This is a genomic window from Candidatus Chloroploca sp. Khr17 (assembly GCF_004138165.1).
In the GTDB taxonomy this organism is placed as follows: domain Bacteria; phylum Chloroflexota; class Chloroflexia; order Chloroflexales; family Chloroflexaceae; genus Chloroploca.
Genome location: NZ_RYFF01000044.1, coordinates 1 through 43,228, shown reverse-complemented (window position 1 = coordinate 43,228; position 43,228 = coordinate 1). Strand labels below are relative to the sequence as shown.

Sequence of the window (43,228 nt, the reverse complement as noted above, 5' to 3'; positions counted from 1 at the left end):
GTGCAGACGAGACTCATTGGTTGGATGTGGGTTCCCATCGATTCCCCTGTTGTGGGCCGGACTTTTTCAGCAGTCTCTAAAGCACCTGGGCTTTACGGGCTGTCTCTGTAAGTTGTGTGCACAAAAAAGCCAGCTACGCTGGCTTTTTTGCGCACACAACAACTGGGGAGATAAGTTAGGGGTTGGTGGGGGTAGGAAAAACGGATTGTTCATCGGTGGGCGCAACCTGATCTTCGCGTACCCAGCCAACGATACGTTGGTCGCCGACACGGGTAAAGACCTGGTACCAGCCATCCTGAAGATCAAAGGGCACGATGCGAGCGTCGGGGCCAACACGGGCCAGAATACGCCCGTTATTCTGTGGGATCGCCCGGATGATCGTACCTTCGGCAAGCGCCCGCATGACGGGATAATCAGGCGGCAAGAGCGCCGCGCCATCATTGGGATCACGTGCCTTCAGATAGTCGAGAATGCCGGTGGCAATGGCTTTGGCAAGGCGATCGGGTTGCCCAAAGAGGATCTCGCGGTCGGCGGCGTTGGTCATAAAGCCCATTTCGACAATGATCGCTGGCGTTGTTGACGTGATCGCGTGGGTGTAGCGCCGCCAACTAAACGCATAGTAGCCCTTCATATTGAAGGTCACGCCGCCAACATCTTCTGGCATCCCTGTACCTGGGCCATACGCAGCCCCAACAGCAGCCATCAGGTTCTTGCTCGCCTCAGAAGCGCGCCAAGGTGTGGCGAGTTTCCAGCCACGCGGCCCGGCACTGGTCGAACCATCGGCATGAATGGCAAGGAACGCATCGGCATCATATCCGGGTGGCACCGTCGCAGGAATAATATCCACGACTACGCCTTCAGCTTCAAGCAAGGGCGTAATCCGATTGACAATATCGAGATTCAACTCGGCTTCGGTGATCCTCCCCCAGCGTGCGCCGGTCGACGTGCGCAGACGCGCCAGTTCGTCGGGCAATTCATTGGAACGCAGGTGGCCCACCTGGAGACCAACCCGCGGCGGGGTTGCGGGATCGCGTGGGGTCGGTGTAGGGATACCCATTGCGCCTGGCGCAACCTCAATTGTCGGCACCTCCGCAGCTTGCTCAGTCGGCGCTGGCTCATCAGCGGCCGTGGGGGAGACCGGTGAAGGAACTGCCGTACTCGTTGGAGCCTGCTCAAACGAACGCACCGCTTGCAGCGGCGTCGGCGCAGCAAGGATCGGCGCCGCACGCGCCACCGGTGAGGGATCGGGCACAACGGCCGTCGGTGTCGGGGCCAACGCATAGACGGGTGTACAGGCCGCAAGGAGCACGAGAGAAAGAAGCAGCAGCGGTAACAGACGGGCAGAAAGAAGCATCTTACGTAACCTTCACGGACTAGAATCAATACCTTGCCAAGAAGACGGCTTATTTGACGCAAAGGCGCAGAGGCGCTAAGGTTTGATGAAGCTTCATACGCCAACCTTCCTGGATACAACCCAAGCAGGCCTGCTATAATAGCGTACCATAACAATGGTTATAACACACAAAAGCCTTGCAAAAGATGAGGATTTCGATGATTGTTATTAAAGTTGGAGGAAGTGCTGGCAATAACTACGATGCCCTCTGTGATGATCTCGCCGCACACTACAAGCAGGGCGAAAGTCTTGTGCTCGTCCACGGCGGTTCCCACGAGACAAATCGCCTGGGCGATGCGGTAGGCCATCCGGCCCGCTTTGTCACGTCACCGAGTGGATACACCAGTCGCTATACCGACCGACGCACCCTCGAACTCTTTATGATGGCGACCGGTGGCCTCGTCAACAAGGGGTTGGTCGAACGCCTGCAAGCCCGTGGATGCAATGCCGTTGGGCTGAGTGGCCTCGATGGACGCCTGCTTGAAGGGCGACGCAAGGCGACCATTCGGATTCTTGAACAGGGACGCCAGAAACTCTTGCGTGATGACTGGACCGGGACCATCGAGCAGACAAATGTGACCCTGCTGCGGTCACTGCTCGAAGGCGGCTATCTGCCGGTGATTGCCCCCCTGGCGTGCTCTGAGGCAGGCGAGGCGCTGAATGTTGACGGTGATCGTGCCGCCGCTGCGATTGCTGCCGCCCTCGGTGCAACGACCCTCCTTTTGCTCTCGAATATCCCTGGTCTGCTCCGCAATTTCCCCGACGAAACATCGCTCATCACGCAGATTGCACCCGATGAGATTGAAACCGTGCTTCCCTATGCCGAGGGGCGCATGAAGAAGAAGCTCCTTGGGGCCCAGGAAGCCCTGGCCGCCGGTGTTGGACGGGTCATCATTGGTGATGCGCGCCGAGTCAATTCGGTCTCGCTCGCACTCGATGGACACGGCACCGTCATTGGGTAAGCTAAGAGAGAAGGCATCAGTATGCGCTACGATGTGGTAGGCTTGGGCATTGCCTCACTCGATCTGATTGGTGTAACTGAAGAGCAACCGCTCTTTGGGGCAAAGCAGTCGCTGACCGGTTGGCACGAAATGGGTGGGGGGCCGGTTGCGACGGCCCTGGCGACGCTGGCGCGCCTGGGGGCCCGGGTCGCAATGACGGGGGCCGTTGGCAATGACGGGTATGGGCAACGGATTCTCGCCGATCTGCAAACCGCCGGGATCGACACGCAGGCGATGCATGTCCGGCCGGGGACTTCGCACGTCAGCTTTGTGCTGGCCGAGCCAGGGCGTGATCGTCGTACCGTCTGGTGGCACAATGATCCTAGGGTGCTTGAACAGGTACCGCTCGAGCGCGAATTGATCCGCTCGGCACGGGCGCTGCTTATTGACACGCATATGCCCCAGGTGGCGTTGCACGCCGCACGTACGATGCAGGCCACCGGGGGCCTCGTCATGATCGACGCCGAGCGCGTCCGTGAGCATACGCTCGACCTGCTGCCGCTCTGCAATCTGATCGTTGTCTCAGCCGAGTTTGCCCGCCAGGCCACCGGCGTTGTTGAACCCTGGGAAGCCGCCCGCGTCCTCCACAGTCGCTACGAAGAACAACTGGTGCTTGTGACCTGCGGGGCCGAGGGAAGCTGGTGCGCCAACAAAGGCGAACTCTTTCACACCCCGGCTTTCGAGATCGAGCCACTTGACACCACAGGGGCTGGCGACGTCTTTCATGGCGCACTGCTCTATGCGTTGCTCCGTGATGACCCGATTCGCCTAGCGATACGGTTTGCCAGTGCCGCCGCCGCCCTGAGTTGCCAGGGGCTAGGCGGGCGCGGCAACCTGCCCACCGTCAGCGAAGTGGAAGCCTTGCTTGAGCCAGCGTAAAGAAAAGATCCGATGCTTCGCGACACAGCCTTGCCACCGTGCCAGCGTATGGGGTTCCGACCCTAGACGCACTACCTTGCACAGAAGCTCACGCGAAGCCGCGAAGCCGCGAAGGGGTCGCGCACCGACCCGAAAACCTGTGCGCCTGTGCGGCACAAGAACCGCCTTCGTTGCGCAGAATAGCGGCCAAGTGCAGCGCCTTGTTATGCGCCCGTTATCAAGACAGTTAATCCGCCTTATCAGATGCCAACTCGTCTTTTGGGCCGGCATCGCGGCCCTTTGGAAAATTGGCCTTCCTGTTCGCGGCTGCTTTGCGCGCTGCCTCGACAATTCGTTTACGTCGCGTAGTCTCCGTCTTCGCAGTCTTAATCCACTCGAGAATTCCTCTTCTAGAAGAAGGCGGGAAGCGATCGAAGAGACGCCGTGAACCCGGGTGCTTTTCGAATTCACGGCGGAGGTCATCAGGCACTTCCAATCGTTCGACATCATCGAGGAAATCCCAAGCACCATTCTTCTTGGCCTGCTCGACGACGGCCAGTCCCCCTGGTTCCATCAGCCCTTCCTGGACGAGACGACTGATCCGATCCTTGTTGACTCGGGACCAATTGCTCTTGGGGTCGCGCGGTGAAATTCTGAGCATTGTCCGCAATTCGTCAAGCTTTCCAGGGAGGCTGTCTACCCATCCATAACACAGGCATTGATCGACGATCTCATCGTAGCTAACGTATGGGTGACCCGAGTCCTTCTTCCAGGTCACGAGCCAAACGCTGTCGCTTGAGGAGTGGTTTTTGGATAACCACTCACGAAGTTCAGCAGCGGATTCAATCGCAACCTTCCCGAGTTCCTTGGCCATATGTTTACCTCAAGACGCATAACGCCGGGCTTCATCTGCGCCGCTGGCAGCGGTAACGGGCTCTATTCTGTGAAACGTACCTCAACCCCCGCGCTGCACGGCCAGATCTCGGGAACCGTTGCGCCATCAATGATCGTGGTGTCGGCCCAGCAGCGTTCGCGTTCGGCGTTGGCGATGCGTGGCACAAACCAGAGGATCGGCGCAGTGCCAAGTGGCTCAGGCGTACCAGGGCCGATGAATTGCTCTGGCCCTTGACGTTCGTCAAGCCCGCAACAAGTGCCAATGCTCGGCAGGTCGCCCTGGCCCTCTTCGGGGCGCGCCTGGGTCCAGTAGAGGTACGCCAGTTCTGCGTCGCCCCAGATCGGGGCAACGGCGAGTGCGCCCGCTTCGGTCGCGAGGGCAAAACGCTGTGTGTTCCCCGCTTCCCAGACGGCGAAGCCTTCCTGCTGCAACAGGGTGCGGCCGGCCTCCTCCACCAGCGCTAGCTCGGGCGTGACCGGGGGTTCGATCCGTACCACCGGGTGATAGATGCCTTCGGTGCCACAGCCACGCCCTTCGTTGCCGACGAGGACGCTCAAGGTGCCGTCGGGGGCAAAGGTCGCTGTGAAGCTGTATTGGTAGTTGCAGGGCAAGGGCCAGTTGGGGCTGCGAAAGGTCATGGCGAGCCGCAGGCTGCCGTCGGGTTCTTCGGTCAGTTCGGGCAAGCTGTAGGGAATGACGGCGGCGGCGCTGAAGACCGGGCAGCCCACGGCATCCGAGAAGCCAACCCGTTGCCCGTCAACGCCCTGGTACCCGATGTGCCAGTCCACCACCTTGACTGAGGTTACCACCGGTCGCCCCTGAAACGTCACATCCCGCAGTTCGAGCCCATCAGAACTGGTCAACAGATAGGCCGCCTGCCAATCTGCGTAATCGAGACGTTGCGGCGTTTCGCACAGCGGGGCCAAGGCAGCGTCTTGCAGGGTTGCCTCGCTGACCACAATGCGCCGTTGACTCGCCCCCTGCTCGGTCCAAGTGGTCGCCGCCACCAACGTAAAATCAGTGAGATCAACGATCGTCCAGAGCGCCAGGCTGCCCCAGGTAAAGACCGGCGCCACGCAGAGATGGCGGCTCCGTTCACAACTTGTTGTCTCAAGTGCAGTTTTGGTGGCCTGCATGGTTGCCATCGCCTCAGTTGGCGTCAAACCCTCAAACGCAGACGCAAGCTGGGGATCGGCAATAGCGATCTGGGTCGCGAGTTCCGCCAGATCCTGGGGGATTTCGGGCTGCGCATCGGCAAGGATCTGCACACTGACGACCTGCGAACGGTCATCAACAAGCGCCGTGAGCGTGCTGTTGGTCGGATAGACATAGAGCACGACGCGCAGGCAGCGCCCGGGTGGACAGGTTGCCGCCGCCTCGGCGGGCACATCGCCAGCCCGCGCATCGGCCACCGTCATTACCTCGCTGCGCAGCGGCTGCCCGGTGGGGCTGAGGATCGCGGTGCGTACGCGGGCATCATTGACAGCAGCGGTCTGCGCTGCACCAAGGCGCGGTTCAAGGTCGTCGCGCAGCAGCACAAAGGGCGGCATCGCCAGCGCAGCGGCAATGCGTTCGCGCTGCGCCGCCACTGCGGGCAACTCAGAAGGGCGCTGATCACCGAGGATGACCGTCGTCGCCAGCGGCGGCGGACTCGCGGCGAGCGATGGGGCCGCCGTGGGCGCGGCACCCTGCGGGTTCGCCGCGCATCCAGTCAGGCTGAGGCAAAGCAGCGTAAGCAAAAATGGAATGAGCACGTTCCTACGCATACCAGAACTCTCCCAGGCAAAGGCTTTTCTTTGAGCACGTCTTGAGGACGAAGTGCGAGCGGCGACGTTGGCAGCCATGCTCGCGACCGTGTCATGCGGAAATGGTAGCGCGGGCTTCCAGCCCGCCTAGGGTTTGCGGAGATTGTAGCGCGGGCTTCCAGCCCGCATACGGTTTGCGGGCTGGAAGCCCGCGCTACCATGGCACACGTAGCACGCTCCGTCGGGCTGAAGCCCTCGGCTAGGGGATGCAAAGCCCGCCTTCGCGGGCTAAACAGGCCACGGAGGTGGCCTTTGCTACCGTTAGCCGAAGCGTTTACGCTGACGGAAACGGATCAGACTTCGATATACAAATTTTATGTCAACAACGCCCTGGCCGCATCGAGATCGAGCAAGCTCGCCGGGCCTGCAATGCGCCCGCGCACCGTCTCGAGCCCCAGGCCGAGACCTTCCACTGCGGCCACCACCGCGTCTTCGTGGTCGCGATGGGTCAGCAAGACGACGGTCGGACCCGTGTCGGTGCTGGCATAGACCGGGATGCCCCTGGTGCGCAAGTCATCACACATGCGAAACAACGTAATATTTTCCGGTTCCCAGCCGATCAGTTTATGCTCACGCGACCCCGACATCGTGACCCCGTGCAGCCGCATGCTATCGAGTTCGGCAAACTGCCCGACCAGACGCCAGTCACCGCGGCGAACGGCGGCAAGACACTCCATAATCTCGTCGCCACGACTAAGCATCCACGCTTTGAAGAAGCTACTCTGGGGCGCATCGTGGTGGGCCTGCTCGGTCTTCAGCCCGACCCGCGAGTCGATTGGCACCGTAATCAGACGCACGTCCGCGAGCTGGTCTTCGCCATCGAGACGCACCGCAAAACTGTCTTCGTGCGCGAGGCCAGGGTAGCTGAGCCAGAGCGCCAGGCCACCAGCGGCAGCGCGGCAACCCGAGCCAGCCAGCAAGCGCGCCAGGCAACTGAGAAAGCGCGTATTGGCGACGAGTTCTGGCCCAAAGAGTGCACCGACGGCAGCAGCGGCGAGGGCCGCTGCGCCGGCGGCACTCGTGCCGAGGCCCTTGCCGGCCACCCGGCTCTTGAGCAAATTACGGGTCGTCACCCGGGCGGCGACCCGCACCCCGGCAAGCGAGCGGACGGCATCGAGGATTTGACTGATGCGTTCGAGTTCGCGCCCAACCGCCGGGGCGTCGCCAAAGAGCGCCGTATCAGCCTCAAGGGACGGATCAAACTCGACGATCGTCACCGTCTGGGCGGCATCATTGTTCACCGAAATGCTCGGCAAAAACGCAATGCGCTGCTGCCAATCGGCCAGGCCGTGATACTTCAGCACCCCCTGCATCGGATAGGCCCGCGCCGCCGCGATCCCGTGCAGGTTCGCGGGCGGCAACTGCCGAGGGTAAGGGGCCACCGCGACCCCATGATCATGCAAGGCGTGCAGAATTTGCCGATACGACACCGCCATCGCGGGCACAAGCTCGGCAAAGCCATCAGGAATCGTTGTGTGTCTCATCAGCGTCGTTCGTAATTGGGGGCTTCTTTGGTAACCACGACATCGTGCGGATGGCTCTCGATCTGACCGGCCATGGTCACGCGGATCAGGCGCGCATCGCGGCGGAGTGTCTCGATATCGGGCGCACCGACATAGCCCATGCCGGCCCGGAGACCGCCTACCAGTTGAAAGACCGTATCTTGCAGCGAACCCTTGAAGGGCACCATGCCCTCGATGCCTTCGGCGACGAGTTTGCGCGTCTCATTGACATTCGTCTGGAAATAGCGATCGCCACTGCCCCGCGACATCGCCCCAATCGAACCCATGCCACGATAGGTCTTATACGACCGCCCCTCATAGAGGATCGTCTCGCCGGGGCTCTCTTCGGTACCGGCAAAGAGCGAGCCAATCATGACGCTATTGGCGCCGGCGGCGATGGCCTTGGCGATATCGCCGGAATACTTAATACCACCATCGCCAATGACGGGGATGCCAAAATGCTCGGCGGCGCGGGCGCAATCGGTAATCGCCGTCACCTGAGGCATGCCCGAGCCGGTCACCACCCGGGTCGTACAGATCGAACCAGGACCCTGGCCGACCTTCACCGCATCAACGCCACGCTCGGCGAGGGCAACAGTCGCTGCGGCGGTGCTGACATTGCCGGCAATCAACTGCACCTGGGGAAAAGCCTCGCGCACTGTGAGCACTGCATCAAGCACGCCTTGCGAATGGCCGTGAGCGGTATCAATCGTCAGCACATCGACCCCGGCGCGCACCAGCGCCGCCGCACGCTCAAGGTAATCGCCGCCAGCCCCGATGGCCGCCCCGACACGCAACCTGCCCTGATCATCTTTGCAGGCGTAGGGATGCTCGATCTGCTTCATAATATCTTTGACCGTAATCAACCCGGTCAGCTTGCCGCGATTATTGACCACCAGCACCTTCTCGATGCGATGGCGATGCAACTGCTCCTTGGCCTGCTCAAGCGTCGTGCCTTCGGGCACCGTCACAAGGTTCTTGCTGGTCATCAATTCATGGATCGGTCGTGTCCGGTCATTCTCAAAACGCAGATCGCGGTTGGTAATAATGCCGACCAGATCGCCCTCATTGGTCACAATCGGCACGCCCGAGATCTTATACTCGGCCATAATATCGAGCGCATCACCAATCGTACGGTCGGGAGGCAGCGTAATCGGATCGGTAATCATCCCGCTTTCCGAACGCTTCACCTTGCGCACACTCTCGGCCTGCTGCTCGATGGTCATATTCTTATGCACAAAACCGATGCCACCCTGACGAGCGAGCGCAATCGCCAACCGATGCTCGGTCACCGTATCCATCGCCGCACTCACAATCGGAATATCTAACCGGATCGATCGGGTCAACCAGGTGGTCACATCTACTTCGGCAGGGATGACCTGTGAATGCGCCGGGATCAGCAACACATCATCAAACGTCAACCCTTCACGGACATATTTTTCGTCCCAGTGTGTCGTCATAAAGCCCCCTTATTGGCGTAAGACCACCAGAATAAAGGTGGTGCTCCATTATAGATCGTTGCGGCACTTGTAACTATGCCAGCGTAGCGCGCAGAGTTACAAGCGGTGCAGAAAACGACGCACCCATGTTTCAGCTTCTTCACGGCTTGCTACGATGCCATCAAGCGTTGCCTGGCGCAGGGTATGCAAGATCTGGCCCATCAAGGGACCCGGCAGAACGCCAAGGCGTTGCAGGTCGTTGCCATCAAGTGGCGCACGCATTGTTCGCAGTTCACGGAGGTAGCGCGTCGTTGCAAGACGATCGGCAGGCACGGCGTAGTGGTGAACCATGATCGTCGTGGCATGCCAGAGGCGTAGCGTTTCGTCCAGGGCGCTATTGCTCATCCCGGCGAGCGTGCCGGTTAGCTTGCGTACCTCGGGAAGTTGACGGATCAGCGTGGCCGCATCGCCGGGCAATGGATAGCGCTGCGCTAGCGCATCAAGGGTCGCCTGCGAACATCCATAGAGCAGCAGGCCCGCCCAGACCAGAGGGGTCAGGGGAAGATCGGAACTGACCGCCGCCGCTGCCTGCGTACAACGCGCAGCCAGGGTTGCGTCCCAGGTCAGCCCAGGCAGAATCTGCGGGGTCACCTCCCACTGATCGGCCAGGCGCACCACCTCTGCCGGGTCGGGCTCCGCAAGCGCCAGGCAGACTTCATGCAACACCCGTTCGGGGCTCAGCAGCATCAGATAGCGCTGGGCCACCGCATCCGCCACCAGGTACCGGGTCGCTGGTTCAGGGTGGAGACCGAGGCGACTGGCAAGGCGCAGCCCGCGCAACATACGGGTCGGATCGTCACGCAGACTCGCCGCGTGCAAGAGACGGAGACGGCCCTGGGCAAGATCCTCTTCGCCCCCAAAAAGATCGAGCCGCCGCCCAAAGTGCAGACCGCTCGCAACCAGTTGCAACTCGACGGCGAGCGCATTCACACTAAAATCGCGGCGCACCAGATCATGCTCAAGTGAGGCCGGCGAAACGTCGGGCAGCACCGCCGGGGCAGCATAGGTCTCGACGCGCGTCTGGGCAAAATCAAGGACGAGCGACGCACCATCGCTGCGACCGGGCACCAGCACCGTCGCCGTGCCAAACGCCGCGTGGAGGGCCATCACCCTTCCGCCGGTTGCCTCAGCGACCTGGGTCGCCAGTGTCGTCACCTCACCCTCGACGGCCAGATCAAGATCGCGGCTCAGCGGCTGATCAAGCAAGAGATCACGGATCACGCCACCAACCAGCCAGACCGGCACATTGCAGGCCTGTGCGCAGTGCGCAACCAGCGTCAACAGATCCGCAACCTCGGTGGGCAACGCCGTATGCGCTAACTCGCGTAAGATCCTGGGCCGCCCCTTATGCATCGCCGTCCTCGTCGCCCCGGTTCAAACTGGTCAAACAGGCAAGCCGCCTCGTTCTTGGGCACTGCTTTCTATTCTACCATCGCTTCAGCTACAGGCGGCGTTCGCATCAACACCTTGCCTAGGGCGATTGCATCTTCCGTATATGCACCCCACCAGGGCACCCGCAAGGGGTGCCCCTACCGGCCGGGGGCCGGACCCGGTGTGCGGGCACCCCTTGCGGGTGCCCCGTTGTTGCCGGGTGCGACCGTTTGCGCCTTTGCGTCCAATCATCAAGCAACGGCGTTCACAGACTACTGAATATGCTTGAGAAGAATGGCCGTCATCACCACCCCGGCGAGCGCCATCGCGGGGAAGATAACCAACTCGGCCACGCTCACGGGCACGCCGACCCGCGCCATGTTCAGCCCCATCAGGCTGACAGCGATGCCAAGCGTTAGAAATTTGGTCAGCCCGACCGAGGCTAGCAGGTAGCCCCAGGCATGGCGGCGCAGGAGCAGGATGCCCGATACGAGGCAGACCGGGACGATCAGCCCCAGATCCATCGCCTGAATGAACATGCTGGTGGTGTTTTCCAGGGCGGGGATTGCTCCCGGTGCAAACGTTGCGGCGATGCGCCCCAGCCAGGCCAATGAGAGAAAGGCAGCGGCGAAGAAGAGCAGTCCGGCAATCCAGCCGTGCGGCAGGGTAGCGGAAAAATGCGCCGGCAGGGTGGGGATATCAATGGACATCAGCACCAATACGAGCGCGAACAGGCTCATACTGAACAGGGCGACATAGACCAGAAAGAGGGCGTTGTAATGCGCGCCAAAGCACATGGTGATGTAGGTGTACAGGATGAAGCCGAGCGTGCCAGCCAGCATCAGCCGCCCGCGCAGGGAGCCGCGCCGCGCCAGCCAGAAGGAGATCGCCAGCAGGGGCAGGCCCAGCACCAGCGTCACCAGGTCGTTGGCTTGCATCTGGGCGACCATGCTGACAGTATCCCAGTAATACAGGCCGCGGGCGTTGATGGTCACCTCCTCGCCGCGGAAAGTCGTCAGCGGAAAGGATGTCCCTTCGGCGGGCCAGAGACCGGCCAGGGTTGCGACCAGAGTCAGGACGAAAAGCGGAGCAATGAGCCATTGGAGAGCGTTTTGGTATTTCATGACCGTCTATTTTTCGTTGGAAAGATTGCGGAAGAAAGCAAGGGTCAATCCGATAGCGAATGCGCCCATGAGCACCCATGAACCTATCATGCCAAGATAAACACCAATGGGGAAGCGTATCCCTTCGAAGGTCTGGCTGATGGTCTGAGCAATGACCACAACGCCAATCAACGTACACAGCATGAGCATTGGCGCAGCAAGCAAATAGCCAAGCGGCTTGCGTTGCAGAAGAAACAGAGCGGTTATCACGGCCGCCGGGGTGATGACGGCCGAGTCAAAACTGTGCGTGAACATGGTGGTGTAAGGGCCGAGCAATACGGGCGCACTGCCGTTCAAAAGCGGTCCAATGAGGTCACTCAACCAAATGAACAACGTGCCAAACCCGGCGACAACGTTGAAGATTGCCAGGTTGCGATGCGGGAATCCTGGCTTGATACGAATGGTAAGCGCTTGCAGATCGAAGGTCGCCAGGACGGTAATGACGGCAAACAGACTGGCCGAAAAGAGCGCCGCATAAAAAAGGAACATGGCATTGAAGGCTGCCCCAAACGCCATCGAAGCGCCGATATACAGAAAATAAAACAAGACCCCAAGCTGGGCAATGGGTGCATTTTGCGATCCGCGCAAAGACAAAAAGTAACACGCCAACAGCAACGGCAGCGCAATCAGCAAGGTGACGACATCTGTACCGCGAAACGCCGCACCGCTGAACAGCGAATCGTTCGCATAAAGGCCGCGTCCGAACATCTCTACCTGCTGTCCGCGCAGGGTCTCGAATACGAAAGGGCCTGGCCCGCCTTGTGAAAACAGTCCTACGCCAGCCGTGATGAGGGCCAGCACGGCAATCAGCGGGATGAGCCATTTCAGGGTAGGATTCACTTTCGTTCTCCTATAGTATTTTGATGGTTTCATTTGTCTTCACCAGAGTCAGTGGCAAGCGAGGTAAGCGTACACCCCAGGTTGTGCAGGCTGCGTATAAGGCCAATTAGCCCGGCCTGGTCGGTACGCAGGTTGGCCAGGGTGAAAGTATGTTGCTCAATGGTTAGCGTGGTTCCGACGGGGCAGTAATCGGCCAGGAAGGTTGCCTCAGGGCTGCCAGAAAAACGCAAGGTATAGAGTTGTGTCTCCGCCGTTGTGTTCATTGGCTTGTCCTTATCTCTACACCAATTGTACGTCGCACCCAAGCAAAATGGACTACATCTTCATGTAGTCCGCTTGCCCCACCCAATGTAGTCACGGGTTGCCTGCTTGCAAGCTACTAGTAGTCTGTAACAAAAGTTTTCTGCTCTCGGGCTTGGCTTCGACAAGCTCAGCCAACGGTGGACGATGGGCGTTGTGAACGGACGGAGGCTGAGCTTGTCGAAGCCTGTGCGTGTCGAAACCCCCGTTGGTATCAGCAAACGTACGGTACAGACCACGGCGCTTGCTGTAGGACAAAGGAGCCAAGCAAGCGCGGGTTTCTAGCGAGGGTGGCCCGTCAAAGGGTGTCACCACCATGGCCCGCTGGATGCCCGCCTGCGCGGGCATGACATGGGGCGCGGGCATGACGACCGGTGGGACGGCCCACCATGTCGTTCCCGCGCACGCGGGAACCCAGGTCTGGGCTATGCTGCGCCAACCACGGCGTGGCACGCACCGCTACGGTGGGGGGGGGCATCAGGCAGCCTTCCAGAGGGCAGGTGACACCCTTTGACGAGGGTGGCCCCCTCAAAGGGTGTCACCTATGCAGACACGGGCGGTCCCGTACGGTTCACCGCCGGGCAAACCTGCCAGGTGTGCGCCGGGACACCGCTCCGTTCCCCCCAGGATCGCGGCGGCGCACACCTGGCAGGTTTCCCGCACCGCCACCGGGATGCGGCACGACGCAGCCGCCCGCCACCCAGACGCCTTCCTGGGCCTCAGGGCGGTTTGATGACGCCATCTGGTGAAACCCTTTGACGGGTGGCCCCTCTCTAGGGCAATGTGCTGTTAGATCAGGCCCAGCGCCCGCGCACGCTCGACGGCCTGGACTTGTTTTGTGACCCCCAGTTTGCCGTAGACACCCTTGACGTGATAGCGCACCGTATTAATGCTAACAATCAGCCGTTCCGCGATCTGCGCATAGGTCAGACCTTCGGCGAGCAGGCGCAAGACTTCCAGTTCGCGCTCGGTTAAAGAGGGATGAAGGAGGAGGGATGAAGGATAAATACCTGTCGGCATCCTTGTCCCGGCTGCTTCAATAAAAACGCGCTGGTAGCCTTCCGGTGCGCCGAGTTGCCGGGCACGCGCCAGCCACGCGGTTCCACCGCCAGCCTTGGCACCCAGCACCAGAGCGTAGATCAAAGTGCCCATACGCCCATCGGTCTCGGCACTCTGCACGATGCGTTCGGCCAGCGCGAGCGCCTGCGGATGGGGTCGAGCGATCATCCAGCGCAGCCAGGCCAGGTGGATCGCATCGGTTCGATACGTGACTGGGGCTTCAGCAGGAATACCCGTTGCGGTCAAACTGGCTTCGGCTTCAGCCACCTGGCCCTGCGCGATCAGCAACGCCACCTGCTGCGCGACCCAATCTAGGCGCACCCAGGCTGGTGCGCCCTGGGCCAACATGTCACCTGCGTCACGCAGATAGCGTGCAGCAACTTCTGCCTCACCGGTCTCATGACACAAACGCGCCAGAGAGAGGCTCGCGTAGATCGCCGCAGTCGGCTGGCTCGACAGTTGCGCCATCCGCAGCGCGTGCTGCAACAAAGCGCGGGCTTTGGCAACCTGGTTCCATTCGTAATAGACCTGCCCAAGCACCGCATGCACCGTCCCAATCATCAACGGAGCCATCTGCACAGCGACTTCGGTACGCTCGAGCACAGCTTCGGCACTTGCCACCAGGCGATGCAAACGGCCCTGCGGTGACCAGACCAGCGCCAAATGGGCCACTGCCACCATCGCCGTCACATGGTCATCAATGGCCTGCGCAGCGTGCAGTGCTTCTTCCAAAGACGCAACGGCCTCATCGAAACGCCCGGCGACACGATACGCCACCCCCAACGCCAGGGCTGTAGACCCGACCAGCCGTGGCTGTGCTTCTGGCACCAGCGACCGGGCCTGCTGGGCCATCGCCAACGCCTCCAACATCTGGCCCTCCACCTGCGCCAGGAACGACTCCGCCGCCAGGATATCGGCCTGGAGCGCACGGGTTTCAGTCGCCTCCGGCGGCAGATTGGCGAGCGCAGTGCGGGCAGCCGCAAGGTAAGGGGTAGCCTGTTGATACGTGCCATGCAGGATATGCTCCCACACCAAGAGCGTATTGAGGCGCGGACTGCGCTGGCGCAACGCTTGAGGCAAGGCATGAATCCATTGCTGAAGCATCGGCGCGTCTTCCCGCGTGAGCAAACGCCAGCCACACTCTTCCAACAAAGTCACCACGCGCTGCGTATCGTCCGCCGCCAAAGCATGTTCGATGCTTGCAACGGGCATATCATGGAGCGCATACCACTGACTCGCACGCTGATGCAACCCAGGCAAGCTAGCGGCGTGTTCACGCTGCAATGTATGTTGGAGCAAGTCGGCAAAAAGGTGATGGTAGCGATACCAGCGTCCTTCGTCGTCGAGCGGGATAATGAACAAATTAGCGGCCAAGAGGCGCTCGAGCATATCGGCGCTATCGCTGCACCCGGTCACAGCGTCACAGAGATCACCGCTCAGCCGCGTCAGGATCGCGGTATCCCGCAAGAAGTGCTGAACCGCGGGGGGCTGACGAGCTAGCACCTCCTCGGTCAGGTAACTCAGAATGAAGCGGTGCGAGCCGCTAAGGGTCGCGACAAAGGCGGTCGGGTCGGCGTGTGCTTGCAGCGAGAGACCAGCCAACTGCAAACCGACGGCCCACCCTTCGGTGCGCTCGGTCAGGCGGGCCAGATCCATTTCGGTCAGAGTCAGCCCCATGCCAGTCTGGAGCAAGAGCGCAGTTTCGGCCTCGTTAAAGCGCAGGTCAGCCGCACGAAGCTCGGTCAGTTGAGCGCGAGCGCGCAGCCGGGCCAGCGGCAACGCGGGATCCTCGCGTGTCACCAGCACGAGATGGAAGCCGATAGGCGGGTGGGTCAACAGCGCCTGCACAATGCTCAGGATCGCCGGGCGCTGGATGACATGGAAGTCGTCGAGCACACAGACGAAAGGCATCACCGACGGCTCGGCGGTCTCGTGATCTGCGAGGGCAGCATCGAGATCGTTGAGCAGCGTTGTGACCAGCGTCGCCTGTGGTGGCAGGTGGCCTGCCCGCAGCACGGGCAACAGATCGGCACCGATGGCTGGATGCACCCGCTGGAGGGCGGCGACCAGGTAGGTGCAGAAGCGCACCGGATCATCATCGGCATCATCCAACGACAGCCAGGCGACCGCACAGTTCAGGTGCGCAATCCACTGTGCAGCCAGAGTCGTTTTGCCATAACCAGCCGGTGCGACGATCAGCGTCAGTGGGTGGTTGGCGGCCAGACCGGCGTGTAAGTGCGCCAGCAATCCAGGTCGTGCGATGGCACGGCTCGGCGGCGCGGGCCGGTGAAACTTGGGCATCAGCAGTGAGGGCGCTGCGAGCGTAAGCATAGAAGTATTATACCAGGCGACGCCAGGGTAGTGAGAAGAACGGCAGCATCGTAGGAGCGCAGCAGCCCATGGCCCACCCGTTGCCCTACGGCGCAGCTTATCGCTGCTGCGCGCACTTAGTACTACAGTTGTAGCTATCCGATAATTATCCGATTGGGACGCCGAATCATTATCGGATGGGCCTTTTACGGATGGCTTCCTGAAGCCGCAATTTGCGAACTACAACTGTAGTATTAGAGGCTGTCTGAAAAGGGTGTCAGCATCGTTCGCCACCACGTGGTGTGCCCTTGGAGTGCCGACTTTAGCCGGCTAAAGCCGGCACTCCAGAGCATCCCGTCGACTTTTCAGACAGCCACTTAGACTGGCTCAGGTGGATCAGCCTCCAGGGTGGCTCCACAGCTTGTACAGAAACGATACGTCGCCGGGTTTGCTTGACCACAGGCAACGCACACCCGCTTTGGGGGCGACGGATTGAGTGCTATACGCGGATCTGTTCCAGCCAGCGGGACGGGTTGTGTTATCTCGGGCAAGGCTGCGGGCGGCAAAGAAACCGGGATAGGTGCGCTGCCTGCACCTCCTGCCATGGCCGTATACATACCTGCGGGAGCGCTCGCTACCGTTACTGGTTGGGGCAGACCTCCCATCATGCTTTGCAAAACCCGGCGATAGACAAAGTAGTTCATCAGAGCCATGGCGGGTAAAGTCAACCACCCCAGGAAAAAGGGTTGGAGCATAATCAAAAACATTGCAGCGAAGCGCCAACCCCAGCGGGTGAAACAACCAATCGAAGTGGGAATATAAGCACGCAGGCTGGCGATCAGACTCACGCGATAGTAGATAATTCCCGGTACCAGGCCAAGCAACGGGACGAAACCGAGCACACTACAGATAACCAGGGTAAGGGGAAGCTTCTGATCGAGCGAACGTAAGAAGACATTGGCCTCACTGAGATCGTTAAATGTGACTGTATGGCAACTCGGGCAACCCTGGCGGATGGTTTTGGCAGGCAGACGGGTTGCGCAGACTGGACAGCGCTTGCGCCCAATCAACTGCACCCGGTGAGCCGTCCGATCCAGGGCAGGTGTATTGCGTGCCTGACCAAAGACACCCACTTGACGGGGATGCTCGTTAGCTTGACGACAATGTGGGCAGAAGAGGGCCGTTGGGAAGATCGGGGTCTGGCAATGTGCACAGGGAACCTTAGTGCGTTCATCGCGTCGTTCAAACCAGCGTCGAACCAGGAACAGGCCCAATAGCGTAAGCGCCGTCACAGCCAGGGCAATCAATGGGAGAAAGAGCACCACGAGCGCAACCGTGATCGTCCACCCCCCTCAGCAAAGCTGAGCAACCTCAGCAACCCGAGCGAGTCATCTTCTTGGTAAATGCAATCCCTGAATATGACTCAACCCAGGATTAAAAATCGACTCCTCGGCTCGGACAACGGCTTCCTGGCTTACCTTGATAAAATAAGCGAAGAGAGTCAAACAAAATGCAAGTGTAAAGGGACGATTCGCCATGGTCGAACTTGTGGTCACCGATGAGGGAGGCACATAGGCTGCTGCGCCTACGGGTGCGTTGCGAGCTTTATGGGACTTGGTATAATACCATCTGCAAGCCAAATTCTGCCATCGGAGATGGGATAACTTAAGGATGTGAACAATGGCTTTACCCTCAGCCACCAGACAAGCAAGCGGCTTTGGTTTCGACCCGGCGTACTTGGATACGTTTGAAAGCAAACTCTTTATCGAAGGGCCTTTGCGCCAGCGGCGTTTGTTCAACTTTTTCGTGCTGCTGCTCCTGGCGACCTTGATCGCGACCTACGGTCTGCTCTCCTCTTCGACGGCAACCGTCATCGGTGCGATGATCGTGGCGCCGTTGATGGGGCCAATTATGGCAACCACCGCTGCGGTGGTGATGGGTTCATTGCCGCGAGCGCTCGCGGCATCTGGCCTGGTCATTCTGGGCGTATTCAGCGTAATCTTCACGGCTTTTTTGCTCGCGACGTTGGTCCCCGACGGCGGAATTGCCTTTGCAAGCAATAGTGAGATCACGTCGCGCATTCAGCCCGACCTCTACGCCCTGCTCACCGCCCTGGGCTCGGGGGCGGCAGGGGCTTTCATTATTTCACGCGATGAGATCGCCGACTCGATTGGTGGGGTCGCCATCGCGATCTCGCTCGTCCCCCCGCTCTGCGTCGTTGGGATCGCCCTCCAGCAGAGTGAGTTGAACGCTGCTGTGGGCGCGCTTGTGCTCTTTCTGACCAACTGTCTCGCCATTTTGCTCGCTGGGGGGGTCGTGCTCTGGCTGGTTGGCCTCGGAAAACTGGCCGCTGCCCCCAATCAGATCCAGCTACGGCGCAAGGGCTTCATGATCTTTGCGGTCGGCATTCTGATCGTTAGCCTGCCCTTGACCATTACAAGCTACGAGGCACTTGATCGGCGTCTGACCATCAATAACGCGACGGATATCGTCAGGGCTTGGCTGGAGGGTACGACGTATGACGTGATCGCGGTCAGCATCAGCGGTGATCAGTTCTATGCCACTATCGAGGGAAATGATCCGCTTCTGCCGGCGCAGTCGCTCGCTGAAGAACTGGCGAACGAGATCCGTCGCCCGGTCAATCTCAAGTTACGTCAGATCAGCACCAAAGAGGCCAGTGCGCCAGGGCCTTGAGCGAGTGTCTGCCGCAACCCAGGCATGATCGATAGATCGCAGCCATAGATCACCGCTCCCCTTGCATAAAGCGCATAACTTCGGCATGGGTGGGGCTGTTGAGCACGCCGGGGAAGCTGGCGCACACCATGCCTGCGACGGCTGCCGCATACTGGATGGTTTGCTCGTCGCTCCACTGCTGCAACATGCCATAGATGACGCCGGCCCGAAATGAATCCCCGGCCCCGGCACTGTCGATCACGTTGACTGCATAGGGCTTGAACTGCTTGCTAGGCGCCCCCTTGCGGCCATACAAGATGGCTTCATCACCCACGGTAAGCACAACCAACCCTTGCGCACGCTGCTGGTAGGCGGCAAACAATTCGGGTAATGCGACCTGGGGATAGGCTCGGTTGCGAAATTCCCCCGAGATGATCACGGCGGCGGCGCTACTGGCCAAAGCCTGGTCGTACGGGCAGTCAATCGAGACAAAGGGCACGCCCAACTCGACGGCGTACGCCCCGACCAGGGCGCTTTCGGCTTGAAACGGCGGGTCAACACAGACGAGCCGCGCTTTGGCGAGATCGTCTTTCCTGGGGATATTCCACTTCCGCGTCGTGGACAAGAGATCAACGTAGTTGCCAAAGATCGTTCGGGTACGCTCGTCGGAAAAGACGATTTCCCGCACCCCGGCAAAGCCAGGCTCGACCCGCAAGCGCTGCGTGTCAATGCCGTAACGAGCGATGGTTGCCAGCAAGCGCTCGCCAATTGGCGTAGCGCCGATCCAGTTGCCGTCGAGTTGGACACTTACCCCCAGGCGGCTCAAGACAATGGCCGAATTCAGAGCCTCGCCTCCGGTCATGAAATGGCTTTCGGCAATCTCGGCGTAACTATCGGGTGAAGGGAACGCCATGCTCAGCAGATGCAGTTCGCTGGAAGCGATGACACCATAAGCATAGACTTGGAAGGGTTTCATTTTCCTGTCTTTCGCCTCAGGAGCTCGTCAAAATTGCCGATCCAGCAGCCCTATCAACTTGCGCTTCCGCCCATGCTTCAGCCGCAAACTCTGCAAATAGGCCTTCCAATCGGGCAGGCGGCCCGCCACCTTGTAGGCAGCCTGCGCCCGGCAGAGCCATTCGACCGCCGCGTCATAGTGCTGGGCCTTGCCAGCATCCATGATCGCCGTCGCACGAGAGATCGCCGCTCTGATGACCCAGTCTGGATGGGTTTGCGTCGCGGCATCCATCACTCGCACCAGGTCGTCGCTGTTCGGGTGGGTTCCGAGGGCAGCAATCGCGTGGTCAAGCAGTCCTTCGTGAAGAAAGATGTCGATCTTACCCGCGACCATCCAACTCTTGCTGGTGCGTAGAGCCGCAAGGAGTTGCTCGCGCAGCGCGGGCCAGCCTCCGTCGCAGGCCTCGGGGTGGGCACCGGCGAGTTCCGCCAGGCGCTGGTACAGGCCCAACTCGGGCGTGACCCGCAGCGCCTCGGCCCCGGCATGCAGAGCGAGATCAATGCGCCCCTGGCTCGCGGCCAGATCGACCAACCAGGCGGCCAGACGCGCCCGCGCCTGCTGCTCCGCGTAGTCGCTCGTGTCGGTTCCACCAAGGCTCAGCCCGTGCTCACCAATCGCCAGTGCTTGCTCTCGTTCGCCACGCTCGTGCAGCGCAGAGGCGAGGCTAAACGCCTGCATTGCGTTGGTGAAGTGTTGGCGGCCCAACGCGACCGCTTCGGCGACACGGCCCATGCGCACCAGCAGCAGCACCTGCTCGCGATACATCCCCACCGCTGCCGCTAGATTCAGCGCCTCCTGGGCGTGGCCGCTACGCTCGAGGATGCGCAGGCGGATCGCCAACAAGTCACTATCGTAAGGGACGATCGGCACGGCATCGGGCCTCGCCTCACCGAGGATCGCCGCATCAATCCACGGCTCACTCCAGCCCTCATCTGCGGCCTGAAGCGCGAGGTTCAAGCCATCGCAGCCATACGCTTCGGCGCTCGCGGCCCACCCCTCTAGCCGCTCGCGCCACTTATTCAACTCCGCCTTTTTGAGCGGAGCCCCGAGCAGCGCCAGGGCCCAGAGCTCGCCCAGATTGAAAAAGAAGGCTCCCAACTCGCCGTCGGAGTCGTCGTAAGCGATCCAGGCCTCGGTATACTCATCGGTCAGCGCCTCGATCAATGGCAACGCATCATGGGCAGCGTTGTCATCGAGCAAGCTGCGGATCTCTTCTACCAGCGGATCCAGATTCTCCAGGATGCGCTCATAAGCCAGATAGTCATCAGCGCGCTCGGCGCGGAAGATACGACGGATCTGCTTGAGGAAGGCCGGCACATCAACTGTCGTACGCCGACCTGTGACCGAACCGACCTCTGAACTGGGCAAAGCAACGGGGGCAGCGATCGACGCACCAATCATGGCATCGATGCGCTCGGTCAGTTCCGGATCGTGGACAGCCATATGGAGCACCAGGGCCTCAAGCTGGTCGCGCTCGAGCCCGGCAAGCAGCACGGCAAGCGGCGGACGCACCTCGATCGCGTCTGTCTCGGCCTTGGCATACACCAGCAAGGTTGCCACGATATGCTTGCACCAGCCGCCCCAATCGTAGGGGCACGAACAACTGGCAGCACGCACCCCGCCAGCATCGATCCTGACGGTCACCTGGTAAGGCTCATATGCGCTGCCCTCAACCTCGGCCCGCAGCAGATCGCCACGCAACACCAGCGGGCCAACCGCACCCTCCTCTGCATAGTGCCTGCCCCGCGCAAACGACTCGGCACTCGCATATTGACGGATCTGCGCCTCACTCAAAGAAGGCCGTTGAACTGGCTCGCCTCTGGATGGCTTATCGTCCATCGTCACTTCCCCAGTTTCACCTAACGCCACATCGCATTGACCGCAGCGAGGTCAAACGCCTCGGGGTCGAACTCACCGCCAATCCAATCGAGCAGATCCTCGTGTTCGGGGTGCTCGGGGTCGCTGATCGCCTCCAGGAAATTGGCGTAACCCCAGACCCCGCCACAATCCTCAGGCGGGCAGGCCCGTTTCCCTGCCGTGCAACGCGGATAACTCACCCCCGGCTCAGGGGCAAGCACCTTCTCAAGTTGCACCTCGTGGGTCCAACTATCGCCAAAGTCATACTCGTAGCTCAGCTTCTGCTTAGGCGCGGTGAGCACATCGTTCAGCTTGAACCGACGCTCATCGCGGACATCCTCGTCATCGTTCGGGTGCGGCACACCGTAGGCGACCCGTCCGACACTGAACATATGCAGATGCGAGTCTGTCCAACCCATTGCGGCCTGGATGATCGTGTGAAGCGTTGCCAGCGTAATAGTGTCGGCAACCTCAACCCGCCGCCAGATCGGCGGCTTGATGTCCTTGAGGGTAATCTTCAGTTGATAGACGCGGCTCGGAACCGCAGCGGCTTTACGGGGCATCTGAACCTCCATAGGCAACTTCGCGCAGAACAGCGCTGATCAATCTGCTCGCGCCACCAGGGGCGGGGCTGACCCCTAGCCCTCCGCCTCCTGCGGCTGAGCAGCGGGCTTGTTGGCTGCCGCCACCCGGGCTCGCAGCGCGTCAAACAACTCGATGGAGAGCAAAACCGCCGTTGGTTTCCCCTTCTGCGTAATCACGACGGGGCGCTGGTTCTGGGCCGAGTGCCGGATCATTGATGCCAGCGAACTGGCCGCTTTCGAGACCGGCAACACGCCATGCTGGAGGTCAATGTCAAAAAAATGCTTGGTTGGAGATGTCATCAACTTGCTTCCTTCCTCTCGATTGCGCTGCCACCGCAAGGCACCTAGCGATCAAAACGACCAGGATCCTCTCAACGGAGGCATGCGGCGGGGTGGCATCATGCTACCACAGTCGTGCAATCCGTGCATCAGCCCTGACTGCTTCGCCCGTACGGGTTGCGGGCCTTGGCATTTCTGGTACAATCAAGTGTCTTGTCGTTGCCCTGGGGGTCCGCGACCCTCAAGCTTTTTTTCGTCGCTGGTCAACAAGCCAGCGTAGCTGGCTTGTTGACCAGCGGCACAATCGTATTGAGACAACCCTACGGAGTAAGAGTTAGCGTATGGCGAGATCTACCGCACCGGGTACCATCTCACGGCAACAGAGTAGGGGCTCGGCCTTGACTGTGCCACGGATTGGCGATCTGCGTCCCTATATCCTGCTCATCCTATTGACGATCATGCTCTTGACGGTTGCGTATACCGCCCGTCCTACGGTGGTGATCGATCTCGGCACTAATCGCGATGTCGCGTTTCTGCAGGATTTTAACGGGCGCGAAATAGATGCAAGTGGGGCGAGTGAGCAGTTTGCGTGGCCTGCCGGCGAGCGTGAGTTGGCGATCCCCGGGCAACGCGATGGGGTCTGGATTGCGACGTTTGAGGCTAACCCCGCTCAGCCTGATCGGGCGTTGCGCCAGGTGGCCATCGCTGTTGATGGCATCCGTGTCGAGATGCCCCGCCTGAGCGAGCGGACACTGGTGGCCAAGCTGACGCCCGATCTGCTTGAGGCCGAGACGGTCACGATCCAGACGGTGTCGCCGCTGGTGGGCGATCCTGAACCTCCCACAGATCTGGTTGGCACCTTGACCATTGCCCCGGCACGCACCTATCGCTGGACCCAGGGCGAGAGCCAGATTGTGATGCCAGGACTGGGCCGGGGGGCCTGGACAGCCCATATCCGACTGATTGCGGCGCATCCAAACCAACAACCGGTTGAGGCGACGTTGCTGGTGAATGGGGTGCCGATGATTGCCATTCCTGACCGGGGCGAAGAGCGGATGATCCATCTGCATATTCCCGCGAGTCTGATGAGCAATGGCGATCTTGAGTTGGCGCTTCAAGCGAATGTCTATAATGATCCGCGTGAGCTTGGGGTGCTGATCTCGCGGGTCGTGGTCGCCCCGGCAGCCGGAACAGGCATCATCCGCAGTGCCGTGCCTCCATGGGCAAACCTCTTTTATATGCTGACGATGGTGCTGGGGGTCTATGGCTGTCTGAGCATGCTGCGTATCGGTGACACGACTAGGTTTATGGCACGAGCAGCGCTGCACCGATGGGGCGAACTGGTGCCTCTGATCGGCGGGTTACTGGTACTGCTGGTGGGGGCCTGGGCGTTGATGTTCTACCGGTTCCCAACCAATTTCTTCCTGCCACGCCTGGCGGGCCTGGCGATCTGGAGCATCGTGCTGGCGCTGGCGCTGATTCCCGCAACCAACTGGATGCTTGCGTCGATTGGGGCCATCACGGTTGAAGAAGACCAAAACAATCATTGGCTGCATCCCGCCCCCCTGACGAGTGGTTTGTTGCTCATCTTTTTTGTGAGCTACTGGTTCAAAGCGGGTGGCATGCTCTATCCCTATTTTGTCGCGATCGATGTGCAGTGGCATATGGATCGCGCCCGCTGGATCATTGAAGGACAACTGCCCTTGCTCTATGGGCTCAATAGTCCGCTCAATGAGAGCACAATGCCAACGGCAGAATGGGGCGAGAATCGCCCGGTCATTCCCTATTCGCCCTATTTTCATATGTTTGCGGCTCCGCTTGGTTTGTTGCCGTGGCCGATGCCGTTGTCGATCAATATGCTGAGTGCGCTGGCCGATAGCTCACGTATCATTCTGATCGGCCTGCTCGGCTGGCGCTTTGGGCTTAACGCACGCAATGTCATCTTTGCGGCGGCGATGTATGCAGTGATGCCCGTCACGTTTCTCTTGCATGCCTGGGGCAATGTGCCGACGACCTTCGGGCTCTGGATGACCCTGGTAGCAACGACCTTCCTTGTGTGTACCTGGGAACGGATCCACGAGCGCGGGCCGATGGTCATCTTTAGCCTGATGCTGACCGTTACGTTCCTGATTTATACCGTGACAGCGGTCTTTATGGGGGTCTTTCTGGTGCTGCTCACGCTGATTGTGCTGGCGGCAGCACCCCAGGGTGACGAGTGGGCGGCGCTGCGGACGCGGATCAAGCCGATCTGGCAGGCGACCGGGATGGCGATTCTGGTCGTAACGATTGTCTACTATGGGCAGTATATCCTGCCGATTATCGAGCGGAGCATACCCTATTTTGCGACGGTCTTTAGCCAGGGTGCGAGCAGTGTCGGCGTTGAGCGGGCACCCTTCCACCTCTATATGTGGTCGTTCTTCCAGGCTTTTGACTATCGGATCTGGCCGGGGCGCTACCTCTTCTATGGGTTGGCCTTCCCGCTGCTCTTTACGATCCCGGGGTTCTTGCATCTCTGGAAGCGCCCGCTCGCGGGGGTCATCCTGGCGGCCTGGTTCTCGGTGTCGGTCGTCTTTATGCTGGCTGGCTATCGCATTTCGATGGTGGACAAGCAACTCTTCTATATTCTGCCGATCATCGCGATCTGCTGGGCCGTCTATGCCGGGCGCTACTGGCAACGTGGGCGCTGGGCGCAGATCATGATTGTTGCGATCTATCTTATTAGTGCGGTGGCGGCGCTTGACCAGTGGTTCTTCCGCATTGCAATTTCGCCCTTAAGCTGATGACACTATTGCAGCAGACGGCGGGCGGCAAGGGGGCGGTCACAGCCACACGGCAATCTACACCTTGGTACGGGCTGGCGGTGCTTGGCATCGTCGCGATGGCCGTCGCACTGCGCGTCTGGTTCTGGAGTTGGCAAGCGACCAGTGGGGCGGTGCAGCCGGGCGATCCCGAGGAGTACTACCGGGCGGCGGTGCATCTGTTGCAGGGCGGTTATCACGATACCGGCAAGTGGCTGCGTCCGCCGGTCTATCCGGTGTTGCTGGCAGGGCTCTTTGCCGTCGGTGGGCTTGATGTGGCGCAGGCGCTGCTTGGGCAGGCGATCCTGTCGGGCGTTGGCGTGCTCGCGTTTGTGGCGCTGGGCCAGGCGCTCTTTCAGCGGCGCGATGTTGCGTTGCTGAGCGGCCTCTTTGCGGCGAGTTTTGTGCCGCTGGCAAGCTTTGGCAGCGTGCTCTTTGCCGAGGCGCTCTTTGTGATCCTGATGACCATGGCGCTGACGGTGATGGTGCATCTGATCGAGAAGCCACGCCTCTGGCTCGCCCTCGCTGGCGGGATCATCTTTGGGCTTGCGGCACTGACCCGCGCTACGGCGCTCTATTTCATTCCCCTGGCGGCGATAATGCCCCTGGTGTTGACCCCCCTGGCGAAGAGCGAGGCGGCCCAACTCGCGGATCGAACAGGCTGGCAAGGGCTGGTTGGCGTCATCGGGATGCGCCTGCGGGCCGACCAACGGTGGGCCGTCGCCATGGTGCTGGTGCTCGGGGCCGCCCTGATCATCGGGCCGTGGGCGCTACGCAACTATCTTGTGCACGAGCGGCTGATCCTGGCCGATACCAACGGCGGCATTAGCATGTGGTACGGCATGGTGCGCAGCGAAGAGGATCGCGAGGCCGGCGAAGCCCTGATCTTTGCGGAACCAAACCTGGCCGACCGACAGAAGATTGCCGTGGAGTTGACGGTCGAGCGCATTCTGGAAGACCCGGCCTGGTTTGCGTTGCGCACACGCCTCAAGCTTGCGTCGCTCTTTCTGTTGCAATCGCGAAGTTTTTTTGTGGGCGATGTGGTGACGATCAGCCCCCAGGATGAACAGATCGCCCTGAGTGCCGGCGAAAATCCGCGCTGGCTGAGTCTGATCGCCGATGCGCAGTACATCTTTATGATGCTAGCCGGCATCGTCGGGCTGGCGTTCGCGCCCCACTGGCGCCGCAGCGTCCCGTTGATGACCTGGTTTGCCTATGGGGTAACACTCTCGGCGATCACCGTTGCGCATCATCGCTTGCGGTTGCCGCTGATCAGCGTTTTTCTGCCGTTTGCCGCGTATGCCACGCTGTTGCCCTTTACGGGGCGAGCGACGCGGCGGATCATGACTTCGAGCGAGCGCCGCTGGCGATTGGCGATCGTCGTGATCGGGTGGCTCATCTTTTTCGCCCTGATCTTCAGCACACGCTACGTCACCTGGGTCCAGGGCGAGCGAGCGGCGTGGCCGGCACGGGCGGCCCTGGCGCAGGGCGATTGGGCCACGGCAGAAATGGCGTTGTTGCAGGCGGCGGAGACCGATGCAACCAACGCGAATCGCCAGATCGCCCTGGGCGACTTCGCATTTGAACGGGGCGACCTGGCGCAGGCCGAAACCCACTTTGCCGCCGCCGTCGCCCTCGAAGACCGGAGCCTCTATGCGCATGCGATGCGAGCATGGATCGCCGTGCTCGCCGAGCGGCCCACGGATGCCGAGGCATCCCTGGCGCGCATCGCAAGCTACGGGCGCGACAACAATGATCTCTATGTATGGGCCTGGGATGCCCGGCGTACGCCAGCGGCAACCCGCGTCGTGCCAGGCGCACCCGCAGCCTTTGGGCATTACCGCGGGTTTGCGCCGGCCACCTTTGATCTCGCGGAGGGCCGCTGGACCCTCGGCGAGGCGGCGGTGCGCGTTGCGCATGGCTGCAACCCGGTTGAGGTGAGCCTGCGCGGGCCAGCGGGCCGCATGGTTGAAGTGGCCCTGCACCCTGACGGGGAACGCCAGCAGATGCGCCTCGACGGCAGCCTCCAGGTGGTGAGCCTTGCGCCAGATCCAGCGACGTGCGATGAAGCAATGCTTGGGGAAGTAACGCTTAGCAGCCCGACGGGCCTGCTCGACCTTGAGCAAGCACCGTGGGCGGTTGGGGTTCAGGTATTCTTGGTAGAGGCAAAGTAAGTGGTCTGTAACGTACGTTTTGTGATGTTTTGCGAGCCTGTTGCCCCCTCCCCAGCCCTCCCCCGCTGGGGGAGGGAGCCGGAATCCTCCCCCCAACGGGGGGAGGTTGGGAGGGGGGCGGCAAGGCAATGAAATTTACGTTACAGACTACCAAGTAGCCTGTGACCAAAGTTTTTAGGTGCGGGGGCCAGAGGCCCCCGCACCCAGGATAGGGATGGGGCAGAAAGAGCGCATGAAGAGCAAACAAGCAGTCATCGTGCTGATCGTGCTGATGGCGCTGGTGAGTGCCGCACTGATTGGGGCAGGCGCCTATAAATATTCCTACTGGGGCCACGGCTTCGACATGGTAGATTTTCACATGCCGATCTGGGGTACGACACAGGGTCGTTTTTTACTGGTCTCACGCTACAATTTCACTGATACTTTCATGGGGCTTGATGTCGCCTTGGGCTTTCTGCCGGCGATCCCCTTCTATGCGGTGGTGCCGTCGGCCTACACCCTGATCGTTGTGCAGAGCCTCTTGCTCGTCTCGGCGGCCATTCCGGTCTATCTGATTGCCCGTGACCGCCTAAGCAATGCGTGGGCGGGGGTAGCCTTCGCGGCGGTCTATCTGCTCTACCCAACGACGCAATTTATGGGCATGGCCGCGCCCTTTCAGCCGCGCATCCCCGGGCTTGTCTTGCTCATCTGGGCCTTCTGGTTCCTGACGCGGCGGCAACTCTGGCCGTACCTGCTGCTGCTCGGGTTGGCGATGTTGACGCGTACCGACGCCGCGCTGGTGGTGGTCGCCTTTGGGATGTACGCCGTGCTGCGCCGCATGCCGTGGGCCTACGCGCTGGTGCCGATGCTTGCGGGGCTGATCTATTTTTATGTTGCCATTACCTATATCACACCGCAGTTTTATAATGAAGGCTTTACCCCAGAAAAGATCGAGGTGCCTTTTGATCTGAACCGCGACTACAACGCTATGTGGCCGTGCGGGGTCAGCCCACAGGCATGTTATTATCTGCACCTGGGAAGCGGAATCCCGAATATTATCATCAATATTGTCACGCACCCAGTCGAGATCTTTTTCTTTCTCTTTGAACCGGCCAAGATCAAGTATCTGGTGCTGATGTTTGCGGGCTTGCTCTTTTTGCCCCTCTTTGCGCCACGGGAGCTCTTGCTTGCCGCCCCGATCTTCGGCATCAACCTGCTCTCGAACCGGATTTACCAGTATGTCATCACCGAGCAGTATCAAATTCTTGTTGTTCCTGGCATGATTATTGCAGCCATTTACGGCGCAGCGTGGCTCTTTGAGCAGGCCCAACGCTGGCAGGGCAAGCGGGTTCAAAGCTGGGTCCCGGGATTGCTCGTTGGCATGGTGCTGCTCGTTGGACTGATCAACCTGCCCCTGAAAAACCCGGTCATCTCGGCGGTACGCAACCCCGAGCGGCCCGAGCGGGTCGCCTTGATGGAGGCGATGAAGGCGATGTTCCCGCCGGATGCGACGGTTGCCGCGACCTCGTTCCTAGCCCCGCACCTGTTGCCCCGCGAAGCGATCTACTTCATCCCGGGCGGGCAGATGCACCACCCAATTGAGGCCGCCGAGTATGCGTTTCTGGATCTGCGTGCGGCGGGCCTGCGCGACCAAGCCGCCCAGGGCAACGATATTGTTGGGCGATTGCGGAGTGATCCGAACTGGGAAGTGATCCACGAAGAAGATGATTTGATTTTGTTTCGGCACGTCCGGTTTTGACGCAAAGGCGCAAAGACGCAAAGGATGTTGAGGAGGGCGGCTTGCCCACGTTGGCTGATAATTTGACGCAAAGACGCAAAGGCGCAAAGATGGAAGTAGCACCGACACGATTACGCCTGCGCACACATCTTGGCATCCTCGCCGCGTATGCTGTGCTGGCGCTGTGGTTGACCTGGCCGGCGATTCTGTCGCTGCAGAGTCACTATTTCACGGCGGGCAATAATCTCTATTTTTATATCAAGACGCCCGATGCGCCACAGAATATCTGGAATTTCTGGTGGACAGGGTATGCGGTCCAGCATGGGATGAATCCCTTCTTTACGCCGCTGCTCTACTATCCCGAGGGTTTGCAGATGGTGCTGCAGACGATCAATCCGGTGGCCGTCTTGACGGCCGTGCCGGTGACGCTGACGCTCGGGCCAGTGGCGGCCTACAATGTGACAGCAATCGTGGCGATCATGTTGACGGGGTACGCCGGCTTTCTGCTGGCGCGGGCGTTTGCGCCAGGGGTACTGGGGCCATTTGTGGCTGGCGTATTGCTGACGGCAAGTCCGTTTCATGTTGCCAAACTTGACTCGGGACAACTCAATTTTGTGACGATGCAATGGCTTGTGTTCGCGGTGGTCGCGCTGATCTATCTCAGTCGCAAGACGAGTTGGTGGTTGGTTCCGATCACGGCGCTCGCCTTCGGGGCGGTGCTCTATACCGACTGGTACTGGGCCCTGGTCACGGTACTCTTTGGGGTGGTGTGGGCCGTGGTGAGCCTGATCCGCGCCGAGCAACCGCTGGGTGTGATTATGCGTTATGGCCTCTTTGGGGGCCTGGCCCTGCTGTTCACGCTCCCCTTGATCCTGATGCTGCGCAACGAGTTGAGCGACCCGAACCTGCCACTGGATCTTTGGGCACTCTATACACAGGGCTATTCGGCGGATCTGCTGGGGCTCTTTTTTCCGTCGGGGCGCCATCCCTTCTGGTCGATGCAAGCCGAGCAATTCCTGGTGGATATGGCCCCCTACGGCCTGGTTGAAGGCGCATACACAGCAGCCGGCTGGGTGCTGAGCATACTGGGGTTGCTGGGCATGGTCTGGTATGGCCGCCAGCACTGGCGGCTGATTGTCGTCGCGCTTATCGCCTGGCTCTTTGCGATGGGGCCGATCCTCTATATTCTCGGCAACGAGACGGGCATCCCGATGCCCTATCAACTGCTGCAAGCGCTGCCCGGTCTTTCCACCGCGCGCCGACCGAATCTCTTTGGGGTGCTGACGATCATGGTCTTTACGATCTTTGCGGCGCTCGCGGTGGCGCGCATGCGTGAACGGATGCGCCCACGTACCTTCGGGATCGTCCTGGGCGTCATTGGCGTGCTCGCTTTTGTCGAGCTCTTGCCGCCGATCCGCACGACAATGACGATGGAGCGGGCCGAGGTTTACCAGCAGCTTGCCGCACGGGAACCGGGTGTGGTGGTGGATCTGCCGATCGAGAACAATACGAACAGCCGCACGCTGATCAACCAGATTGTGCATGGGCAACCGATCCTGCGCGGCTATGTGGCGCGTCCACCCTATTACCCAACCCTGCTCTATAGCCCATTGCCAAAACACCTCGGACGGATGCTGGTCTTGCCGGAAGACGACATCATCAGCCTCGATGGCGATGCGCTGGCGGCGATGCAATGTTACTATCAACTACGGTATGTCGTGATCGAGCCGAAGCTCACGCGTGAAGGGGGCGAAGACCGGGCGCGTGCGGTGATGGCACGTCTCGGGAGTGACCTGACACCGTGGTATGATGATGGACGGTTTCGGGCCTATGAACTGCCGTTGCACCAGGATCGCTGCGCACCCTTTGTCTTTCTGGGTGAGGGATGGCACGACTTTGAGCAGAACGAGGCCTACCAGTGGCGCTGGAGTGAGGGCGTGGCCGGGTTCTTTCTGGTCAACCCAACGAACGAGGAGACCACGTTGACCCTGACGATCCAGGCGGAAGGGCGGAGCGACGGTCAACAGGTGGAGTTGTGGGCCATCAACAATGAAAAGATGCTCGCCTCGTTTGAACTCTATCGGGCAAGGCGCGCCTATCAATTCACCATCCAGGTACCGCCAGGAATGCATGAATTTGAACTACGCACCAGCGTAACCCCCGAAGAGGGCACGCCGCGGGAGCTTGGTATGGCGGTGTATGCTTTGCGCGTGGAGTGAGGGGTCTGCGACCCCTCACTCCACGCGGGGGATGGGGGCGGGTGCGCCTCAGGCGCATGAACGTAAGCCTCCGGCTGGGGGTTTGGGGCCTGCGGCCCCAAGAATTTCGCTTGTGCTGGCGAAAACGGCCAGCGAAGTTGGCCGTTTTCGCCAGCACAAGCATGGGTTAGGGCGACAGCCCTACACACGAGAAGCGGGGGATGGGGGTCATGCAAGAACTTGAGACGGCCATCGAGCCGTGGTTGATGCATATGCAGTGGCGGCGTGATTATGCGCAGTGGCGGGAGCGACGGCTTCATCAGGAGCAGTACCAGGCCGAGCGGCTGGCGATGCTACGCGATACAGTTGGGAAGCTTGGCGGGTTGCGTCTGCTTGATCTTGGGGCTGGGATGGGCGGGTTTGCGGTGGCGGCGGCACGTGAGGGGGCACAGGTGACGGCTTGTGAATATAATCCGGCCTATTGCCAGATTATCGCGTTGCGTGCGGCGCGCTATAACTTGCATGTGCCGGTGCTCAACGCGGCAGGCGAGACGCTGCCCTTCCCTGAGGCCCATTTTGAGGCCGTGACGGCGTGGGATGTGATCGAGCATGTGCAAGATCCGGCGCGGGTGCTTGGTGAATTGGCGCGAGTGCTGCGCCCCGGAGGTACGGTTCTGCTGACGGCGATCAATCGGCGCGCCTGGATCGACCCGCACTACCATCTGGCAGGCATCAACTGGCTGCCGCGCCCGGTTGCCGAGCAGATCATTGGCTGGCGCGGGCGGAGCAAGCAGGGCGCGGCTTTCCGCGATATGCAGCGCCTGTCAGCGATGCACTATTTTCATTACCCCGAATTTGTGCGTCTTTGCAACCAGTATGGGTTTCGCGTCTACGATCTGCGCGAGGCGCAATTGAAGGCCGGTACGTTTGTGAGCCGGAAGGCGTCGCGACGAGCAGTGCGGACGGCGCTGCGGGCAGTCGGGCTCGAAGGGGTAGCGTATCGTGCGCAACGGCGCTGGTATGTGGGCATGTTTGAACTTGCCCTCACAAAGGGAAACTAACCGTATGGCCTCGGATCCTGTCACCAGCAAACCACCATCCCTGGCGAGCCGCGTCTCGAATGCGGTCTTCTGGAATACGCTCTTTGTGCCGGTGCGCATGGTTGCCGAGGTGGTGACCAACCTGCTGAAGCTGAATATTCTGTCGCCGGCAAGTTTTGGCTTGCTGGCCTTGATTAGCAATACGAATAATGGCGCAGGGACGGCGATTGATCTTGGCACATCACGCGCCCTGCCCAAATATATCCCCGAGACGATGCAGGCTGGTGGCACACGGGCGGTCTTGCGACTGCTCACAATCGTCTTTGCCGCGCAAATGGCACTACTCTTGCTCTTTAGCGGCGGCCTGATCGTGATGAGTGGGCCGTACCTCGGCTTTTTGCAGGATCAGGTGACAAATGATACGCGCCTGGACATCAACGCACAGGCGGCGGCCCTAGACTTTCTGACAAATCACAGCGCCCTGATTATTGCGTCTGTGGTGGTGCTGCTCTTTCTTGGGGTCTGCTATGATATGCTGATGGCCTACCTGGCGAGCTTCTTTCGTCAACGAGCCTGGAATAGCATTGACTTGGCGGCACGCCTCTTGCCGCCCCTGTTGAGTGCCGCCGCGCTCCTGGCCGGCTGGGATATCCTGGGGGTGTTGCTGGCGATGCTCATTGCGCCGACCCTGGTGGTCATCAGTGGGCTGTGGCGGGTTGTCGCGCTCTGGCGTGAGGAGGATCGCGTGCGGCCAGAGTCAGCGCGTGGGCCACAAGACGCGGTGAGCCTGCGTGCAGCCTTGCCGCCAGGCTTTATTCGTTACTCGGGGGTGTCGTTTTTAATGACGATCACCGATTTTGTGGCGGGGGCCGGGTTTGCGATCTTTCTGGCGCAAGATGTCAGCGATGTGGCGCTGCTCTGGGCGGGCACGTCGCTGGTACGCATGGCGCTGAGTTACCTCTACACGCCGATGGTCGGTGTGCAGGTGCCCCTCTTTACCCGCGTTCGTGCCGGCGAGGGCGGCACCGTGAACGGAGCCTACCAGTCACTCGTGCGGCTCCAGGTATTGCTGATGGTACCAGGCGGCGTGGGACTCGTGCTCTTAACGGCACCGGCGCTGAAAGTATTGTCGCCCCAGTATCTCGCGGCGGCCCCGATTGTGTGGGTGCTTGTGCCGTGCCTCTTTCTTGAGTGTCTGCTAACGACGGCGCACAATGCGCTGATTGTGCATGAAAAACTGGGCATTATCATTGTTTCACGCCTGTTGACCCTGGTCGTCATTGTGCCAATGGCGATCTGGTTGCCACCGATCCTGGGCATCACCGGGGTGGCCCTCGCCTTTGGCAGCGCACGGGTTGCGGCGGGCTTCTGGGCAACGGCGAGTGGCTATCGTTTGCTGGGACTACGCTGGCCGTGGAATTTCACGCTGCGGGTGAGTCTGGCAACCGGGGCGATGGGCGCAGGGCTGCTGCTGATGCGCGACTGGCTGCCGATACCCGCGGACGATGCAACGATTGCCACCCGGCTCTGGCTGGGGCTCTGGGTGCTCGGCGTGGTCGTGGCCGGGGCCGCCCTCTTTGCGGTTGTACTACGGCTCACCGGCGGCCTCGACCCGCAAGATCGGCGTCAGCTTGAGCAGACGCGCCTGCCGCTCAAGCGCTGGTTGCTGCGTGTATTGTAGAGGGGTTCATCTGGCAAACCCTGCCAGATCAGGATCTGTTCAGACTTGGGGGAACGTACCACCCTGGGAGCGCGGGCGGCTCGCCCGCTCGGGTCTGGATGCGGGCGAGCCGCCCGCGCTCCCAGGAGAAGTGTAAACACTTACCCAGATCAACCCCAAGGCATAGAGCGATAGAGGAGTCTCTGGTATGGTACGGTGGCTGACAGCGTTGCTGCTCTATGCGGGGCTGGCGGTAGTGATGACATGGCCGCTGGCACGTGAGTTCCAGACGGCGTTGATTGGCGCGGCTGCTCCTGGCGAGGTCTACGATAGCTGGCAGCACCTCTGGAATCTCTGGTGGCTCAAGACGGCGCTGTTGACCAGGCAGGTGCCGTGGTATACGGCAATGCTTTTTCATCCCGATGGCGCGAGCCTCTGGTTGCATACACTGACACCGATCAATTTTCTCTTGACGTTGCCTCTTCAGGCTGTTTTTGGGCTCGTGGTGGCGTTTAACAGCGCGGTGTTGATCAATCTGACGTTGAGCGGGCTGTGTACCTATGCGCTGGCACGGTATGTGCTGGCACACCAGCCAGACACCAGCGCAAGCAGCCAGATGCAGCACGGGGCCGCGCTGATCAGCGGGGTCATCTTTGCGTCGAGTGGGTATCTGGTATCGCAGGCGATGGGGGCGCATACCAATCTGCTGGCGGCATGGACGCTGCCGCTAGCCATTTTGATGTTTTATCGGGTGGTTGACCAACTTGGAAGGGCAACGATCATCTTCGCGAGCCTGGGGTTGCTGATAACTGCCCTCGCTGACTGGCACTACACGCTTTTTGCGCTGCTCTGGGCGGGCTGGCAGAGCCTGGTCATGCTCTGGCAGCGGCGGCAGCTACGCGTGGTGATGCCGCTCGTCATCAGCATCAGCCTGGCGCTGATCCTGCTCGCCCCTGCCATCAGCCTGACGGCACGTGAAATCGCGGCGACACCGGCGGTTGTAAGCGAAGGAGGGGTCAACTTTCGACGTGACCACGCACTCGACCTGGTTGACCTGGTGATACCGAGTCCGTTGCACCCGCTCTGGGGCCAGGCAGCAGCGCAACTACAGAGCTACAAAGCAGCCATTCATACGCAGAGCAAGGTTGCGTATCTCGGGTTCGTGACCCTGGTTCTGGCGGGATTGGGCCTCTGGCGAGGACGGAATGGCTTCTGGATCGTCAGTGCGGCCTTCTTCATCATGCTTGCGCTCGGGCCGGTCTTGCAGATCGCCGGATGGTCAAGTGGGTTGGTGATGCCAGGGGCATTGCTGGCCGAACTGCCGCTGCTCAACATCGTGCGCTACCCGATCAGGTTTATCAGCGTGACGATGCTGGCGCTCAGCATCGCGGCGGCTTTCGGGGTGTGCGTATTGCTGCGGCAAACGAGGGCAAACTGGGGTAGGGGATTGATCACGACGAGCCTCATTGCGCTGATCGTGTTCGAGAACCTGAGCGCGCCGTTTCCGCTGACGGGCGTCTATATCCCAGCGCAGATCGCCGCGATGGGCGAAGATACCGAGACCTACGCCGTGATGCATGTGCCCGTCTACTGGCGCACACGGTCGCTCTATATGCTGTACCAGACCGTGCATCAGAAACCGCTGATGGGCGGGTATCTGTCGCGAGAACCAGCCTACCCAACCATTGAACAGATCCCACTGTTGCGCATGTTCGCCTATGCACGCTCCGAGCCAGACATCATCGTCGCCGATCCGACGGCGATTGCCCCAAGTGTTTTCGGTTATTTTGACGTGCGCTACCTGATGCTGCACGGCGAAGGTGGCGCATTGCGTTACAATACCCTGGTGCGTGTGGCCCAGGCCGCGAGCGACGGACCACCTGAGCAGATTGAGATCCCGGGCAGTTCATTTTTGCGGTATCACCTCGCCGAACCGGCAAACCCTGTGCCCTTTCTCGGGCTTGGCGAAGGATGGAGCGACCTAGTTGGCACGACCAGCGTAGAGCGCCAATTTCACGAGCAGGCCTCTTTGATCGTCTATAGCAGTGCGCCCCACGAGGTTGTGCTTGAAATGGACGTCATCAGCCCGGTAGCAGGCACATTACGCCTGACCCTGGGTGGAGATAGTATGCAGCAGATCAGTTTAAAACCTGGAGTCCAACTACTACGCATCCCGCTGCGGATCGTCCCCGGCGAGACTCATCTGCTGTTGGAGAGTGAGCAGTCGTTGACCGTGCGACGGATAGAACTGTTTTAGGAGCACTACCTTGCAAATAAGGCGGGTGTTTTGACGCAAAGGCGCAAAGGCGCAAAGTTTTTAGCGTAGGTGCGCTACCTGTTAGCGGCTGTCTGAAAAGTCGACGAGTTGGTTCGGAGTGCCGGCTTTAGCCGGCTAAAGCCGGCACTCCAAGGGCACACCACGTGGTGGGGAACGATGCTGACACCCTTTTCAGACAGCCTCTTAGGGTAATTCACAGGTTATAGGAGCAACGCATGCGTCGCTTGATCTTTCATCTTGTCGCTTTTGCGCTCTATGCAGGGCTGGCGGTCCTGCTTACCTGGCCCCTTGCGGCCTATCTCACCGCCGCTGTGCCAGGCAACGCATTTGATAGCTGGCAGAATATGTGGAATATGTGGTGGTTGCGTACCGCCATGATCGAAGGGGTCAATCCCTATTTCACCCCGATGCTCTACCATCCGCAAGGCACGAGCCTGCTCTTGCAAACATTGAATCCGATCAATTTTCTGACCAGCTTGCCAGTGCATTTTTTCTTTGGTTTGACGGCGGCCTATAATTTTGCCATCCTGCTCAATCTCACGCTAAGTGGTTTTTTTGCGTATCTGCTGGCTATAGATGTCACAGCAGATCGCCGGGCAGCGCTGATTGGCGGGGTTGTTTTTGCCACGAGTGGCTATCTGCTTGCGCAGGTGCTCGGTGGGCATACGCATATGACGGCGGCATGGCCGTTGCCGCTGGCGGTGTTGACGCTACGCTATGCCTATCGCAGGCCAACCCTGGCGATGATCGTGTTGGCCGGAGCAGCGCTGGCGCTGAATATGCTCGCCGATTGGCAATATTTTCTCTTTGCCCTGATCTGGGCCGGTTGGTACGCGCTCTGGATGCTCTTTGCCCCAGGTACCAGCCAGATGCAAGCTCAGTCCAGAGCCAGCGGCGTTATGGGCCGGATCAGTACGATCCTCCCTATCGTCGGGGCAGTGGTTGTTGCACTGGTGCTGACCTCGCCCCTGATCATCGCGACGGCCCGCACTGCTGCGGTCACGCCGACTGCCGCGACCGAAGGCGGCCCCGATTTTCGCCGTGAACAGTCCGTCGACCTGGCCGACCTCGTCATTCCCAGCCAGATCCACCCGGTCTGGGGCACCTTCGCCGAGCAAGCCCAGGTGTACAAAGCCGAGACCCATATCCAGAATAAGACCGCCTATCTGGGGATGATCGCGTTGATTCTGGCGCTGTTGGGGCTGCGCGGGCGTGAGAGCCGTTTCTGGTTGGTGAGCCTGGTAGTTTTTATTGCCCTGGCGATGGGGCCGGTCTTCCAGGTTGCAGGCTGGAATAGCGGGGTGCCGCTGCCGAGTGCGTTGCTCTTTGAGTTGCCGTTGGTGGGTATTTTTCGCTATCCAATGCGCTTTATGGCGCTGGCAATGCTGGCGTTGGCGATGCTCGCCGCCTATGGCACGCTCTGGCTCTTGACCGGCAGGCACGGCACAACGACGACAAGCAGCGGACCGCGCAATGGTCAACGACGGGCAGGGATCGCAGCGTGGATTTTGATCCCGGCCCTAATCGTGCTGCTGGTGATCGATAATCTGACGGTGCCCTTTCCGCTCGTTGGCATCTATATTCCCAGCATCTATCACGAACTGGCCGCTGATCCCGACGACTTTGCAATTCTTGAAGCCCCGTTTTACTATACAACCAGCCCGTTTTACATGCTCTACCAAGTCATCCACGAAAAACCGCTGGTCGGGGGCTATACATCGCGGCGGATGCCGTATACCATCCTTGATGAGTTGCCACTGATCCGGATGTTCGCCTATGCCGAGCCTGCCCCAGATATCATTGCGCAAGATATGCCGACGATTGCGGCGAGCCTCTTTGACTACTTTGAGATTCGGTATGTCATGATCCATTCGGCGGGCGGCGCAACACGCTTTGCCCCGCTGCAAGAAGTAGCGCTGGCAGCAGCAAACGGCATAGATCCGCGGCGTGAAGCCTCATCAGTGATTGCCTCTGATGCACGCTATGCCTCGGGGTTGCTGCGTTCGTTCACGCTGGGCGATCAAGAACCTGCAGGCTCCGTCCTGACCTATCGCGTTGTGCCACCGAGCGATCCGCTGCCCTTTCTTGGCATCGGTGAGGGTTGGCAGGCACCTGAGGTACACGATGCGCAGATTGTGCGGACAATGCAAGCGGATGCTGCGACTATCGTGATCTATAGTGCCAAACCGCGCCAGGTAACGCTGACCATGACCCTGACCGCACCTGCCGCCGAGAGTCTCCAGGTTGCCATTGGCGCAACGACGCTCACGACGATCCCGCTCGAAGCGGGTCGCCAGATGGTGCAGGTAGACCTTGACCTTGAGGCAGGCAAGACTGAGGTTGTGTTGCGTAGTACGACGAGCGGAGCACTTCAGGCAGAAGAGGTTGATCTGATGTTCAGGAGTATGCCATAAATGCAGTCTCTTTCTGAGAAGCGCCGCCCGCCGCACACCGATCCTGCAGGCAACGAAGCAAGCGAGTCGGGCCAGACGCAGTCTGTCGCCAAAGGCAAGCTACGCGTCAATCTGGCGACCCTGCTGATCCAGGCTGGCCTGGTTGCCCTGGTGATCTTGCTTTCGTGGGCTGGCTTTCAGACCGATACGCCCATGCGCATTCCGGCGATCTCAAGTACGCCAGGGTTCTACAATGGCATCCAGAACCTTGAGGAGAGCGAGGCGGGTGTGTTTCGCTGGACCGATGGTGCCGGTGAGGCCTGTGTGCCCCATGCTGGCAGCGCAGCGCGGAGTCTGGTCACAACGCAGATCTCGGGGGCGTATGCGTTGCCCCTGGGGATCGCAACGGCGACGCTGCGGCCCGGCACTGGCCCTGGCGTAACGATTGCGCTGCCGCCCCAGTCCCGCCACTATACGCTGCTCACCGGCGGCGACCAGCAAGCGGGCGCGGATCTCTGCCTGACCATCGAGAGTCCGACTGTCCTGGATCCAAACAATAACCGTGCCCTGGGCGTACAGTTTTTTAGCTTTACGGGCATCCATCTGCCAATGGCAGGGCCGGTGATGCCTGCTGTCAGCCAGATCATCGTCAATCTGGCGCTCGCTTTTGCCGCGTTCTGGCTGATGCACTTGTTACGAACGCCTGCCTGGGTCGCCGGGGTGATCGTCGCTGGTGGTATCGTTGCCTATGGCATGGCCGTGGCAACCGGGCTTGTCCCTGCCGGGCCGGGCGTCGTACGCATGCAAGTGCCAGTAGCCCTGGGGCTGGCTGGGGCTGTCGCCGGGTTGCTTGGTGTGCGCAGCATCACTGGTGCCAAACCAACGCTGAGTCTGCTGCAACGCGATCTGCTTGGCATGGCGTTCTGGAGCATCATGCTGGTGGGGGGCATCAATCTGGTGCAACGTGCCAATGGGCACCATAGCGTCTGGCCGCTCAAGGCCGGCGTCTATCCCGAGCCCTACTGGACATGGCTGGTGATCCTGCCGACGCTCTTCTTTGTTGGCTGGCTCTGGCTGGTGATGCGCCTGTCGCTGCAAGGCGCACGGACCGCCCGCCTCGGGGCAGCGCTGGTGATGCTGGGGGCCGTGCTGGTACCCGTTGCCCTCGAAGTGACGGTGCTCGGGCACGACTCGCTCTATGAGGTCTTTCGCGACAGCGAGTACGACTATCAGCAGGATACCTGGCGGGTCGCCGGTGATCCAATCGGCTTTCTCGGGCGTTATGTGGAAGAAGCGCCGGACATGGCGCTCCACAATAGCAACCATCCCCCAGGGAGCGTGCTGTTGCTCTGGGGAGTCGAGCAGATCTTCGGGCCAGGTGCGGTGGCAACGAGCTGGCTGGCGATCATCTTGAGTGCGCTGAGCGCCGCTGCGGCGCTCTGGCTTGGCTGGAAGCTCGGGGGGCCACGGCTGGCGCTGGTCGCAGGGGCGATCTTTGTAGCCATGCCAGGCCACCTTGTCTACAGCGTCACCTCGATGGACGGCGTCTTCAATGCGCTGAATGCATTGACGGCGGTGGCCTTCTTTGTGGCCCTGGATCGCAGCGCAAAGCCGTGGACGGCGCTGCTGGCCGGTGCCTTTGCGGCGCTCGGGGTCTTCTTCTCGTATGTCGCAACGCAGATCTTCTTTTTCGGCGTCGCTGCGGTGATCCTGAGCCTGATACGCGCCTGGCACGCCGAAGGGCGACCCTCCCTTGGGCCACTTGTGCGGCATATGCTCCGCCAGAGTGTGCTCGCCGGCGTGGTGCTCGTCAGTTTTTACCTGTTGATCTACCTCGTCTCAGGTTTTAACATCATCGAAGCTTCCCGTGAGGCGACGGCGATCAATGCGCCCGTGGTCGGCAAACAGTTGATCGAAGGCTCCGTTGATCAGGCGTTCTTGCCGTCAAACTTTGCTTTTTATGTCAAGTATCTTGGAGCAAACATCGGCCCCTATTTCTGGTACCTGGCCCCGTGGGGCATGGGGGCTTTTGCGGCGCTGATCATCGCGGGCAGCCGACGGCTGCAGGGGCGCGAGCCGCTTAACCCGTTCGATCTGGTCTTGCTCAGCACAGCGTTTTGTGTGCTTGGCATGTGGGTCGGCGGGCTCTTCAACCGCGAAGTCGAGCGGATCTGGGGCTTTACCTATCCGTTGCTGGCGGTCGTGCTGGCCCACTATGCCCTGCAAGGCGATGCCCGTCAACGCCAATGGCGAGCATGGCTCTTTCCATTGCTCTTTTTTGCTCAGGGTGCCGTGATCAAAATGCTCTTGAATACAGCGTGGTAAACAATGCGAATTGCGCTCTATAATTTAACCACGACAACCAAGTTTGGTGGGGTCGAGAGCTTTGTCTGGGATCTTGCCCGCGAATTGGCGCAGCGCGGGCACGCGGTGACGATCATTGGCGGCGTCGGCACACGCCGCGAGCCTGCGCCGGGGGTGCGCGTGCTGACCTTTCCTTTTGTGCCCCGCGCCTGGTTTCAGGCCTTGCCGCCTTTGCGACGGGCCTATGCCGAGGCGAAGTTGCTCGAGCGGTTGAGCATGGCCGTGGCCGCGTTGCCCGAACTGATCCGAGGCGGCTACGATATCATTCACCTGCAGAAACCGTACGACATGGGACCAGCCCTGCTCGCCCGCCACTTCAGCGGCGCCAGGGTCTTGCTTGGCTGTCACGGCGAAGATTTCTATCGCGGCGACCGGCTGCTCGCCCGTCACCTCGACGGGGCGGTCTCGTGTTCGCACTTCAATGCCAAAACAGTGGCTCGTCGGTACGCCCAGATGCCCGAGGTGATCTTCAACGGCATTGACCTGAACCTCTTTCAGCCAGGGCCAGCCGATCCCGCGCTCCGCGAGCGCCTCGGCATTCCAAACGGGGCAGCGCTGCTGCTCTTTGTCGGGCGCCTGCAACCCTGGAAAGGCGTCGCCACTGCCATCCGTGCGCTCGCGCAGATGCCCACGGCCCATCTGCTGATCGCCGGCGACGGCGAAGAACGCCAGGCGCTCGAACATCTGGCCCACGAACTGAAGCTCCAGGTCCGCGTCCATTTTCTCGGTGCCCTCGAACGCCAGACCTTGCCGCAACTCTACCGCAGCGTCGATCTACTGGTGGCAACCAGTCACGCCAGCGAGACCTTTGGCATTGGTCTGGTCGAAGCGCAGGCGTGCGGGTTGCCTGTGGTCGCCTCGCGTTTCGGGGGCTTTCCCGAAGTGGTGGACGAAGGCCGCACCGGTTTGCTCGTCACCCCTCGCAACCCCGAGGCACTCGCCGTCGCCGTGCAGAGCCTGCTCGACGACCCGGCACGCCGCACGGCGATGGCCGCCGCAGCCCCGGCCTGGGCCGCCCAGTTTGCCTGGTCGGCCGTGACGGATCGCGTCGAGGACGTCTATCGGAAGATCTGACTCGTCTGGGAAAGAAGTTTTCTGATGTTGTACGATCCTCATGTTGCCCCCTCCCCAGCCCTCCCCCGCTGGGGGAGGGAGCCGGACGCCTCCCCCCAGCGGGGGAGGTTGGGTGGGGGGCGGAAGGTCGGAAAACTTCGTTGACACACTGCTGACACAGCACGGCGTACATAGTATGATAAGGAGGCTCTCTTTTGTCTCGATTTTTCTTAATCATCATTGTCTTTGTCATCCTGGCGCAACTTCCGGTTGCGGTACAGGCGCAAACGCAACTCCCCAATTCACTTGCCGCAACGGGCGATTCGTTGAGCCAGGGCTTTGGGGCGGGGCCGCGTTATTTTGGCGATAATACGGCCTATGCCTGGGCAACCGGCGGCCATCCTTCCGTGAATAGCGTGGCGCTCCGCCTGGCCACCCGCAACCCGGCCCTGGCTGGCAATGTCTATAACCTGGCCCGCGTGGGAGCACGCATGGCCGATCTGCCAACCCAGTTGTCCATTGCGTCAGCCCTGGAGGTCGAGTATGTGACGGTGATGATGGGCGGCAATGATGCCTGTGCCTCCAGCGAAGCGGCGATGACGCCCGTCGAGACCTTTCGCACCCAGTTCGCCACGGCGCTCGCGCAACTCGGCGAGCAGTCGCCCGCGACGAGCATCCTGGTGATGAGCATCCCTGATCCGACTCGTTTGCTGCCCCTCTTTCGCAATGACCGTCGTGCCCTCCTGGTGTGGGAGACCTTTGCCATCTGCCCGTCGGCCCTGGCCGAGCCGCGCTCGGAGGCCGCCGAAGATGTCGCCCGGCGCGAGCGGGTGCGCCAGCGCATCGCCGAGTACAACACGGTGCTCGGCGAGGTCTGCGCGAGCACGCCCCGGTGTCGCTACGATAACGGGGCTGTCTTTGCGAGCGAGTTGACTGCCGCCGATGTGTCGCCGGTTGACTACTTTCACCTGAGCGCCCGCGGCCAGGCCCGGCTCGCCGAAACAGCCTGGCTTGCCTCGGGGTTTGAGTAGGCTGTGAAATAAGTTTTCTGGCGTCGTCAGCCGTCCACGAATTGGGGCCACGAAGAAACGAAGAGCGCATGGAGCAGCCCATATTCGTTTCTTCGTAATCAGTATTCGTGGTCGGCGG

At 60.6% G+C, this 43,228-nt stretch carries 29 protein-coding genes; 14 read left to right on the top strand and 15 right to left on the bottom strand.

Going from position 1 to position 43,228, the window contains the following annotated elements; all coding sequences use genetic code 11:
- Window positions 1–175: 175 nt before the first annotated feature.
- The gene (locus tag EKD05_RS20055; RefSeq protein WP_240695869.1) at window positions 176–1,354 is read right to left on the bottom strand and encodes an N-acetylmuramoyl-L-alanine amidase; all 1,179 of its coding nucleotides are present in this window, start codon (window positions 1,352–1,354) and stop codon (window positions 176–178) included.
- A gap of 197 nt (window positions 1,355–1,551) precedes the next feature.
- On the opposite strand from EKD05_RS20055, the gene EKD05_RS20050 reads away from it, so the two are divergent.
- Window positions 1,552–2,355, top strand: a complete 804-nt coding sequence (locus tag EKD05_RS20050; RefSeq protein ID WP_129676470.1) for a [LysW]-aminoadipate kinase — start codon at window positions 1,552–1,554, stop codon at window positions 2,353–2,355.
- A 21-nt stretch (window positions 2,356–2,376) separates the two neighbouring features.
- Window positions 2,377–3,273, top strand: coding sequence for a PfkB family carbohydrate kinase (locus tag EKD05_RS20045; protein WP_129676468.1), 897 nt, complete (start codon window positions 2,377–2,379; stop codon window positions 3,271–3,273).
- Between the two features lie 226 nt (window positions 3,274–3,499).
- Here EKD05_RS20045 and EKD05_RS20040 read toward each other — a convergent pair whose 3' ends face one another.
- The 10 genes from EKD05_RS20040 to EKD05_RS19995 all read right to left on the bottom strand — a co-directional run bounded on the left by EKD05_RS20040 (window position 3,500) and on the right by EKD05_RS19995 (window position 17,321).
- The gene (locus tag EKD05_RS20040; RefSeq protein ID WP_129676466.1) at window positions 3,500–4,126 is read right to left on the bottom strand and encodes a YdeI family protein; all 627 of its coding nucleotides are present in this window, start codon (window positions 4,124–4,126) and stop codon (window positions 3,500–3,502) included.
- Window positions 4,127–4,188: 62 nt separating this feature from the next.
- On the bottom strand, window positions 4,189–5,913 hold the full coding sequence (locus EKD05_RS20035) for a hypothetical protein (protein ID WP_129676464.1): 1,725 nt from the start codon (window positions 5,911–5,913) through the stop codon (window positions 4,189–4,191).
- A gap of 353 nt (window positions 5,914–6,266) precedes the next feature.
- Window positions 6,267–7,436: a diphosphomevalonate/mevalonate 3,5-bisphosphate decarboxylase family protein gene (locus EKD05_RS20030; RefSeq protein ID WP_129676462.1), complete on the bottom strand. Its 1,170-nt coding sequence runs from the start codon at window positions 7,434–7,436 to the stop codon at window positions 6,267–6,269.
- A complete protein-coding gene (gene guaB / locus EKD05_RS20025; protein WP_129676460.1) occupies window positions 7,436–8,914 on the bottom strand; it encodes an IMP dehydrogenase in 1,479 nt (492 codons plus the stop codon). Before guaB ends, EKD05_RS20030 begins: the two co-directional genes overlap by 1 nt.
- A 96-nt stretch (window positions 8,915–9,010) precedes the next feature.
- The gene (locus EKD05_RS20020; protein WP_129676458.1) at window positions 9,011–10,306 is read right to left on the bottom strand and encodes a CCA tRNA nucleotidyltransferase; all 1,296 of its coding nucleotides are present in this window, start codon (window positions 10,304–10,306) and stop codon (window positions 9,011–9,013) included.
- Between the two features lie 290 nt (window positions 10,307–10,596).
- Window positions 10,597–11,448 (bottom strand): hypothetical protein, encoded by an 852-nt coding sequence (locus EKD05_RS20015; protein ID WP_129676456.1) that lies wholly within the window; start codon window positions 11,446–11,448, stop codon window positions 10,597–10,599.
- Between the two features lie 6 nt (window positions 11,449–11,454).
- Window positions 11,455–12,327: a hypothetical protein gene (locus EKD05_RS20010; protein ID WP_129676454.1), complete on the bottom strand. Its 873-nt coding sequence runs from the start codon at window positions 12,325–12,327 to the stop codon at window positions 11,455–11,457.
- A 29-nt stretch (window positions 12,328–12,356) separates the two neighbouring features.
- Window positions 12,357–12,590: a hypothetical protein gene (locus tag EKD05_RS20005; RefSeq protein ID WP_129676452.1), complete on the bottom strand. Its 234-nt coding sequence runs from the start codon at window positions 12,588–12,590 to the stop codon at window positions 12,357–12,359.
- A gap of 826 nt (window positions 12,591–13,416) precedes the next feature.
- Window positions 13,417–16,017, bottom strand: a complete 2,601-nt coding sequence (locus tag EKD05_RS25950; RefSeq protein ID WP_165360843.1) for a LuxR C-terminal-related transcriptional regulator — start codon at window positions 16,015–16,017, stop codon at window positions 13,417–13,419.
- Window positions 16,018–16,373: 356 nt separating this feature from the next.
- Entirely contained in the window at window positions 16,374–17,321 is a 948-nt protein-coding gene (locus EKD05_RS19995; RefSeq protein WP_129676450.1) for a hypothetical protein, read from the bottom strand.
- Window positions 17,322–17,676: 355 nt separating this feature from the next.
- On the opposite strand from EKD05_RS19995, the gene EKD05_RS19990 reads away from it, so the two are divergent.
- Window positions 17,677–18,690 (top strand): DUF389 domain-containing protein, encoded by a 1,014-nt coding sequence (locus tag EKD05_RS19990; protein WP_129676448.1) that lies wholly within the window; start codon window positions 17,677–17,679, stop codon window positions 18,688–18,690.
- A 49-nt stretch (window positions 18,691–18,739) separates the two neighbouring features.
- On the opposite strand, the gene EKD05_RS19985 is transcribed toward EKD05_RS19990, so the two are convergent.
- The 4 genes from EKD05_RS19985 to EKD05_RS19970 all read right to left on the bottom strand — a co-directional run bounded on the left by EKD05_RS19985 (window position 18,740) and on the right by EKD05_RS19970 (window position 22,425).
- Window positions 18,740–19,645: a carbohydrate kinase family protein gene (locus EKD05_RS19985; RefSeq protein ID WP_129676446.1), complete on the bottom strand. Its 906-nt coding sequence runs from the start codon at window positions 19,643–19,645 to the stop codon at window positions 18,740–18,742.
- Between the two features lie 27 nt (window positions 19,646–19,672).
- Entirely contained in the window at window positions 19,673–21,523 is a 1,851-nt protein-coding gene (locus tag EKD05_RS19980) for an SWIM zinc finger domain-containing protein (RefSeq protein WP_129676444.1), read from the bottom strand.
- Between the two features lie 20 nt (window positions 21,524–21,543).
- The gene (locus EKD05_RS19975) at window positions 21,544–22,104 is read right to left on the bottom strand and encodes a plasmid pRiA4b ORF-3 family protein (protein WP_129676442.1); all 561 of its coding nucleotides are present in this window, start codon (window positions 22,102–22,104) and stop codon (window positions 21,544–21,546) included.
- Between the two features lie 75 nt (window positions 22,105–22,179).
- Complete coding sequence (locus tag EKD05_RS19970) at window positions 22,180–22,425, bottom strand: type II toxin-antitoxin system Phd/YefM family antitoxin (RefSeq protein WP_129676440.1); 246 nt, start codon at window positions 22,423–22,425, stop codon at window positions 22,180–22,182.
- A gap of 320 nt (window positions 22,426–22,745) precedes the next feature.
- On the opposite strand from EKD05_RS19970, the gene EKD05_RS19965 reads away from it, so the two are divergent.
- The 11 genes from EKD05_RS19965 to EKD05_RS19915 all read left to right on the top strand — a co-directional run bounded on the left by EKD05_RS19965 (window position 22,746) and on the right by EKD05_RS19915 (window position 43,110).
- Window positions 22,746–25,184, top strand: a complete 2,439-nt coding sequence (locus EKD05_RS19965; RefSeq protein WP_129676439.1) for a hypothetical protein — start codon at window positions 22,746–22,748, stop codon at window positions 25,182–25,184.
- Complete coding sequence (locus EKD05_RS19960; protein WP_129676436.1) at window positions 25,184–27,376, top strand: glycosyltransferase family 39 protein; 2,193 nt, start codon at window positions 25,184–25,186, stop codon at window positions 27,374–27,376. The genes EKD05_RS19965 and EKD05_RS19960 overlap by 1 nt, the downstream gene beginning before the upstream one ends.
- 232 nt (window positions 27,377–27,608) lie before the next feature.
- Window positions 27,609–29,114, top strand: coding sequence for a DUF2079 domain-containing protein (locus tag EKD05_RS19955; RefSeq protein WP_165360842.1), 1,506 nt, complete (start codon window positions 27,609–27,611; stop codon window positions 29,112–29,114).
- A gap of 89 nt (window positions 29,115–29,203) precedes the next feature.
- Window positions 29,204–31,312 (top strand): hypothetical protein, encoded by a 2,109-nt coding sequence (locus tag EKD05_RS19950; protein WP_129676432.1) that lies wholly within the window; start codon window positions 29,204–29,206, stop codon window positions 31,310–31,312.
- A gap of 209 nt (window positions 31,313–31,521) precedes the next feature.
- Entirely contained in the window at window positions 31,522–32,352 is an 831-nt protein-coding gene (locus EKD05_RS19945; RefSeq protein WP_240695868.1) for a class I SAM-dependent methyltransferase, read from the top strand.
- 4 nt (window positions 32,353–32,356) lie between these two features.
- A complete protein-coding gene (locus EKD05_RS19940; protein WP_129676428.1) occupies window positions 32,357–34,012 on the top strand; it encodes a polysaccharide biosynthesis C-terminal domain-containing protein in 1,656 nt (551 codons plus the stop codon).
- Window positions 34,013–34,199: 187 nt separating this feature from the next.
- Complete coding sequence (locus tag EKD05_RS19935) at window positions 34,200–36,248, top strand: hypothetical protein (protein ID WP_129676426.1); 2,049 nt, start codon at window positions 34,200–34,202, stop codon at window positions 36,246–36,248.
- 236 nt (window positions 36,249–36,484) lie between these two features.
- A complete protein-coding gene (locus EKD05_RS19930; RefSeq protein ID WP_129676424.1) occupies window positions 36,485–38,683 on the top strand; it encodes a hypothetical protein in 2,199 nt (732 codons plus the stop codon).
- Window positions 38,684–40,987 carry a glycosyltransferase family 39 protein gene (locus tag EKD05_RS19925; RefSeq protein WP_129676422.1) on the top strand — a complete coding sequence of 768 codons (2,304 nt, stop codon included), beginning with the start codon at window positions 38,684–38,686 and terminating at the stop codon, window positions 40,985–40,987.
- A gap of 3 nt (window positions 40,988–40,990) precedes the next feature.
- Window positions 40,991–42,100, top strand: a complete 1,110-nt coding sequence (locus EKD05_RS19920) for a glycosyltransferase family 4 protein (protein ID WP_129676420.1) — start codon at window positions 40,991–40,993, stop codon at window positions 42,098–42,100.
- A 194-nt stretch (window positions 42,101–42,294) separates the two neighbouring features.
- Window positions 42,295–43,110 carry a GDSL-type esterase/lipase family protein gene (locus EKD05_RS19915; RefSeq protein ID WP_129676418.1) on the top strand — a complete coding sequence of 272 codons (816 nt, stop codon included), beginning with the start codon at window positions 42,295–42,297 and terminating at the stop codon, window positions 43,108–43,110.
- Window positions 43,111–43,228: the final 118 nt, after the last annotated feature.

Bases quoted from the DNA above. Each gene is read 5' to 3' on its own strand.
- EKD05_RS20055 (WP_240695869.1), bottom strand. From the start codon at position 1,354: ATGCTTCTTTCTGCCCGTCTGTTACCGCTGCTGCTTCTTTCTCTCGTG.
- EKD05_RS20050 (WP_129676470.1), top strand. From the start codon at position 1,552: ATGATTGTTATTAAAGTTGGAGGAAGTGCTGGCAATAACTACGATGCC.
- EKD05_RS20045 (WP_129676468.1), top strand. From the start codon at position 2,377: ATGCGCTACGATGTGGTAGGCTTGGGCATTGCCTCACTCGATCTGATT.
- EKD05_RS20040 (WP_129676466.1), bottom strand. From the start codon at position 4,126: ATGGCCAAGGAACTCGGGAAGGTTGCGATTGAATCCGCTGCTGAACTT.
- EKD05_RS20035 (WP_129676464.1), bottom strand. From the start codon at position 5,913: ATGCGTAGGAACGTGCTCATTCCATTTTTGCTTACGCTGCTTTGCCTC.
- EKD05_RS20030 (WP_129676462.1), bottom strand. From the start codon at position 7,436: ATGAGACACACAACGATTCCTGATGGCTTTGCCGAGCTTGTGCCCGCG.
- guaB (WP_129676460.1), bottom strand. From the start codon at position 8,914: ATGACGACACACTGGGACGAAAAATATGTCCGTGAAGGGTTGACGTTT.
- EKD05_RS20020 (WP_129676458.1), bottom strand. From the start codon at position 10,306: ATGCATAAGGGGCGGCCCAGGATCTTACGCGAGTTAGCGCATACGGCG.
- EKD05_RS20015 (WP_129676456.1), bottom strand. From the start codon at position 11,448: ATGAAATACCAAAACGCTCTCCAATGGCTCATTGCTCCGCTTTTCGTC.
- EKD05_RS20005 (WP_129676452.1), bottom strand. From the start codon at position 12,590: ATGAACACAACGGCGGAGACACAACTCTATACCTTGCGTTTTTCTGGC.
- EKD05_RS25950 (WP_165360843.1), bottom strand. From the start codon at position 16,017: ATGCTTACGCTCGCAGCGCCCTCACTGCTGATGCCCAAGTTTCACCGG.
- EKD05_RS19990 (WP_129676448.1), top strand. From the start codon at position 17,677: ATGGCTTTACCCTCAGCCACCAGACAAGCAAGCGGCTTTGGTTTCGAC.
- EKD05_RS19985 (WP_129676446.1), bottom strand. From the start codon at position 19,645: ATGAAACCCTTCCAAGTCTATGCTTATGGTGTCATCGCTTCCAGCGAA.
- EKD05_RS19980 (WP_129676444.1), bottom strand. From the start codon at position 21,523: ATGGACGATAAGCCATCCAGAGGCGAGCCAGTTCAACGGCCTTCTTTG.
- EKD05_RS19975 (WP_129676442.1), bottom strand. From the start codon at position 22,104: ATGCCCCGTAAAGCCGCTGCGGTTCCGAGCCGCGTCTATCAACTGAAG.
- EKD05_RS19970 (WP_129676440.1), bottom strand. From the start codon at position 22,425: ATGACATCTCCAACCAAGCATTTTTTTGACATTGACCTCCAGCATGGC.
- EKD05_RS19965 (WP_129676439.1), top strand. From the start codon at position 22,746: ATGGCGAGATCTACCGCACCGGGTACCATCTCACGGCAACAGAGTAGG.
- EKD05_RS19960 (WP_129676436.1), top strand. From the start codon at position 25,184: ATGACACTATTGCAGCAGACGGCGGGCGGCAAGGGGGCGGTCACAGCC.
- EKD05_RS19955 (WP_165360842.1), top strand. From the start codon at position 27,609: ATGAAGAGCAAACAAGCAGTCATCGTGCTGATCGTGCTGATGGCGCTG.
- EKD05_RS19950 (WP_129676432.1), top strand. From the start codon at position 29,204: ATGGAAGTAGCACCGACACGATTACGCCTGCGCACACATCTTGGCATC.
- EKD05_RS19945 (WP_240695868.1), top strand. From the start codon at position 31,522: ATGCAAGAACTTGAGACGGCCATCGAGCCGTGGTTGATGCATATGCAG.
- EKD05_RS19940 (WP_129676428.1), top strand. From the start codon at position 32,357: ATGGCCTCGGATCCTGTCACCAGCAAACCACCATCCCTGGCGAGCCGC.
- EKD05_RS19935 (WP_129676426.1), top strand. From the start codon at position 34,200: ATGGTACGGTGGCTGACAGCGTTGCTGCTCTATGCGGGGCTGGCGGTA.
- EKD05_RS19930 (WP_129676424.1), top strand. From the start codon at position 36,485: ATGCGTCGCTTGATCTTTCATCTTGTCGCTTTTGCGCTCTATGCAGGG.
- EKD05_RS19925 (WP_129676422.1), top strand. From the start codon at position 38,684: ATGCAGTCTCTTTCTGAGAAGCGCCGCCCGCCGCACACCGATCCTGCA.
- EKD05_RS19920 (WP_129676420.1), top strand. From the start codon at position 40,991: ATGCGAATTGCGCTCTATAATTTAACCACGACAACCAAGTTTGGTGGG.